Annotated in this window: 56 protein-coding genes, 1 tRNA gene, 2 pseudogenes and 1 other annotated feature (1 of these 60 only partly in view); of the genes and pseudogenes, 25 read left to right on the top strand and 34 right to left on the bottom strand. The window is 58.9% G+C overall.

Annotation, left to right across the window (positions count from 1 at the left end; all coding sequences use genetic code 11):
• Positions 1 to 132: 132 nt before the first annotated feature.
• Positions 133 to 208 (top strand) — tRNA-Ile (locus YH62_RS17070).
• Between the two features lie 57 nt (positions 209 to 265).
• Here YH62_RS17070 and YH62_RS17065 read toward each other — a convergent pair.
• Complete coding sequence (locus YH62_RS17065; RefSeq protein ID WP_245282118.1) at positions 266 to 1,273, bottom strand: site-specific integrase; 1,008 nt, start codon at positions 1,271 to 1,273, stop codon at positions 266 to 268.
• Positions 1,274 to 1,363: 90 nt separating this feature from the next.
• Positions 1,364 to 1,615 (bottom strand): hypothetical protein, encoded by a 252-nt coding sequence (locus tag YH62_RS17060; protein WP_046795583.1) that lies wholly within the window; start codon positions 1,613 to 1,615, stop codon positions 1,364 to 1,366.
• 737 nt (positions 1,616 to 2,352) lie between these two features.
• Between YH62_RS17060 and YH62_RS17055 the strand changes: the two are divergent.
• Positions 2,353 to 2,786 (top strand): annotated as a pseudogene (locus YH62_RS17055) (transposase); the annotation flags it as partial.
• Positions 2,787 to 2,827: 41 nt separating this feature from the next.
• On the opposite strand, the gene YH62_RS17050 reads toward YH62_RS17055, so the two are convergent.
• Positions 2,828 to 4,315, bottom strand: a complete 1,488-nt coding sequence (locus tag YH62_RS17050; RefSeq protein WP_046795421.1) for a SulP family inorganic anion transporter — start codon at positions 4,313 to 4,315, stop codon at positions 2,828 to 2,830.
• 74 nt (positions 4,316 to 4,389) lie between these two features.
• Positions 4,390 to 4,445: a sequence feature (sul1 is cis-regulatory element that is thought to sense ions involved in sulfur or methionine metabolism; They are found in Alphaproteobacteria), on the bottom strand.
• A 528-nt stretch (positions 4,446 to 4,973) separates the two neighbouring features.
• Between YH62_RS17050 and YH62_RS17045 the strand changes: the two genes are divergently transcribed.
• Complete coding sequence (locus YH62_RS17045; RefSeq protein WP_046795582.1) at positions 4,974 to 6,731, top strand: penicillin-binding protein 2; 1,758 nt, start codon at positions 4,974 to 4,976, stop codon at positions 6,729 to 6,731.
• Positions 6,732 to 6,895: 164 nt separating this feature from the next.
• Complete coding sequence (locus tag YH62_RS30170; RefSeq protein WP_137326590.1) at positions 6,896 to 7,216, top strand: hypothetical protein; 321 nt, start codon at positions 6,896 to 6,898, stop codon at positions 7,214 to 7,216.
• A 39-nt stretch (positions 7,217 to 7,255) separates the two neighbouring features.
• On the opposite strand, the gene YH62_RS17040 is transcribed toward YH62_RS30170, so the two are convergent.
• The 3 genes from YH62_RS17040 to YH62_RS30520 all read right to left on the bottom strand — a co-directional run bounded on the left by YH62_RS17040 (position 7,256) and on the right by YH62_RS30520 (position 9,014).
• A complete protein-coding gene (locus YH62_RS17040; RefSeq protein ID WP_046795420.1) occupies positions 7,256 to 8,047 on the bottom strand; it encodes a class I SAM-dependent methyltransferase in 792 nt (263 codons plus the stop codon).
• The gene (locus YH62_RS30525) at positions 8,044 to 8,496 is read right to left on the bottom strand and encodes a hypothetical protein (RefSeq protein ID WP_052760441.1); all 453 of its coding nucleotides are present in this window, start codon (positions 8,494 to 8,496) and stop codon (positions 8,044 to 8,046) included. The genes YH62_RS17040 and YH62_RS30525 overlap by 4 nt, the downstream gene beginning before the upstream one ends.
• Positions 8,497 to 8,660: 164 nt before the next feature.
• A complete protein-coding gene (locus YH62_RS30520) occupies positions 8,661 to 9,014 on the bottom strand; it encodes a hypothetical protein (protein WP_170986287.1) in 354 nt (117 codons plus the stop codon).
• Between the two features lie 480 nt (positions 9,015 to 9,494).
• Between YH62_RS30520 and YH62_RS17025 the strand changes: the two genes are divergently transcribed.
• Both YH62_RS17025 and YH62_RS17020 read left to right on the top strand, forming a co-directional pair.
• Entirely contained in the window at positions 9,495 to 12,134 is a 2,640-nt protein-coding gene (locus tag YH62_RS17025) for a heavy metal translocating P-type ATPase (protein ID WP_082118394.1), read from the top strand.
• A 155-nt stretch (positions 12,135 to 12,289) separates the two neighbouring features.
• Positions 12,290 to 12,790, top strand: a complete 501-nt coding sequence (locus YH62_RS17020; protein ID WP_245282117.1) for a copper chaperone PCu(A)C — start codon at positions 12,290 to 12,292, stop codon at positions 12,788 to 12,790.
• Between the two features lie 23 nt (positions 12,791 to 12,813).
• Here the strand turns inward: YH62_RS17020 and YH62_RS17015 are convergent, their stop codons facing one another.
• Positions 12,814 to 14,130 (bottom strand): DUF882 domain-containing protein, encoded by a 1,317-nt coding sequence (locus tag YH62_RS17015; RefSeq protein WP_046795418.1) that lies wholly within the window; start codon positions 14,128 to 14,130, stop codon positions 12,814 to 12,816.
• Between the two features lie 225 nt (positions 14,131 to 14,355).
• On the opposite strand from YH62_RS17015, the gene YH62_RS17010 reads away from it, so the two are divergent.
• Positions 14,356 to 15,681 carry an Nramp family divalent metal transporter gene (locus YH62_RS17010; RefSeq protein ID WP_046795417.1) on the top strand — a complete coding sequence of 442 codons (1,326 nt, stop codon included), beginning with the start codon at positions 14,356 to 14,358 and terminating at the stop codon, positions 15,679 to 15,681.
• 144 nt (positions 15,682 to 15,825) lie between these two features.
• A complete protein-coding gene (nadE, locus tag YH62_RS17005) occupies positions 15,826 to 16,647 on the top strand; it encodes an ammonia-dependent NAD(+) synthetase (RefSeq protein ID WP_046795416.1) in 822 nt (273 codons plus the stop codon).
• Between the two features lie 5 nt (positions 16,648 to 16,652).
• On the opposite strand, the gene YH62_RS17000 is transcribed toward nadE, so the two are convergent.
• A complete protein-coding gene (locus YH62_RS17000; protein ID WP_046795415.1) occupies positions 16,653 to 17,069 on the bottom strand; it encodes a helix-turn-helix domain-containing protein in 417 nt (138 codons plus the stop codon).
• Positions 17,070 to 17,188: 119 nt separating this feature from the next.
• On the opposite strand from YH62_RS17000, the gene YH62_RS16995 reads away from it, so the two are divergent.
• Positions 17,189 to 17,722 (top strand): hypothetical protein, encoded by a 534-nt coding sequence (locus YH62_RS16995; RefSeq protein ID WP_046795414.1) that lies wholly within the window; start codon positions 17,189 to 17,191, stop codon positions 17,720 to 17,722.
• On the opposite strand, the gene YH62_RS16990 is transcribed toward YH62_RS16995, so the two are convergent.
• A complete protein-coding gene (locus tag YH62_RS16990; protein WP_156176966.1) occupies positions 17,717 to 17,965 on the bottom strand; it encodes a hypothetical protein in 249 nt (82 codons plus the stop codon). The two genes, YH62_RS16995 and YH62_RS16990, sit on opposite strands and share 6 nt — an antisense overlap.
• A gap of 267 nt (positions 17,966 to 18,232) precedes the next feature.
• Between YH62_RS16990 and YH62_RS16985 the strand changes: the two genes are divergently transcribed.
• Positions 18,233 to 19,327, top strand: coding sequence for a murein L,D-transpeptidase family protein (locus YH62_RS16985; protein ID WP_046795578.1), 1,095 nt, complete (start codon positions 18,233 to 18,235; stop codon positions 19,325 to 19,327).
• Between the two features lie 182 nt (positions 19,328 to 19,509).
• Entirely contained in the window at positions 19,510 to 20,418 is a 909-nt protein-coding gene (locus YH62_RS16980; protein ID WP_245282116.1) for an NAD(P)/FAD-dependent oxidoreductase, read from the top strand.
• 159 nt (positions 20,419 to 20,577) lie between these two features.
• Here YH62_RS16980 and YH62_RS16975 read toward each other — a convergent pair whose 3' ends face one another.
• From YH62_RS16975 to YH62_RS16965, 3 genes are read right to left on the bottom strand one after another with little or no spacing between them, the layout of a single operon-like run.
• Entirely contained in the window at positions 20,578 to 21,504 is a 927-nt protein-coding gene (locus YH62_RS16975; RefSeq protein ID WP_046795412.1) for a cation diffusion facilitator family transporter, read from the bottom strand.
• A 41-nt stretch (positions 21,505 to 21,545) separates the two neighbouring features.
• Positions 21,546 to 22,202, bottom strand: a complete 657-nt coding sequence (locus tag YH62_RS16970; RefSeq protein ID WP_046795411.1) for a thioredoxin domain-containing protein — start codon at positions 22,200 to 22,202, stop codon at positions 21,546 to 21,548.
• Positions 22,199 to 22,639, bottom strand: coding sequence for a disulfide bond formation protein B (locus YH62_RS16965; RefSeq protein ID WP_046795410.1), 441 nt, complete (start codon positions 22,637 to 22,639; stop codon positions 22,199 to 22,201). The genes YH62_RS16970 and YH62_RS16965 overlap by 4 nt, the downstream gene beginning before the upstream one ends.
• A 234-nt stretch (positions 22,640 to 22,873) precedes the next feature.
• Between YH62_RS16965 and YH62_RS16960 the strand changes: the two genes are divergently transcribed.
• Complete coding sequence (locus YH62_RS16960) at positions 22,874 to 23,494, top strand: SCO family protein (protein ID WP_046795409.1); 621 nt, start codon at positions 22,874 to 22,876, stop codon at positions 23,492 to 23,494.
• Between the two features lie 202 nt (positions 23,495 to 23,696).
• On the opposite strand, the gene YH62_RS16955 is transcribed toward YH62_RS16960, so the two are convergent.
• From YH62_RS16955 to YH62_RS16900, 12 genes and pseudogenes are all read right to left on the bottom strand, one after another.
• Positions 23,697 to 23,975: a hypothetical protein gene (locus tag YH62_RS16955; RefSeq protein WP_046795408.1), complete on the bottom strand. Its 279-nt coding sequence runs from the start codon at positions 23,973 to 23,975 to the stop codon at positions 23,697 to 23,699.
• A 190-nt stretch (positions 23,976 to 24,165) separates the two neighbouring features.
• Positions 24,166 to 24,384: pseudogene (locus YH62_RS30790) on the bottom strand (hypothetical protein); the annotation flags it as partial.
• A 27-nt stretch (positions 24,385 to 24,411) separates the two neighbouring features.
• A complete protein-coding gene (locus tag YH62_RS16945; RefSeq protein ID WP_046795407.1) occupies positions 24,412 to 24,852 on the bottom strand; it encodes a DUF411 domain-containing protein in 441 nt (146 codons plus the stop codon).
• 29 nt (positions 24,853 to 24,881) lie between these two features.
• Positions 24,882 to 26,324, bottom strand: a complete 1,443-nt coding sequence (locus YH62_RS16940; RefSeq protein ID WP_046795406.1) for a multicopper oxidase family protein — start codon at positions 26,322 to 26,324, stop codon at positions 24,882 to 24,884.
• 583 nt (positions 26,325 to 26,907) lie between these two features.
• Positions 26,908 to 27,192 carry a copper-binding protein gene (locus tag YH62_RS16935; RefSeq protein WP_046795405.1) on the bottom strand — a complete coding sequence of 95 codons (285 nt, stop codon included), beginning with the start codon at positions 27,190 to 27,192 and terminating at the stop codon, positions 26,908 to 26,910.
• Between the two features lie 18 nt (positions 27,193 to 27,210).
• Positions 27,211 to 27,690 carry a plastocyanin/azurin family copper-binding protein gene (locus YH62_RS16930; RefSeq protein ID WP_046795404.1) on the bottom strand — a complete coding sequence of 160 codons (480 nt, stop codon included), beginning with the start codon at positions 27,688 to 27,690 and terminating at the stop codon, positions 27,211 to 27,213.
• A 26-nt stretch (positions 27,691 to 27,716) separates the two neighbouring features.
• A complete protein-coding gene (locus YH62_RS16925; protein WP_046795403.1) occupies positions 27,717 to 29,075 on the bottom strand; it encodes a copper oxidase in 1,359 nt (452 codons plus the stop codon).
• Positions 29,076 to 29,089: 14 nt separating this feature from the next.
• Positions 29,090 to 30,550, bottom strand: a complete 1,461-nt coding sequence (locus YH62_RS16920; RefSeq protein WP_046795402.1) for a TolC family protein — start codon at positions 30,548 to 30,550, stop codon at positions 29,090 to 29,092.
• Positions 30,550 to 30,774: a hypothetical protein gene (locus YH62_RS30785; RefSeq protein WP_046795576.1), complete on the bottom strand. Its 225-nt coding sequence runs from the start codon at positions 30,772 to 30,774 to the stop codon at positions 30,550 to 30,552. The genes YH62_RS16920 and YH62_RS30785 overlap by 1 nt, the downstream gene beginning before the upstream one ends.
• 87 nt (positions 30,775 to 30,861) lie before the next feature.
• Positions 30,862 to 31,257 carry a hypothetical protein gene (locus YH62_RS30165; protein ID WP_137326591.1) on the bottom strand — a complete coding sequence of 132 codons (396 nt, stop codon included), beginning with the start codon at positions 31,255 to 31,257 and terminating at the stop codon, positions 30,862 to 30,864.
• 153 nt (positions 31,258 to 31,410) lie between these two features.
• The gene (locus tag YH62_RS16905) at positions 31,411 to 31,665 is read right to left on the bottom strand and encodes a hypothetical protein (RefSeq protein ID WP_046795400.1); all 255 of its coding nucleotides are present in this window, start codon (positions 31,663 to 31,665) and stop codon (positions 31,411 to 31,413) included.
• Positions 31,666 to 31,775: 110 nt separating this feature from the next.
• Positions 31,776 to 32,048, bottom strand: a complete 273-nt coding sequence (locus tag YH62_RS16900; RefSeq protein WP_046795399.1) for a hypothetical protein — start codon at positions 32,046 to 32,048, stop codon at positions 31,776 to 31,778.
• 195 nt (positions 32,049 to 32,243) lie between these two features.
• Between YH62_RS16900 and YH62_RS16895 the strand changes: the two genes are divergently transcribed.
• The 5 genes from YH62_RS16895 (at position 32,244) to YH62_RS16875 (ending at position 36,288) form a co-directional block, all read left to right on the top strand.
• Positions 32,244 to 32,921 carry a winged helix-turn-helix domain-containing protein gene (locus YH62_RS16895; protein WP_046795398.1) on the top strand — a complete coding sequence of 226 codons (678 nt, stop codon included), beginning with the start codon at positions 32,244 to 32,246 and terminating at the stop codon, positions 32,919 to 32,921.
• Positions 32,908 to 34,269: an ATP-binding protein gene (locus tag YH62_RS16890; protein ID WP_046795397.1), complete on the top strand. Its 1,362-nt coding sequence runs from the start codon at positions 32,908 to 32,910 to the stop codon at positions 34,267 to 34,269. The genes YH62_RS16895 and YH62_RS16890 overlap by 14 nt, the downstream gene beginning before the upstream one ends.
• Before the next feature lie 882 nt (positions 34,270 to 35,151).
• Entirely contained in the window at positions 35,152 to 35,481 is a 330-nt protein-coding gene (locus tag YH62_RS30160) for a hypothetical protein (RefSeq protein WP_137326592.1), read from the top strand.
• 35 nt (positions 35,482 to 35,516) lie between these two features.
• Positions 35,517 to 35,945: a DUF305 domain-containing protein gene (locus tag YH62_RS16880; protein ID WP_046795395.1), complete on the top strand. Its 429-nt coding sequence runs from the start codon at positions 35,517 to 35,519 to the stop codon at positions 35,943 to 35,945.
• A 10-nt stretch (positions 35,946 to 35,955) separates the two neighbouring features.
• Complete coding sequence (locus YH62_RS16875) at positions 35,956 to 36,288, top strand: four-helix bundle copper-binding protein (RefSeq protein ID WP_046795394.1); 333 nt, start codon at positions 35,956 to 35,958, stop codon at positions 36,286 to 36,288.
• 76 nt (positions 36,289 to 36,364) lie between these two features.
• Here the strand turns inward: YH62_RS16875 and YH62_RS16870 are convergent, their stop codons facing one another.
• From YH62_RS16870 to YH62_RS30155, 6 genes are all read right to left on the bottom strand, one after another.
• The gene (locus tag YH62_RS16870; protein WP_046795393.1) at positions 36,365 to 36,847 is read right to left on the bottom strand and encodes a DUF305 domain-containing protein; all 483 of its coding nucleotides are present in this window, start codon (positions 36,845 to 36,847) and stop codon (positions 36,365 to 36,367) included.
• 164 nt (positions 36,848 to 37,011) lie between these two features.
• Positions 37,012 to 37,764, bottom strand: coding sequence for a sulfite exporter TauE/SafE family protein (locus YH62_RS16865; RefSeq protein ID WP_046795392.1), 753 nt, complete (start codon positions 37,762 to 37,764; stop codon positions 37,012 to 37,014).
• 182 nt (positions 37,765 to 37,946) lie between these two features.
• Positions 37,947 to 38,141, bottom strand: a complete 195-nt coding sequence (locus YH62_RS16860; RefSeq protein WP_046795391.1) for a DUF2933 domain-containing protein — start codon at positions 38,139 to 38,141, stop codon at positions 37,947 to 37,949.
• Positions 38,138 to 40,363 carry a copper-translocating P-type ATPase gene (locus tag YH62_RS16855; RefSeq protein ID WP_082118391.1) on the bottom strand — a complete coding sequence of 742 codons (2,226 nt, stop codon included), beginning with the start codon at positions 40,361 to 40,363 and terminating at the stop codon, positions 38,138 to 38,140. The genes YH62_RS16860 and YH62_RS16855 overlap by 4 nt, the downstream gene beginning before the upstream one ends.
• 14 nt (positions 40,364 to 40,377) lie before the next feature.
• Entirely contained in the window at positions 40,378 to 41,835 is a 1,458-nt protein-coding gene (locus YH62_RS16850; protein ID WP_046795389.1) for a multicopper oxidase family protein, read from the bottom strand.
• A gap of 73 nt (positions 41,836 to 41,908) precedes the next feature.
• Entirely contained in the window at positions 41,909 to 42,262 is a 354-nt protein-coding gene (locus YH62_RS30155) for a hypothetical protein (protein ID WP_137326594.1), read from the bottom strand.
• Between the two features lie 212 nt (positions 42,263 to 42,474).
• On the opposite strand from YH62_RS30155, the gene YH62_RS16840 reads away from it, so the two are divergent.
• A complete protein-coding gene (locus YH62_RS16840; RefSeq protein ID WP_052760449.1) occupies positions 42,475 to 42,942 on the top strand; it encodes a cytochrome c in 468 nt (155 codons plus the stop codon).
• A gap of 121 nt (positions 42,943 to 43,063) precedes the next feature.
• Here the strand turns inward: YH62_RS16840 and cueR are convergent, their stop codons facing one another.
• From cueR to YH62_RS16825, 3 genes are all read right to left on the bottom strand, one after another.
• Positions 43,064 to 43,504, bottom strand: coding sequence for a Cu(I)-responsive transcriptional regulator (gene cueR, locus YH62_RS16835; protein ID WP_046795575.1), 441 nt, complete (start codon positions 43,502 to 43,504; stop codon positions 43,064 to 43,066).
• A gap of 55 nt (positions 43,505 to 43,559) precedes the next feature.
• Positions 43,560 to 46,040 (bottom strand): heavy metal translocating P-type ATPase, encoded by a 2,481-nt coding sequence (locus YH62_RS16830; RefSeq protein ID WP_046795386.1) that lies wholly within the window; start codon positions 46,038 to 46,040, stop codon positions 43,560 to 43,562.
• Positions 46,041 to 46,464: 424 nt separating this feature from the next.
• On the bottom strand, positions 46,465 to 47,022 hold the full coding sequence (locus YH62_RS16825; RefSeq protein WP_245282114.1) for a Crp/Fnr family transcriptional regulator: 558 nt from the start codon (positions 47,020 to 47,022) through the stop codon (positions 46,465 to 46,467).
• A gap of 67 nt (positions 47,023 to 47,089) precedes the next feature.
• Here YH62_RS16825 and YH62_RS16820 point away from each other — a divergent pair, with 67 nt between their 5' ends.
• Positions 47,090 to 47,614 carry a periplasmic heavy metal sensor gene (locus YH62_RS16820; protein WP_046795385.1) on the top strand — a complete coding sequence of 175 codons (525 nt, stop codon included), beginning with the start codon at positions 47,090 to 47,092 and terminating at the stop codon, positions 47,612 to 47,614.
• Positions 47,615 to 47,621: 7 nt separating this feature from the next.
• Here YH62_RS16820 and YH62_RS16815 read toward each other — a convergent pair whose 3' ends face one another.
• The gene (locus tag YH62_RS16815) at positions 47,622 to 47,822 is read right to left on the bottom strand and encodes a heavy-metal-associated domain-containing protein (RefSeq protein ID WP_046795384.1); all 201 of its coding nucleotides are present in this window, start codon (positions 47,820 to 47,822) and stop codon (positions 47,622 to 47,624) included.
• Between the two features lie 154 nt (positions 47,823 to 47,976).
• Here YH62_RS16815 and YH62_RS16810 point away from each other — a divergent pair, with 154 nt between their 5' ends.
• The 6 genes from YH62_RS16810 to YH62_RS16785 form a co-directional block, all read left to right on the top strand.
• Positions 47,977 to 48,351: a hypothetical protein gene (locus YH62_RS16810; protein WP_052760439.1), complete on the top strand. Its 375-nt coding sequence runs from the start codon at positions 47,977 to 47,979 to the stop codon at positions 48,349 to 48,351.
• A gap of 97 nt (positions 48,352 to 48,448) precedes the next feature.
• Entirely contained in the window at positions 48,449 to 48,850 is a 402-nt protein-coding gene (locus tag YH62_RS16805; protein WP_137326599.1) for a FixH family protein, read from the top strand.
• The gene (locus tag YH62_RS16800) at positions 48,847 to 50,256 is read left to right on the top strand and encodes an efflux RND transporter periplasmic adaptor subunit (RefSeq protein WP_046795382.1); all 1,410 of its coding nucleotides are present in this window, start codon (positions 48,847 to 48,849) and stop codon (positions 50,254 to 50,256) included. The genes YH62_RS16805 and YH62_RS16800 overlap by 4 nt, the downstream gene beginning before the upstream one ends.
• Complete coding sequence (locus YH62_RS16795) at positions 50,253 to 53,414, top strand: CusA/CzcA family heavy metal efflux RND transporter (protein WP_046795381.1); 3,162 nt, start codon at positions 50,253 to 50,255, stop codon at positions 53,412 to 53,414. The genes YH62_RS16800 and YH62_RS16795 overlap by 4 nt, the downstream gene beginning before the upstream one ends.
• A complete protein-coding gene (locus YH62_RS16790; protein WP_046795380.1) occupies positions 53,411 to 53,866 on the top strand; it encodes a DUF411 domain-containing protein in 456 nt (151 codons plus the stop codon). Before YH62_RS16795 ends, YH62_RS16790 begins: the two co-directional genes overlap by 4 nt.
• 661 nt (positions 53,867 to 54,527) lie before the next feature.
• Positions 54,528 to 55,304: the 5' portion of a ParB/Srx family N-terminal domain-containing protein gene (locus tag YH62_RS16785; RefSeq protein WP_046795379.1), read on the top strand. The gene runs 1,563 nt beyond the window's last position; the window shows 777 of its 2,340 coding nt (coding positions 1-777); it begins with the start codon at positions 54,528 to 54,530; the stop codon falls past the right edge of the window.

The following is a 55,304-nucleotide window of genomic DNA, read 5'->3' as shown; positions in this document are numbered from 1 at the left end:
CATTCTGCCTAGGTGCCGGTGGATTGTGAAGCTATTGCGGCAATGGCTTGTGGCTTTTTCCGATTTGGGCTAGAGCGGGCGTCCGGGCCCGTATCGACCATTTGCGGGCCGGACGTTTCTACCGAAGCGTGAGGGCCTGTAGCTCAATGGTTAGAGCCGGCGGCTCATAACCGCTTGGTTGGGGGTTCGAGTCCCTCCGGGCCCACCAAATTTCTTTGAATCCAATGCCTTACAAATCGGTTATCCAACGTGGTTAGACAATAGGTTAGCCACGTGGCCTTTTCGGCTGAATCTTCCTGGTGAGGCGGGTCATCGCGTCGCGTGCGAGTCGCTGTTGCTCGGCCTCCCGGCTATAGAGTTCGGCATGTTCGATATCGTCGTGCCCAAGAGTCTCCATAAGCTGGCGGGTGGTCGCCCCAGTCTCGGCCAGCATTTTCCCCAGGGTTTTTCTTAATCCGTGCAGCGTGCAGCCTTTCGGCAAGCCGGCGCTATTGGTCCAATCAGCCATTCTGCCCGTCAGTGATTTCTCCGAGAACGGCTTCCCATACTGAGTGAGCAAGACCGTTTCTCTCCCGCGAGGGAGCGGCGTCAGAGCCTCTCGCAACATTGGCGTGATCGGGAGGACGAGTGATCTCTCGCCCTTCTTCGTCACCAACGTGACGGTCCCTTTTTTGAAATCGAACCACTCCCATTTCAAGCGAGCGACATCCGAACGGCGGGTTCCAAGCCACAGCGCGAGCGTGTAGGTCGTTCGTGGCGTGGTTCCGATCGCCCAGCGTTGTTCGAACATATCTCTCTCTGTGTCGGTCCACGCGCGCCAGCCCTTGTATTCAGGCCTATAACTCAGTTTCCATGTCGGGTCGGTTTCGATCCACTCCTCATCGAGAGCGACGTTGATCATTTTGCGAATGGCGACGAGGAGGTGTTTGGCCTTGTGCGGCGTAGTGTGGAATCTGGCAAGAATATCCTTTGCGTGGCGGCGCTTGAAATCCTTCATGGGGATGTCGCCCCAAAGGATAGGCTGATCGTCCACCACCTTGAGCTCGAGAAATTCTTCTGCCAGGCGGATATTTTTCAGTTGGGTTTGTGGATCGTGTGCCAGCCAATCAGGTGTGGTTTTTACTTTCGTCCAGGCCGCTCGAAACGTGCCGGGGAGGGCTGCCCCCGGCATTTTTATGACCGCAGCTTTCCTTGGTTTTCTTCCTTCAACCGCGGCCTTATACGCTTCCTCGAACTCAGGGTCGCCCGGCTTGCCCTTCAGTGAGATCGTCAATTTTCCACGACGGTACCGCCAACGGGTTCTCCCGTGGCGGTCCTGAAACTGAGAGAGATAAGGTCGCTTCTCGCCTTCCATGTGCCATTGTTAGCCATGAAGCCTGCAGCCAGACAAGAGCTCGTCGATCACGTTTCCTCCGCCGGAGGGCAGATCAGAGAATGCCGCGTCGAGTGCGATCCGGTCCCAAACCACCCGACCGTCAATCTTCCGCGGCTTCGGCATCCGGCGGTCGGCAACCATTTCGTCAAACTTTGTGGTGCCGACGCCGACGTATCGTGCGGCTTCCTCGCGCGACATGCCGCGAGGAGGATAGGAGTGTGCATCGGATAGTTTTGGCATCATTCCCCTTTCCTGTTGTCACCGGACGGTTGCCTATGGTCGCCTCGTGAACTTGTTCCAATGGCGATTCAACGGCTGTTGCCGGATGACTGAGCGGCCTGGAGCGCCAGGAAGAGCGCCAGCTCGATGGTGTGCGGCTAGGATCCGACGGATGGTAGGCTTGCTCGGCGGCCTATTGCACGAGACACATTGCATTTCTTCGCTGTCGTCTCTTTCGTCCTCGCCTCCAACGCGCCTGACGATGTAGATTCTTTCGCTTTGGATAAAGACTGACTCGAAAAACGGTCGATGTGAATGCGAAATCGCGGACATATTAGGGTCCTCTGGTGTAGAGCGGCGCTCCTTGTCGCACGGCTTCGCAGATGGTCGAAAGCCATGCTGTGGTACCACATGGTTCACGGCGAGAGTGACCTCGCTGGTTAGTGGCGTCACCTCGCATAGCCCCCGGCATTCTTATGCCAGCGCGGCCGGCGGTCTGGGCTTCACGGAAATCACCGTCTCTGCGCTGCTCGGTCATGCGGCCGATAACGTGACGCAGCGATATGTTCATCACCCTGATAGCGTTCTCATCGCGGCCGCAGGTAAGGTTTCCGGCGAGGTTTACCGTAACCGTTGTTCTCCCCCCACATTGTCCTTCGCCGCCTAGTCTGTGATCGAGATTTCCATGGATGAAGAACGGGAGTTTCTCCATGGAGACCTCATTGGAGTTTCTCACAACCAGGAAGCCTGATCCGCTGGCTCGTCTCGCTGGACGGCAAGAGCGGTCAGCGCCGCGTGTGGCAGAACTGCAGACCTGGCTCGTCCATCACCGCGCCCGCGTCGCAACGAAGTCGCCGCTCGGCGAGGCATTGGCCTACATCGCCAAGTACTGGGATGGTCTGGAGCTCTTCCTGACCGACGGACGCATCGAGATCGACAACAACAGTGTCGAGCGGACCATCAGGCCGATTGCCCTCAATCGGAAGAACGCACTCTTTGCTGGTCATGATGCCGGAGCCGAGAACTGGGCCACCATCGCCTCGCTCATCGAGACATGCAAGCTCAATGCTGTTGATCAGCCTATCTGACAGCAACGCTCACCGCTATCGTCAACGGCCACAAGCACGGCCAGATTCATGAGCTTTTGCCTTGGAATAATTCGCCCTGGGAGCGGACCAACAGGCAACAGTAGTGGAGCAGATGGCTGCGCACGAATGTACGCAGCCCCGTTGTTCAATGCAGTGAGGCGCTTGCCGCAAGCCGCTCATCCTTGTCGTGCAGCGCGAAGCGGTCAACCATATCAGCACTCGCTTCGTTGAAGCCGAGAACTTCGACCTCGTCGCCCGACCGACGGAACTTCAATACGATCTTATCCAACGCGCCAATTGCGGTGATGTCCCAGAGATGGGCTTTTGTCAGATCGATGATGATCCGCTTATCCTTATCCGTGAAGTCGAACGCATGGATAAAGGCTTCCGCCGACGCAAAGAAGACCTGCCCCACCACTGCATAGGTGACGCTGTTTTGTTCGGCATCCTCCACGCGCGTGACCCTGAACAGACGGGCTACCTTACCAGCAAAAAAGATGCCGGAGAGCAAGACGCCAACGATTACGCCTTTGGCCAAATCATGCGTTGCAACCACGGTGATGACCGTTGCCAACATGACGACGGAGGACGGAAGCGGATGGCGTCTCAGGTCGAGGATCGACCGCCAGGAGAAAGTGCCAATGGAAACCATAATCATAACCGCAACAAGCGCGGCCATCGGGATGATCCGGACGAGGTCGTTAAGGACGACAATCAGGAACAGTAGGAAAGCACCCGCGACCAACGTTGAAAGCCGTCCTCGACCACCAGATGTCACGTTGATCACCGACTGTCCGATCATGGCGCATCCGCCCATGCCGCCGATCAGTGCCGAGGCGATATTCCCCGCGCCCTGTCCAACGCATTCCTGACTCTTGTTGCTGGGCGTGTCCGTCATGTCGTCGACGATCTGCGCAGTAAGCAGCGATTCCAGCAGGCCGACGGCAGCGAGCGTCACAGAGTATGGGAAGATGATCTGCAGCGTCTCCCATGTCAACGGAACCTGCGGAAGCATCAGGAATGGGATCGAAGACGGAAGCTCGCCGAGGTCGCCCACGGTGCGTAGGTCCATGCCGAACCACCACGCCATGGCTGTCAGAACCGCGATGGCCACGAGCGGCGATGGGATAGCTTTGGTCACGTATGGAAAGAGGTAGATGATAGCGAGGCCGCCAGCGATCATCACGTAGGTGAGCGTCGGAACCCCGATAAGTTCGGGCAACTGGGCCATGAAGATCAGGATCGCAAGTGCGTTGACGAAGCCCGTGATGACCGAGCGGGAGACGAATCGCATCACGCGGCCGAGCCTGAGCCATCCCGCGACGATCTGGATGATTCCCATCAGGATGGTGGCGGCGAACAGATACTGAAGACCGTGCTCCTTGACCAGCGAGATCATGACGACAGCGGTCGCAGCCGTGGCGGCAGAGATCATGCCCGGCCGACCGCCCACAAAGGCCGCCACGCAGGCGATTGCGAAGGAGGCATAGAGGCCGACCTTCGGATCGACGCCCGCAATAACCGAGAAGCCTATCGCTTCCGGGATAAGCGCGAGGGCGACGACGATACCCGAAAGCACGTCGCCACGGATGTTGGAGAACCACTCCTGACGGTAGTTTGAAAGAGTTCGCATGGGAGATTTTTCACAGTTGAGGCAACGGGCCGAGCGAAACTCGGTCCTCGAAAATGGAATAGGTTGCGTTGCTGTGTTGTCTGGCGGATCGGCGGCCAGAAGAGCCACCCGGAGTTTCACCGGGTCCTTGTGGATGACGCTAAGTAGCTCACACAGTTCAGTTTTGCAATTACGTCTCAGTCTGAAACCGCTCACCACAAAAAATAGGCTGCGGCGTCAAGGTGCGGGTGTGACACCGGTTACGGTTTACCGCATGATGACGACGGATGAGATTTCCGCTTCCGGAATTCAACAAGAAGAGCAGGCCGTGACGCGTTCATGAGGGGCGGAGGCTTTATCAGAGCGGGAGTCTTGGTGAGAATACGCTGGAAATTGCCCGGCATCGGTATTTGGAGTCACGAGCAACATGCCTGGGCTTCACGGTCTTCGATGCGAAGGCTGGAATCGGCCGTAGGTGTTCTGCTGTGAAGGCCTATGAGGGGGCATAGGTTAATCTAATCCGAGAAATTCCATACAATTTTAATTGTATATTAGTTCAACTTCAATCGCTTTCGGAGATTCGCCAACTCCCCCATTGGCTTGGACGCGAACCGAGTGCAGGGTCGGTTGTGCGGTTGAGCGGCCCGTGTTCGCCTGGATCTTCTTTGTGGGGTTTCGAATGATTTCTTTTGTCGTCCGGCTGAGACGTCGGGCCCATTTCATCGTGAAGGGTCGCATATCCCCAGGCAACCGTTCGTTCGTGGGTGCGAGTGCACGTCGCAGAAACCAGGCGAGACAACGTCTGGGAATACTGATGGCCGGCTTTTGTTTGGCATTCCTTGTGATTGGGGCCCGTCTTTTTCAGTATGGTCTCGTCGAGCCAGTGTTGACCGCGTCAATCGGGAACACGAACACCATCGCGTCACGTCCCGATATCATCGATCGCAACGGAGAACTACTCGCAACTGATCTCGACATGGTGTCGCTCTACGCTGACCCTCGGCGGATTGTCGATGCAGACGAGGTCGTCGAGAAACTCGCGGCCGTCATTCGAGACCTCGACTGGAGTGAGACCCATAAGAAGCTCCGGTCGCAGACGGCGTTTCAATGGTTGAAGCGCCAGCTGACGCCGAGACAACAGGCAGACATTCTCGCTCTCGGTATTCCTGGCATCGGTTTTCGGCCGGAAAAGCGGCGATTTTACCCCGGTGGGGCGACCGCATCGCACATTGTTGGGCATGTGAATGTCGACAATCAAGGACTGGCGGGCATGGAGCGATATCTGGACCAGCAAGGACTTGCTGATCTTCGGATGACCGGCTTGACCGGAGATGCGGCGCTGGAGCCCGTGAGACTTTCGATCGATCTTCGCGTCCAAAATATCGTGCGCGATGTCGTTGCAAAGGCAATGGTCGACTATCAGGCGGAGGCGGCCGGCGCAGTCGTTCTCGACGTCGAAACGGGGGAAGTCTTGGCCATGGCCTCGGTACCAGACTACGATCCCAATGAACCATCCAAAGTGCTTCCCGACGGCAGCGTGGACAAGGAATACGAGAAGGGTTGGTTCAACCGAATGAGCAACGCCACATTCGAGATGGGCTCCACCTTTAAAAGCTTCACTTTGGCCATGGGGCTGGATGCGGAGAAGATTACTCTCAACTCGGTCGTCGATGCTTCTCGCCCTATTCGCATGGGCGGATTCACCATCAGGGATTTCAAAGGAAAGAATCGGCCTCTCTCGATTCCGGAGGTCTTCCAGTATTCATCGAATATCGGCACCGCCGCGGTCGCAGATAAAGTCGGAATAGAAGGCCATCAGGAGTTTCTCACGAAGCTTGGCCTCTTGTCCAAGATGGAAACCGAGATGCCCGGCGTGGCGACGCCCAGCCAGCCGCGTACGTGGAAGAAGATCAATTCGGTCACGATCTCGTACGGTCACGGAGTTGCTACTACGCCGTTACAGACTGCGGTTGCCGCCGCCGCACTCATGAACGGTGGGAAGCTCATTTCGCCGACCTTTTTGACACGTTCCCGCGAAGAGGCCGCCTCGATTTCCCGGAGAGTCATCAAGGAAAAGACAAGCGAGGACATGCGTTATCTCTACACCTGGAACGGGCAGAAAGGGTCCGGGCGGGGCGCACAGGTCGAAGGTTTCGATGTCGGCGGCAAGACCGGTACAGCTGACAAAGTGATCAACGGCCGGTACGCCACGAATATCAACTTCAACGCGTTCGTCGCGGCTTTCCCGATGGACAAACCCAAATACGTCGTTCTCTCCATCGCCGATGCTCCGAAGACGGGAGAGCACGGAGGGCGGACAGCAGCATCGACGGCTGCGCCAATGATCAAGCAGATCATCGGTCGGGTCGCTCCTCTACTTGGGGTGAAGCCCAGCTTTGGATCTAGAGACGCGCCATTCATGTTGGTGAATTACTAAGCCGTCGAGACGTTACCGGATACTCATACACGACAACCGTCACCCCGAAGCACTTGGCAAGTGAACCGGAAGCATCGCCCCCGACCGCATTGGCCTCCAGTGCAGGTGCCCGGGACCGCCCACCCGTTCACGTCACCCATTTTCCTGACGATCAGACGATTAGTTTGACCATTGTGGCCCCGGTGGCTTCAGCTGATATCCGGTATGACTATGACGTCAGCATCGGCCTCATCGAACATGCAACCAGCGGCGAGGCAATCTTCATCGACAACGGTGCCCATGTCGTACGTGTCAGATGTCAAGCACCCCGAATGGTGTTGGCCGGCAGCTCGGTATTTATGTTGCGCGACCCGCCTCAAGTTGGTGACTGGAAAGAAGACCTCTGGAAGACCCTTGCCTTCGACCGATTTCCTGACGGTCGCGCCTCTACACGAAGCGCAACTGCTTTGGTGACGGTCGTTTGCCGCTACGCCGCCCGCTCGTGACCTGAAATGCACGGCCGGCAGCGTACAAGACTTGGGTTCTTACTTTGGCTTCTCCACGATGAAATAGGCATACCTTTCATCCTTGACGAGCCGATCAGTTGGCCGAAGCACAACTGACTTCGGTATGAAGCCGAGCTCTTCCGTCAACTGCCAGAATCTGTCGATGGGATAGGTGGTCATGTTTGCCAGATTTCGCCTATAGCTCCATCGATGTCCGCGTGTGTTGGAGGCCAACGTCTCGTACTTTATCTGGATGAGGCCGATCCCGCCGGGCCGCAGTAGCCGGAGGGCGATCTTAAGCAAACGCTCCCCGTATTCTGGTGATGGGATCAGTTCAAATACGTACGTACAGAGAAACACGTCACAGGTTGCCTCCAATCCATCGCCTGCTTTTTCCGGGTCCGAGACGTCTATTTGTACCGGGATAAACCCATGGTAGCCGATTTCGTCGAGAGCTTTTCGGCATTCCACGAGTGAATCCTGCGAAACCTCGACCCCAACATATTCGCTAGCGATCCTGGCGAAGTGAACTGCGTTTGCGCCCCCGCCACAGCCCCACTCCAGAACCCGATCCAGCGGCTTGCTCCTGCCTGCCGCTTTCAGGTGTTCCTGAAGAAGCGACAGATGCGACTTTCCCAGTTCGAACCAGATTTCATCCTCCAGCCCCTGGTCTCCTCGCCAATGGGAGTTGGATCGAAAATTATTCTGATTGGCATTTTCCCAGTAGCGCTGCGCGTCCTTTGCAATCACTTGTTCCGACTGCTTCAGCCCGGATTTTTGGATGGCGCCGATGATGAGGTTCGTAACGATACGTCTGACCGCGGCACTCATTTGGCAAGCCTCCACGTCTTGGCGGTGGAGAAAGAGACAAGCCACCTCTGGGCAGCGATTGCGGCTATGCCCCTCGCACGCGCGGCGCCACACCATAGCCAGATTTTGGCAGGCCAGCCCAAAGCGTTTTCTTGATAGTTATCAAGTATCCCGGTGCCCGGGAACATCAGGACGTCCACGTCCTTGAGCTGCCAGTACGCGTCGTACATCCTGGCTATTTTGCGCGGTAAGTGTCCTGGAAGGCGGTTCGCAATCGCCAACAGCCCCTTGGGCGATGGCGACCTTATGCTCGTCGCCTCAATTCCGTAGCGATCCCTGATCGTCCCGGGGCAGACGCACAATATGGTGGCGCTTGGCTGGCGCCTCTTCAAAAAAAGGATCATTGCTTCCAATGAACCGTCGTTTCCGGAATTGCAGGAGCCAAACTGGCCCAACAGTGCGATTTTCATCTTTCGTCTCCGCGATAGCAGCGAGCGCTTTCGATCGAGCGGTATGGTCACCGTCCTCGCATGCGTCTTGCACATGAAGGGCGACGACATATCTCACGATCTTGTCGAGTTGTGTTGGACAGCCCGCTATGAATTGCACTCTGAGTGGAACGAGCGTCTGCTGCTCAGGCGCGCGGAGGTTCTTCGATCAGAAGAGCGCGATGTGGACGCTGCGACGGCGGTGGCAAGGGATGTGGCGCGTCGTGGTTATCGGGCAGTGCGGCCGCTGAGAATGGCCCAGGATAAAGAACTTCGTGTGTATGGTCAGGGCAATGACCATCGGACGTCTGCTCACCAACGATGTTCTGGTGGCCTGTGCTATGAATGATGCAGGGTTTAAGATCAGTGCCGGGCTGAACCGTCTCGGTCGCGTGGTCATGGTTAGCGACGCGGCTATGGTTGCTAGGCCCCGCGAATGCGAGCAAGCCGATCGCCATACAGGCCACCAGGATGGTGAGGTCGGAAAGTATTCGCTTCATCTAGTTTCCCGGTTGATGTCGTGCGTGGCTCACGCCCTTAGAAACTAGACCATGTCATCGCGCCGTGGCACCTGGTCGATAGCCGTATGAGCGGGATTAATTCAAACTTTTGGCCAATCACGGTCGCAGTCATCGCTTGCCCAACATAAGCTGCGACGCGTTGAATTTGCGCCCGATACGGTCTGCAACGGTCAATCCGCCTGGCTCGCGTTGAACGTGCCTTTTACCTGCTCGGCGACTAACCGCATTAGACACACGCTCGTCGGCTTTGGCGATACGGGTCATCATTGGCCTGTAGCATCGGGGTCATTCAGAAGTCGTGATAGTCCGGCGTGTGAGCTAACGCTATGAAAAATTTTGATTTTTATCATTTCAATGTCAGGCACGCCAGAATCTCAAACTGGTCGGATAAGTTTTTTCTTGCACCTCTAGTAGCTAGAGGTCGTACACATGCTTGCACGCAGGCATGAGGATCCTAAGATGGTAGAACTGCAGAAGACGCGTTTCCGGGTTGATGGCATGGATTGCGCGTCATGCGCGAAGAAGATTGACACGGCCCTGAGACGCATGCCCGGCGTGACTGATATTTCGGTATCTGTCGTCGCGGGCACGATGACGGTTACGCATGAACCAAGCAGCGATCTCGACGCGATCGGCAAGAAGATGCTTGGATTGGGTTTCGACGCCAAGGCCATACCAACGAAAAAGCCGGAGCCGGAACAGGTACCTGTCCATGTTTATGATTCCGAATTCACCCACGACCGTGATGGCGAGGGCGAGCCCGGAAAAAATCAAAAGCATTCCCACGTGCACGGGCCGAGCTGCTCCCACGATCACGGAAGCCACCAGCATGAGCATGGGCCTGGACGTGAAATCCATAACGAGCATGATGACGTTCAGGATTCGAGCGACGCGCTGCTAGCCAGCCGCCAGGCGCGCTTCCGCGTCGGTGGCATGGATTGCGCATCGTGCGCGAGCAAGATCGATACAGCCGTTCGGCGTCTCCCGGGCGTCGAGGATGTCAGCGTGTCGGTTACCTCGGGCACGATGACTGTAAAGCATGCACCCGCTGCCGATCTTAAGGCCGTCGAGAAGCAGGTGTCCGGCCTCGGCTATTCCGTCGCGCCGATCATTCCAACGACGAAGCCGTCATCAATCATACATGCCGGCGGACACGACCTCTCTGGCCATGATCACGGATCGAACTCTCCGGGCTCTGAGATCGAAGCGCTACATGGGCACAGCCATGGTCCAAGTGAAGGGCCGTGGTGGCGCAGTCGAAAAGGAAGGCTGACCATCTTCGCCGGAGCCTCGCTCGTGGTCGCCTATGCAATCGGTCACCTATTCCCGGCCATCGAAACCTATGCGTTCATCGTCGCCATGCTGGTCGGCCTGGTGCCGATCGCCAGAAGGGCCATGATGGCCGCTCTTGCGGGAACGCCGTTCTCGATCGAGATGCTGATGACCATCGCAGCCGTCGGCGCGCTCGTCATCAATGCGACGGAAGAGGCGGCTGCTGTCGTGTTTCTTTTCCTGGTCGGCGAATTGCTCGAGGGCGTCGCCGCAGGAAAGGCGAGGGACAGCATCCGGTCCCTGACCGCCCTTGTGCCGAAGACGGCGCTGCTCGAAGAAGGCGGCAAGACCCGCGAGGTGCCGGCGGAGGCGCTCGCGGTTGGGTCGATCATCCTGGTGCGGCCAGGCGACCGGATATCAGCGGACGGCGTCATCGTCGCTGGCGAGAGTTCCGTGGACGAAGCGCCCGTGACGGGCGAGAGCGTGCCTGTCAGGAAGGTCGTAGACGACACCGTGTTCGCTGGCACCGTCAATGGAGACGCCGCGCTGCGCATCCGCGTGACTGCCGCCGCCGAGGACAACACCATTGCCCGCGTGGTCCGCCTCGTCGAAGAGGCCCAGGAGTCCAAGGCTCCAACCGAGCGCTTTATCGACCGCTTTTCGCGATACTACACCCCAGGCGTGGTGCTCGTGGCGGCACTGGTAGCCATCCTTCCGCCGCTCGTTGCCGGCGGCGCGTGGGGCGAGTGGATCTACAAGGGCCTTGCAATCCTGCTGATAGGGTGCCCCTGCGCACTCGTAATCTCCACGCCGGCCGCGATTGCCGCATCTCTTTCCGCCGGGGCCCGTCGTGGCCTCCTGATGAAGGGTGGGGCCGTTCTCGAAGGATTGGGCAAGCTTACGGCCATCGCTTTCGACAAGACGGGAACGCTCACCGAAGGAAAGCCGAAGGTGACTGACCTCGTACCTTTCGGCCGCAATGGGGAGGATGTCCTCAGATATGCTGCCGCGCTGGAGGCCGGATCCAATCATCCGCTTGCCGTTGCGATCCTGACCAAGGCGGCCGAGGACGGGATCGAGGCTCCTGCCGCGATCGACGCGAAGGCGCTGGGTGGCAAGGGCGTGACGGCGGTCGTGGACGGGGTGGAAGTGTTCCTCGGCTCTCCCAAGGCCGCCGCGGAGCGGGTCTCCCTGCCGATGGCTCATTCCAAAAAGATCACTTCCTTGAACGATGAGGGCAAGACAGTCTCGGTTCTCATCATCGGCGACGTGCTGGCCGGAGCGATCGCAATGCGCGACGAACCGCGCGCCGACGCCATCGCAGGCCTGAAGGCATTGACCGACGTTGGCATCAAGACCGTCATGCTGACGGGCGACAACAAGCGCACCGCGACCGCGATCGGCGCGAACCTGGGCATCGAAGTTCGTGCCGAGCTGATGCCGGAGGACAAGCAGCGTATCGTTAGAGAACTCAAGCGCGAGGGTTTCACAGTCGGCAAGATCGGCGACGGCATCAACGACGCCCCCGCACTCGCGGCGGCTGATGTCGGCATTGCCATGGGCGGAGGAACAGACGTCGCGCTCGAGACAGCCGACGCAGCCGTGCTGCATGGACGGGTAGGGGACGTTGCCCTGATGGTCGATCTCTCGAAGCGGACGATGACGAATATCTTCCAGAACATCACCATCGCGCTTGGTCTCAAGGCGGTCTTCCTGGTCACTACCATCATCGGGATCACCGGACTGTGGCCAGCGATTCTTGCTGACACCGGAGCCACGGTCCTTGTCACGATGAACGCGCTGCGACTGCTGCGGCCGATCCGTTGAGGTAGGACATGCTTAGAAGGATCATCTTCGGAATCATCCTGCTTCTCGTTGCCATGTCGATCGTGTTTAGTCTGATCGGTGTGTTGGCGGTATGGAATCCGATGGAGCTATTCCAGTATGGACGCGGATAGCGCCAACCTTATGGAGTTGAAGAAGTGAACTTTCGCAGTATCAAAATCTCGATCGCGGCAATGCTCGCGGGAGCGGCGTCACTGCCCACCTCTGCAGCCGCTCACGATTTCAAGGTGGGAACTCTCGAATTGCAGCATCCGTGGTCAGCCAAGGCGCCCCCTGTCGCGCCGGTACTCGGGGGCTACGTCACCATAGTGAATTCAGGATCAGAGGCGGACCGCCTCATCGGCGGCAGCACGCCTGTCGCCGAGCGGTTCGAGATCCACCAGTCCTCCATCATCGACGGCGTAGCAAGAATGCGGCCAGCGAAGGAAGGAATCGATATTCCTGCGGGAGCGACAGTCAGCCTCCAGCCCGGCGGAGCGCATATCATGCTCATCAATCCCAGGCAGCGCCCCGACGAGGGAGAGAAGTTCAAGGCGACCCTTGAGTTCGAGAAGGCGGGAGCAGTCGAGGTGGAGTTCGTCGTCCAGAAGCCGAAGCCTGCGTCCCAGCCGGAAGATCACAGCGGGCATCAGCCGTAACGATGTTGGGAGGCGCTGCGGTGCTAGCCGTCCGCCCAGAACCTGCCGCGGTCGAACTCCTCCGCGATCGGCAGGGGTAAGGGCTTTGACAACGTCTCGGTTGCCACGCGTGCTTCTGTGGCCGCACCTGTCAGCGAGCGACGGACGAACACGGGCGCCATTATCCCGTTCGATCCGCCAGGCGCGGAGAGCGCCCATGAGACGATTGCCTCCTGCGCGTCGGCCCCGTCCTCCGCATCTTTGTTAGTGGGCGTGATAGGGAGCAGAGCCATCGAACCAGGAGGCTGCCGCAAGGTCGTAAGCGGTGCTGCGGCTCGAAGGTCATTGCCGGGAATGGATGGTAGAGGCCCCAGCGAGGCTGTCTCGACCGCGGCATCGGCCACCGTCGCCGCCGGCCGGATTGTGGGAACCGGCACCGCCAGGGCGGCCAGATCCACGAATTCAGGTCTTTCCTCAGCACGTCCGGAAACCTGTGGTTTCGCCTGAAGCTCAAGCGCATCCTCGGCTCGACTTTTTCGTGACGGGAGCATCGCCGTCAGCAGGCTGGCGCGGGCAGGCGCAGCATCGTCGTTGTCTCGGGCAGTGCTGGCGATCTCGATCGACTTCGGACCGACGCGCCTCCGATAGTCAGCGACCGCCTGCTCATATCCAGGCAGAGGCTTGCCGTTGGCCGGAAGGTGCATCGTCCTTCCGTTCGGAAAGATGCGAGCGAGTTCCTGACGCGACATCCGCGGCCACGCCCGCACATTACCGACATCGAGGTGCACGAACGGCGAACCTGATGTGGGATAGTAGCCGACGCCGCCGACCTGCATCTGCATGGCGAGCGCCCGAAGCGTGGCGAGCTTCACGCCAGGAATGTAAAAATCCATCGCCTTGCCCAGCACGTGCTGGCTGTTCTTAGCCACGCCGGTATTGCGGGACCGGCCGCGCAGCATGTTGTTCGTGGCGGGTGAGCGGTAGGCGGAGACGATGTGGATATAGTCCTTCGCGCCGCTTCGGTCATAGACCTCCCAGACAAGGTCGAGCAGCCGTGGATCCATCCGGGCGGGTTCGTTCTTGCGCCAATCCCTGAGGAAGCGGTTGATCTGGGCGAGGCCCTTGGGGTCGAACTTGCCATCCCGCTTGTAGGTGATCGTTGCCCGTTCGCCCGTATGCGTGAAGAAGAGTTTCAAGGAGCGATCATCGGCAGCGGCCATGCACGCAGAGCCCAGATAGGCAGGAAGCGCAAGGAGGGCTGCCGCCATCGACTGTGCAGCCCATTTGCCCACTCGATACACGATCGAAGCCGTGGGTCGCGACACGGGAAACGTAGACGTTTCTATAAAAAACTCCGACACGATTCCCGTCCTTCGAACTCAACACGGAAGCTTGTGATCACAGCCTCCACCGCGCCCTCGACGCCTGACGATTATGGTCAACGAATTGCTAATAAGCGGTTGACGGGCGGGAGTTCTCGAAAAGTGATCCGCGTCCCTTCAAGAATCCACTTGTGCCTCTCAAGCCTTCATGCGAATGATTTGCAATTGCAACTTTGGCCGATGCTGCAGAGGTTGAGGCGAGGTATGGATCATCAGACTTCAGGTTGGCGACGCCCGGCAGGGGAGGTTTCCCTTTCCGAAGTTCATCGCTCGATACAAGTGTCCAGCATGCCGGGCTCGTTCCGGAGGGCTGTCGCCTTCTTCGGTCCCGGTTATCTCGTCGCAGTCGGTTACATGGATCCTGGCAACTGGGCCACGTCCCTCGCTGGCGGCTCCAAGTTTGGCTACGCGCTCCTGACGGTAGCGCTGCTGTCCAACATCATGGCGATCGTACTTCAATCGCTCTGTGCACGGTTGGCCATCGCTTCCGGCCGCGATTTAGCGCAGGCCTGTCGTGATGCCTATCCGAAGCCCGTCGCGATGGTTCTATGGCTGCTGGCCGAGGTCGCGATCATCGCAACCGACATCGCCGAGGTAATCGGGACCGCCATCGGCCTCAATCTCATCTTCGGGATACCTCTGGAGATCGGCGTCATCGTCACGGCGCTCGACGTTTTCCTGATCCTCTACCTACAAAAGCTTGGATTCCGCTGGGTCGAGGCCCTCATCATCACGCTGCTGGGCGTCATCGCCGTCTGCTTCGCGGTGCAGATCGCTCTTGCGGATCCCGATTGGAACCAGGTCATTCTAGGCTTCGCGCCGACGACCGAAATTGTCACGAATCCGGACATGCTGTACCTGGCACTCGGGATACTGGGCGCCACGGTGATGCCACATAACCTCTATCTCCACTCCGGTATCGTTCAGACGCGAGCCTATGGCCACTCGCTTCCTGAAAAGCGCGAGGCACTGAAATTCGCGACCATCGACTCCACCGTCGCGCTGATGTTCGCACTTCTCGTGAACTCATCGATCCTCATCCTTGCCGCCGCCACCTTCCATGCGAGTGGGCGTACAGAAATCGCGGAACTGGGTGAGGCCCATAACCTGCTCGCGCCGCTGCTTGGTCTAGCGGTCGCGCCGACGCTTTTCGGTATCGCGCTGCTGTGCTGCGGCATCAACTCGACTGTCACGGCGACCCTTGCCGGACAGATTGTCATGGAAGGTTTCCTGCATATCCGTCTGGCTCCATGGCTGCGTCGCTTGATCACCAGGGGGATCGCGATCATCCCCGCCGCGGGCGTCACGATCTGGTTCGGAGACAGCGGCACCGCACAACTCCTGATCCTCACCCAGGTGATCCTCAGCCTGCAACTTTCGTTCGCCGTATTCCCTCTTGTGATGTTCACATCCGACCGCCGGAAGATGGGAGAACTCCGTGCACCCATTTGGCTCACCACGGTAGCCTGGGTGATTGCCGTCGCCATCGCCGTTTTGAACGTCAAGCTTTTGATAGATTTCGTGGCGTGATGGGCGGAGTGCTCGTTCCCGCACCTATCCAGGTACGTCCTAGTCCTGGGCTCATCGGCGTGCTCCCCGGCAGATAACCTGGGAACTGGATGGCTCGTTGCGGCTTTCCGTGAAACTATGACCGCGGGCATCACGGAGGAATCTATGTTCGAGGAGCAGCGGGAGATCATTCGAGCGCTTGGGGTGGCTGGCGATTTCGATGCGGCGGCCGAGGCCGAGCGCCGGACAATGTTCCTGGTGGACTATCTGAGAGCCTCGGGGTCGAGGACGTTGATCCTGGGAATCAGTGGTGGGGTCGACTCCCTCACCGCAGGCCTGTTGGCGCAGCGGGCGGTGACGCGTCTTCGGGAAAGCGGCGGTCATGCCGAGTTCATGGCGGTGCGGCTGCCTTACGGGACACAAGCGGACGAAGCCGATGCTGGGAAAGCTGTGGCGACAATCAGCCCCGACAGGACAGTGACGATCGACATCAAGCCTGCTGCAGACGCGATGATGAGCGAAGTCAGATGTGAGGCGGATGATCTCATCTCCGGGGAGCGGCTGCACTTCCACCTCGGCAACATCAAGGCCCGGCAGCGTATGATCGCGCAGTACGCGCTGGCAGGCGGATCAAGGGGGCTTGTCATCGGCACCGACCATGCCGCCGAAGCACTCATGGGTTTCTATACGAAGTTCGGCGACGGCGCCGCCGACATCCTGCCTCTCGCGGGGTTGAACAAGCGCCGTGTGCGCGCCGTGGCGAAGTACCTTGGCGCACCTGACGATCTGGTGTTCAAGGTGCCGACTGCCGATCTCGAATCCGACGCACCGCTGAAACCTGACGAGGATGTTTACGGAGTCACCTACGACGAGATCGACGATTTTCTTGAGGGCAAAGCGGTCGGGGAAGATTCTCTGCTTAGAATTCTAGCCGCCTACCGCGCAACCGCGCATAAGAGGGCGCTTCCCGTCTCGCCTACGCTCTGACGGGATCAGTCGTGATCGGCGGAGCAGAGATCATGGTTCGCAAGTGCCCGGATCACATAGCAATCCCGGACCTGGTTTGAGTGACAGTGGGTCGAGATGCGCTCCAACTCCGCCTCGAGTTTCCTTAGGCGTTCGATCTTCTGCCGCACGGTGACGAGCTGCTCGGCGGCGATGCGGTCGGCCTCGGCGCATGGCTTTTCCGGATGCTGGCTGAGGTCGATAAGTTCTCGGATGGCCTCGATGGTCAGTCCAAGCTCGCGTGCATGCTTGATGAAGGATAGGCGTTCCTGTTCAGGCTGCGAATAGCGGCGCTGGTTTCCTTCTGAACGCTCCGGAGGGGCCAGGAGGCCCATCTGTTCGTAGTACCGGATCGTCGGCACTTTCACACCCGTCGTCTTCGACAGATCTCCGATCGTCAGCATGAAACCTCCATCCGGCACAAGGAACGAGCGCCGCGACAAAATCGCATCTCACGTAAAACTGAATCCATACAGGGTAGAACGCGGGTATCCAACAGATGCTCCAAATGTGAGGATTCCTAATGGCAAATCAAGTGAAACAACGGCTTCTACTATCCGCCGCGGCAGCGGCCGTTAGTTTCACTCTGGCCGTCACACCGACCGCAGGACGGCAGACCAAGCACCTTCCGGACTACGCCAACCTCATGGTTGAGCACGCCGAACTTGTTCTTGGTCCCGAGGGAATTCCCGATAGCCTGTATCTAACTATCTACAACGGAACCGGCAGGGACGTTGCGGTTGCCGATATTGCCGTTGCCGGATATGCGGATGCGACGCTCGTGAGGAGGACGAATGGCTTTAGAGGATCCGAGGAGGTCACTCTTTCTGACGCCTTCCTCGTGATCCCGAGGAAGGCGGAGTTGGACATGGGAAAGGATACCCTTTTCATATCCCTTAAGCGAAACGCACGTCTTCCCAGGAACGTGATGATGACGATTACGTTCGACGACGGAACGTCCACCACTGTGTTGCCGAGGATTCTTGGGTCCGGGAGCGATGAGACAAGCCACCACCATGGTGCCCTGGAACTCGAGCGAGCGCGGAAAAAATCATGAGAGAGGCGAGGATCGGGAAGGTATCCGTGCCGCGCGCCACTCCCTGAGCCAAAGAAAGGATTCGATCCCGATCGCAGCGCCCAAGGCGATCGGCGCGACGGCCCCCACCAACGCTTCGAGAATGTCATGGCCGCCGACCCAGCACACCAGGACGAATGCGAGCTTGACGAGCACGAAGCCCGCTCCGGAGAGCACCGCAATCCAGCCCACTGCCCTTGCCATATTGATGACTCGTGTCTTCATCACTCCGAACTAGGGCGTATCCCGCAGAATGGAAAATCAAGTTGTCGTGCAGCCTTCGCCACGTTGCATTTTTCCCGGAGAACCTCTTGCACCTCAAGCTGCTAGAGGTTCTATGGTGCGTCCCGAAATCTTGGCACGAAAGGCGAGCAACCTCGCAAATCCTCGCCTGATCGTGTAGTTAGACTTAACGGATTTTGACGTGCCCAAGTAAATTGGACGGGCGCGCAATCCATTTCGATCGGGCAACTGTATCGCCAAATGACTTCGATGTTCTACTATAGCCGAACCGCAATCAAAGGAGGCGTCGGGGCAATTGTCCGCCGCGCCGCTGCCGTCGCGCTCCTCGGCGTCGCGCTGTCGGGCTGTGTCGCCGCGGACATGGCTCTCGACGACCCCTCCAAATCGGCTCCCCAGATATCCGGCAAGATGTTGGCGGAGATGTCGAAGAAGCGGATGAAGCCGGAGAGCCCGGTGCTCGTCAGAATCTTCAAGCAGGAGAGCGAACTCGAGGTCTGGAAAATCGACAGTACGGGGCGCTATGCACTTCTAAAGACGTATCCCATGTGCAGATGGTCGGGGAAGCTCGGCCCCAAGATGAAGGACGGAGACCGGCAGGCTCCCGAGGGCTTCTACCATGTCTCCGCGGGAATGCTGAACCCGAAGTCCCAATACTACGTCTCCTTTAACCTTGGTTATCCGAATAAACTTGAATCTGCGCTGGGATATACGGGCGAAGCGCTTATGGTTCATGGAGCCTGTTCCTCCTCCGGCTGTTACGCGCTCACCGACCAGGGCGTCGGCGAGATTTACTCAGTCGTCGCGAAGGCGCTCTTTTCGGGTCAGGACCGCTTCCAGGTTCAAGCCTATCCGTTCAGGATGACTCCGGAAAACATGGCGCTTCACAAGGGCGACGAAAACATGCCGTTCTGGCGGACGCTCAAGGAAGGCTATGATTCCTTCGAGATCACCCGGCAGCAGCCGAAGGTCTCGGCCTGCGGACGCCGCTACGTATTCAACACAGAGTTCGTAGGCGGCGAGCCACGGGATGTCCTGGCGGAGTGCCCACCCATCGCGACGCCTCCCGATCCGCAGCTCCTGACACAGATCGAATCCGAGAAGCGGAAGGTCAACGACGCTATCGCGGAGAACAAGCCCTCTACGGTCGTGGCTTATGTTGATGGCGGAATGCATCCGAGCTTTCGAGCTCTTTTGAAGAAGAATGGTCCCGAAAAGCTGGCTGAGCGCATCTCCAGTATCAAGTATCCTATCAGCCAGCCGGACGCGGCTCTCGCGGATCCCTTCCAGAGAATATCGAAGCGGAGCGCTTCGGGGATCGTTTCCGACAGCTCGACCGGAGACTGATTGATGCCCCAGCACGACGACTACCGTACGCGCCGGATCCGGCGCAACAACTGGATCCTGCTCGCTGTGCTGGTAGCATTCGTTCTCGCCATATTCGCAAACAGCTTCCTCCACATAGGCCAGGAAGCTCGGCCAGATTCCGTGCCTGCCGGGGCTCAGTCGCGTCCGTAGGATCACGAGCCATGTCGATAGTGTCGGTTCGAGAAGGACTCCGGACCAACGTCCTCATCATCGGCGCTGGGCAGGCGGGGCTTGCAGCGGCGCATGCCCTCGAGGCGGCGGGCGTCGAATTCATCATTGTCGACGCGTTGCCTGCGGTTGGTGATAGCTGGCGCAACCGCTACGAATCCCTGACGCTCTTCACGCCGCGAAACATAAGTGCGCTGCCAGGGATGCCACTGGTCGGCGACCCTGATGGCTACGCGACGAAAGCGGAATTCGCGGATTATCTCGGGCGTTACGCAGTCAGGAACCGCTACGAGGTGATCACCTCGACCAGGATCGCCAGGCTCCGGAAAGTCGGAAGCATATTCGAGGCTTTCTCGGAAGGTGGCCTCGGCATTACCAGCAAGGCCGTCATTATCGCCACCGGCGCGTTCCAGACGCCGCGCATACCCGACCTTTCTCGATCGTTTCCGCCTCAGGTCCAGCAGATGCATGTTGCGGATTTCCGGGACGAGAGATCCATTAACGAGGGGCCGGTTCTTGTCGTGGGGGATGGCGCAAGCGGAAGAGATGTCGCCCTTTCTCTCGCTGCATCCCACTCCGTCCTTCTCGCACGAGGAAGAAGGCGGACGCTGCTTGCTGAAAGAGTTTTCGGTCGCAGTGTCTGGTGGTGGTTGCAACGGCTGGGATTTCTCCGAGCTACCGCGGACAGTTTCGTCGGCAGGAGGATGCGAAAGGTCGATCCGTTTCCGAAACGCGGGAACGACGACACAGCGCTCGTCCGGGCTGGTGTGGTTCTGAAGCCGAGACTCGTTGCCGTCGGAGGTGGTTCCTCTACGTTCGCTGACGGCTCAAGCGAGATTCCACGCGCGGTCATATGGGCGACCGGTTACGCCGACGATTTCCGTTGGATCGACATTAAATAGGCGACAGACCCGGTAGGGCGCGTCCTGTACGACAAGGGCGTCTCACCCGTTTCGGGACTCTATTTCGTCGGCAGGCCCTGGCAGCGGAACCGCGCGTCGGCGCTGATCGCCGGCGCCGGCGATGACGCGCGCTTTATCGTGGATACTCTCCGGAAGGAACTAGGATTCTGACGGCATCTTGTGTCCAACAACCTTGGTGTCGACCTCACAGGGTTCCCCTATGGTCTCAATCTCGAGTGTGCAGTGTCCAATGCCGTGCTTGCGCTGCAGGAGGCTGCGCGCCTGGCGTTTAATATCAACGGCGTCGGAGAGGTTCGAACTGCTTACGACAAGATGCGCTTCAAGGGCTTTGTGCTCCTCGTCGAGTGCCCAGACATGCACATGGTGAACCTCGGCAACGCCTTCAACGTTCCGCAGATCGAGCACCACTCTTTCGATATCCACATCTTCAGGCGTGCCCATCATCAGAACGCGGATTGATCCGCCGATCTCCGTGAACGCTTGCCAGAGGATGTAGCCCGCGATCAGCAGGGTGATCGCCGGGTCGATCCAAATCCACCCGTAGATAAGGACCAGACCGCCAGCGATGATGACGCCGACCGATCCGAGCGCGTCGGCCACATTGTGAAGGAAGGCAGCCCGGATGTTCATGCTGCTCTTCGACAGCGCATAGGTGAGGGCTGCGGTGACGAGGTCGATCGCGAGTGCGATCCCTGCCACCACCACGACCGTCCAAGCCTCGATCGGTTCCGGCGTGATGAAGCGCATGACTGCCTCGTAGAGCAGGTATAGGCCGATCACGATCAGCGTCGTATAGTTGATGAGCGCGGCGACAATTTCGGCCCGGACGTAGCCGAAGGTCATGCCACCGTCCGCGGGGCGTCTCGCTATCCGTCGCGCCCCATATGCGATCATCAGCGAGGCCGCGTCGCTGAAGTTATGCAAAGCGTCGGCGATAAGCGAAAGGCTTCCCGACACGATCCCGCCGACAATCTGCGCCACCGTCAGCAGGACGTTAACAAAGACGGCCCACCAAATGCGCTTGTCTCCGGCATCGCCTCCGTGGTGATGTTGGTGTCCACTCATTCGGATATGCTCCGTTCGCCGAGTTCCCCGATTTTAGCCGGTCAGGAACCTGCTTTCAAAGCGTCGAGCTCGGCCTTCACCAAGTTGTACAAGCCTTGGGGACTGAACTCACTGAGGGGTTTTCCGTTCACAAAAAACGTCGGCGTCTGCTCAATCCTATTTGTCCTGACATCGGCGATATCCTGGGCGAGGATATTGTCGACTGCGGGCGAAACAGCGTCCTGCTTGGCCTTGATGAGGTCGAGACCTGCCGCCGCAGCCACCTCCCATGCCTTGTCCAGGTCGGGCGCGCCATGAACAGCCCATTCCGGCTGCCGCGCGAGCAGCGCCTCTAAGACAGGTTGAAATCGGTTTTGCTTGCGCGCGGCCTCAAGTATCCTGACGGCTTCATCCGATCCCTGGTGCAGCGGGGTGTAGCGCAATACGAGGCGGACATCATTGCCGGTCTGAGCCATCATCTGCTTTACGATAGGGTAGAAAGCGCGGCATGCCTCGCAGGAGGGATCGAAGAACTCGACGATCGTGACTGGCGCAGCTATCGGTCCCATCACCGGAGAATGCATCCTGACAAGGGTGTCACCGGCTGCCGATGGCGCGGGAGTAGGTGGCGTCGTCTTGCCGCCATAGATTGCGGCGCCTCCGGCAAACAAGGCAACGGCGGCCGCAGCGGTGGCAACGACAAGGGTGCGTCTGTTCATTGTGAAATTCTCCGACGGACGACGAGGAGGAGCGTGATGATGAGCGTGAAGGCGGCGAGCGAGAGCAGTGGAAGAGGCACTACGCCAAAAAGCAACATGCCTTCACCCGAACAGGACGGTCCCTGGCCGCAAGGCTTGATGGCGGACGGCACGATCCCAAAGTACAAAAGGTTGTGGAAACCCGCCATCAGCCAGCCAACAGCTGCAACGGGCAGGGCGTAGAACCACGCCGCTGCATCCGAACGGAAGGCCGCGACGGCGAGGATCAGGGCCAGCGGAAACATGAAAGCGCGTTGGTGCCAGCACAGGTCACAAGGAGCTTGGCCCATGACCTCCCCGATGAATAAGGCGCCGAGTGATGAAACAAGCGCGATGAACCATGCTCCGAAGGTCGGCAGCCATATGCGCTCGGGTGTTGATGCCGTTATGCCGGCCATGACGTCTCCTCTTTGGATTCTGTACCATAGTGAGACCTCTAGTAGCTTGAGGGTCAAGGTGGGTTGTGAATGAGTTCATTCGAACGAGTAAATTCCGACACTTCGGTGATGCGGCACAAGAGCGCGGAACTCCCAGTTGCCGACATCTCTGCTTGACCCTCTACCCGCTAGAGGGGTTATCGCACGAATTCTGTGAGTGCGTATCGAGCGGCTCGGATGAAGATAGGAACTCGGATGAAGGGTATCAGGATTTTCAGAATAGTAACTTGGTGTCTCGTCGCCATCGTGGCGACATGGCTCATCGTCTTTGGCTATGTGCTTCCACTGCGGGAGAGTGAAACAGAGGTGGCGGCCGGTATAGCCACGCCTGCCATAGGCAAGCCCTTCGAGTTGGTGTCGCACAAGGGCGAGGTTGTGAACAACGCTTCTCTCAGAGGCAAGCCCTATCTCGCATTCTTCGGCTTCACCCATTGCCCGGACATCTGCCCGACGACCCTCTTCGAGCTCACGGATCTGATGAACGAACTAGGTCCGCTGGCCGACAGGTTCAACATCGCGTTCATCAGCGTGGACCCCGAGCGCGACACGCAGGAGATGCTCGACAGCTACATGACTTCCTTCGATACCAGAATCATGGCTCTTCGGGGGAATTCGGAGCAAACGGAAACTGCAGTAAAGGCTTTCGCGGCCTATGCCCGAAAGGTGCCGACCGAAGGCGGAAACTACACGATGGACCACACCGCTGGTGTCTACCTGATGGATGCGGAGGGGCGCTTCAAGGGGACACTCGACATGCATGAGCCCCGGGAGGTTCGACTCCAGAAGATCAGAAGGTTTGTGAACGCTTCAAGCTGACCGAGCCCGCAGGCGCCTGGCGCCCCTCGACAGCGCCAATGAGGAGTTCACCTGTCGCCGAGAGTCACGGAACCGGCTCCTCGATACCCAACTCAGGGTAATCGGGATATTGCGAAAGAGCTGGCAAATCAACGGCAAGTGATACTTGTTGATGGAGCGGGAGCCTATCCGCGGACGCGGTGCGTCGCGGATAGGCTTTCCATCAGCCTTTTTTCTCGGGCGTTGTCGATCCGTCCTTGGGGGCGCCAGTGCCATGATCCTTGTCCATGGAGGTCTGCATCATCTTGTTGCAGTTCTCCATCATCTGGCTCATTTGCGTCATCATGTTCATCATCCCCATCATGTCGCCGCTGCCCATCATCTCGTTGCCTTTTGGCTGGTTGGACGACGATGAGTTTTCTTGGGCAAAGAGAGGTACGGTAAAACCGAGGACGCCAGCAATAGCCGAGGCCGAGATCAAGATTTGTAAGGACTTACGCATAGGAATTCTCCTTTCAGTGTTTGCAGCAGCTTTTTCCAGCGGTGCGGTTTGGCCCGATAGCTGCTTCGGACGCGACCTGAGGCTCGGGCAAGCCAGCTAAATCGGTCGCGAGTTGAAGTGGGGCAGAAGCGGTGCTCGATGACGCTGAGGACGCGTCCGCATTGGCCGATCCGCCCGACATTTTGTGCATGCAAAGACCAAGCGCGCACATGGCCAGACATGGCAAAGCGGCCAGAAGGAGCGGCGCGATGCCTGCCGCGACTAGCCAATTCCACTTGAAGGCCAGTCCGAGGATAAGGACAAGTGCACCGAGGACAATCAGAAACCGGCGATTGCCGAGCAATGAACGCAGGCCACTAGGCCCGACAGGTGCTCCGGGGATTTGTGCAGTCTTGATTGGTAGGGTCATCGAGGTTCTCCTGTCAGAAGTCACAAGTTATTCGACGGCGTAAACCGTCGGGGCTTTGCCATCCGTGGTGAATGCATAGATGGTGAACGGTTCCGTCTTCACACCACCCATGCCGGGCGAGCCCATCGGCATGCCGGGTAGCGCAATGCCCGTGATGGCAGGGCGTTCGGTCAGCATTTTCTTCACGACATCAACCGGCACGAAACCGTCGACGACATAACCGTCGACCATGATTGTGTGGCAGCCCTGCAGTTGTTCAGGAACGCCGGCTGCCGTGCTGACTTGCGTCAGGTCGTTCGTCGGCTTGAGCTCGATCTTGAATCCGTTCTGTTCAAGATAGGCCGCGTAGGTTTCACAGCAACTGCAAGTCGGGTTTTTATACATCACTGCCTGGATCGGCGCGGCAAGAGCCGGCAGGGGCAATGCAATCAAAGTGGCGAGAGTTGCGATGCGAAGGGTGAGTTTCATGTCAGTCTCCATTGGTGAAGGGTTTGGGATCAAGCAATGCGAAGGACGGTCATCAGACCGGCCATCTGGTGGTCCATCACGTGGCAATGCAGCATCCAGTCACCGGGATTGTCGGCGACAAAAGCGCATTCCACGATGTCTTTCGGCGCGAACAGGATCGTGTCGTTCCATTGACGGTGCGGGACTGGTGATCCGTTGCGTGTCAGGATTTTGAGGCTGTGACCGTGAAAATGCATCGGATGCCACCATGCCGTTTCATTGCGGATGGTGAGGACGACGCTGCGGCCACGCTGGATCGTGAACAGAGGCGGCATGCCTGCCTGACCGTCGCCGGTCATCGACATGCCGTCGATGGCCCACGCGGCCTGGCCATCCATGCCGGGCGTTGCCATGCCGGATATGCCACCCACGCCGCTCAGTTTGCCGCCGCCCATCATGCCGCCTTGCAGCGTGATCTCGTGGCGTTCGGCGGTTGCAAGATCCGGCTCGGGAAGAGGGTTTGGCGGCAGACGAAACGCAATATCAAGGGGGGTGGCTCGGACCGGCGCTCCTTCGGCATAGTTAAGCCTTGTCAGGGTGTAGCCGAGACCGTCATAAAAATCGTCGGTTACCGCGTAACTGCGTCCGGGTTCGCCCTGCATGACGAGCATCACATCGACGCGCATGGCCGGACCGAGGAGGACACGCCCGTCGTCCGGTTCATGCGGATCGCAGGGCTGGCCGTCGACCGCTACGACAACTGGGCGGTGTCCTTCGAAACGTAGCGCCATTAACCGGGCGAGCGATCCGTTGACGAGGCGCAGCCGTACCCGCTCACCGGCTCTGACCCGCTCACCGGTCGGCACAGTTCCGTTCAACGTCACCATATTGCCGACCCGACCGGACATCGCCGCTTCCATGTGGTTCCCAAAGCCGGCCGCAATCTGACCGTCCGTGGTCAACCGCCAATCGGAGAGCATCCACAAAATATCGCGGTCGACAGGAACAGGATCCCGCTCGTCAACGATCAGAACACCGGCAAGTCCCCGGCCGAGCTGTTCCAGGCTGTTGGCATGCGGGTGATACCAGAACGTGCCGGCGTCGGGCGGCGTGAACTCATAGGCGAAACGTTCAGCAGGTTTGATCGGAACCTGGCTCAGACCCGGCACGCCATCCATGGCTATCGGCAGCCTGATGCCGTGCCAGTGCACGGTTGTTTCCTGCGTGAGCTGGTTTTCGACGACGATGCGTACCGGGTCGCCCTGGCGCAAGCGCAAGACCGGACCAGGCACCTTTGCGTCATAAGCCCAGACTTCGGTGTCCGGATGGGTTTCGCCGGTTAACGGCGCCCGCGCCGGAACCGCGGCAATCCGAAGCTCCTGGATGTCGGCCGAGCGTACCGGCCAGGAGCGTAAGAGGCCTGCAGCGGCAAGTCCGCCGCCCGCGAGGAGAAAGCTCCTGCGCGAGATATGTAAATTGGAATTGACAAACACTTTCGATCCTTCCGCGATCTTCGATAGCTAACGAGACGCGTCGGCCGTTTGATTGCCTAAGGACACTTTAAAGGGCCACTGCGCGCTGAAGTGCGCGAACGCGTTCAGACGCTCGCACCAACCGTCAAAACGGTTGCTACAGCGTCAGCCGAGATCGATGGATCGAGGTGGATAAGGATCAGGAGGGGCTGTGCTCCCGAACAGCAAAGCGATTCTTGGGGGGAGAAGCTTCATGCTGGTCCAGGGTATCGTTGCCTGTCCGATATGCGGGAACACGACAGATACGGGTGAGACGCAACCGACGGTGCACACCATCGGCTTGCCCTTGTCGGAATGGCCACCATCACAATCGTGGCAATCGCTGTAAACATTGGCGCTCATATGAGATGAGCTTGCCATTCTCGCTGCCATGTTAGTTGCACCGGCGACAGACGCGCTGAGACCCAGCGTCACGAAGACTGCCAGCATCAGCGCAAATATCTGTCGTATCGACCGGTTGTTCATAGCGGAAATGATGGCGCTAAATATGGTCAAAATCAAGGAGGCCGGTCGGCCGCGCTTCCGGGGAAGCGCGGCCTTATGATTACTTCACCTGCGTGACGGTCAATTTGCCGTTGACGCGCTCGGCGACGAACTGCACCTTGGCGCCTTCCTTCAGCTTTGCCAGAAGGGCGTCGTCGTTGACCTGGAACACCATGGTCATCGCAGGCATTTCGAGGCCTTTCAGCTCTTCATGGATGAGCGTGACCTTCTTGGCCTTGGCATCTACCTTCTTTACGGTCCCGTTGGTGAATTCCTGCGCGAAAGCGCCTGTCACTGAAACGATGGACATAACGGCGACGGCCGCGAGTTTGATAATGTTCTTCATGCTCTTGTCTCCTTCTGATTACTTGTTCGAGACCGTGACGTCGCCGCGCATTCCAGACTCGTAGTGTCCGGGCTTTAGGCACGCGAATTCGAAGGTTCCGTCGTTTGAGAACTTCCAGATGATTTCGCCCGACTTGCCTGGCGCGAGCGTTAGCGAGTTCGGGTTGTCGTGCTCCATTTCCGGAAACTTTGCCATGACTGCCTTATGCTCAAGGTTCGCCTTCTGCTCATCAAGAACGAACTCGTGATCGAGTTCTCCATCGTTCTTGATCGTGAAACGGATGGTCTGCCCCTTTCGGACTTTGAAGTTGTTCGGCGTGTACAGCATCTTGCCGTCCGGCGTCTCCTTCATGCTGACGCGGACGGTTTGGGTGACCTTTGCTTTGTCGCCGGGTTCGCCGACAGCCATCTTTTCGTCATGGCCGCCGCTGTGGCTACCGGATGCCAGAACTGGTGTCGCTGCTGCGGCAAGCAGAAGTGCGAGAGTAGCAATCTTCATCTTAGTTTCCTTTCAGGAGGCTCAAGTCAGCCGTGGTTGGAGTGTTTTGGGGAGACCTGCGTTTTCGCATCTTTGGCTTTTGAAGCTTCGGGGAGGCTTCCCGTCCACTCCCAGGCCTGGGTGCCGGGCGGGCTTTCGTACCAGCCTGGATCGCTGTAATCGCCCGCCGAGATGCCCTCGCGGACCTTCACCACCGAGAACATGCCGCCCATTTCGATGGGGCCGTGGGGACCCCAACCGGTCATCATGGGAACGGTGTTCTCCGGTATTTCCATCGACATTTCGCCCATATCCGCCATGCCCGCGGTGCCCATCGGCATGTATTCGGGGCGGATCTGGCGGATTTTTTTCGCGACTTCCTTCTTGTCGACGCCGATGAACGTCGGGATGTCGTGCCCCATGGCGTTCATCGTATGGTGCGACTTATGGCAGTGGATCGCCCAGTCGCCGACATACTTGGCATCGAACTCGTAAGCGCGCATGGCGCCGACCGGGATGTCGATGCTGACCTCGGGCCAGCGCGCCTCGGGGCGTACCCAGCCACCGTCGGTGCAGGTAACCTCGAAGTCGTAGCCGTGCATGTGGATTGGATGGTTCGTCATCGTCAGGTTGCCGACCCGGACCCGGACCTTGTCGTTCTTCGACACGACGAGCGGGTCGATGCCCGGGAAAACGCGGCTGTTCCAGGTCCAAAGATTGAAGTCGGTCATCTCCATGACCCGCGGGACGTATGTGCCGGGATCGATGTCATACCCACTGAGGAGGAAGACAAAGTCACGGTCGACCGGCATGAATGTCGGGTCTTTGGGATGGACGACGAAGAAGCCCATCATGCCCATCGCCATCTGCACCATCTCGTCGGAGTGCGGATGGTACATGAAGGTGCCGGACTTCACGAGATCGAACTCGTAGACGAAGGTCTTGCCGACCGGGATGTGCGGCTGGGAAAGTCCGCCGACCCCGTCCATGCCCGACGGCAGGATCATGCCGTGCCAGTGGACGGTCGTGTGCTCCGGCAGCTTGTTGGTGACGAAGATGCGGACGCGGTCGCCTTCCACCGCCTCGATCGTCGGCCCTGGCGACTGGCCATTGTAGCCCCAGAGGTATGCAGTCATGCCTTCGGCCATCTCCCGCTCGACCGGCTCCGCAACGAGATGGAACTCCTTGACGCCGTTGTTCATCCGGAATGGCAGGGTCCAGCCATTAAGTGTGACGACCGGATTGTAGTCGGGACCAGTCGTCGGACGCACGGGCGTCTGTGTGGCCGCCGAATCCATGACCGCCGCCTCCGGAAGGCCCATGTTCGATGTCTGCCCCCAGGCCTGCGAGGAGACGAGGGCGGCACCGGCGGCGCCAGCGCCAAGCAGTTGTCTTCTACTGAACATTCTCGTTTCCTTTTTCAGTGCCCGCCGCTTTCGGCGGCTTCAGCGGTTGCGAGTTCGGTCTCCGCGGCGGCCGAACCCGTGCTGCCGCCGTAAATGACGGGAGCGAGGTTTGCCTCCGCGAGCCAGAAATCACGCTTGGCATTCACGGCCAGGATCGTGGAGTCTATCTTCTCGCGGGTATCCGCGATCAGCTCGAAGGTGCTGGTGATCATGCCGTTGTAGGTGAGGAGCGACTGGTCCTCGATGGCCTTGCGAAGCGGCAGGACATTGTTCCGGTAGTGCCGTGCAATGTCGTAGTTGGATTTATATGCCACGTAAGCGGACCGAGCTTCGGAACGGACGTTGACCGCCATCTCCGCCAGCTGGTTTGCCGCACGCATATAAGCCAACTCGCCCTTCCGCAGGCGCGCTTGGCCGGAGTCGAAGATTGGGATGGTGAACTCCAACCCGGCCGACCTGGAGATATCCGACAGGATTCTACCATCCTCGCGTTCGCGTTCCTTTTCCCAAGTGCCGACCAGTTCGATATCGGTAACGATGCGGGTCACGTCCTCGAGCTTGTACGACTGAGCAGTCGCCTGAAGCTCCAATCGCGCGACCTGGAGGTCCATGCGTTTGTGGATGGCTTCAGCCTCGATGTCGTCGCGCTTGATCAGCGATTTTGGAGGCGAGGGGAGCCGGTTCGGGATCTGGAACTCGATGTCGGAGCCGGAGAGGCCCATCAGCCTGATCAACTCTTCCTTCGCCAGCTTTGCTTCCAGGCGCGCCTTCGCTGTCTCGCCGGTCAGCTCAGCATAGAAGACGTGCTCGCGCGCCTGGTCGGCCTTCGTCATCGACCCGGCCTCGCCGATTTTCTTGGCCAGTTCCGACGAAGCGTCGGCCGCCGCTTTCGCCTGATTCAGATAGGCTACGTTTTCCCAGGCGGCCACCGCATTGATCCAAGCCCGTCGGGTTTCTGCTGCCAGCGAGATAGTTGCCAATGCGGCGTTTAGCTGGGCTTGCCGGAACCGCGTCTCCGCCAACTTGATGTTTCTGTCATAGGTCGCAAGGGCAAGAATATTGGTGGCAATCGCGCCTTCGAGCACCCGGTAGGCTTCGAGGCCCGGCGTGCCGATGCCAGTCAGGCCTACCGAGAAAGTTGGAAAGACAGAGAGCTGCGTTTGCCATGCATCGGCAGCGCTGTCGCCGAGATCGGCGTATGCGGCCTGCAGGCCCCTGTTGTTCAGGAGCGCCACCTGGACGGCTGTCTCGACATCAATCGTCTTCTTCGCCATCAGCGTTTTGACGCGGCTGCGGATTTCTTCCGCCTGTTTGTGGTTTTGTATCCAGACGGTTTGCTTGCCTGTGGCCTCGTTGCTCTTCAGCGACGCGTTCATGAAGCCCGACTCCTTGGAGGAATAGTCGGTAGTGACGCATCCGGCGGCAATCAGTGGCAGCAGCAAGGAGGAAATGAGTTTCGTCTTTGCGAACGCCATCATGCGCCTCCCTTCTTCGGAGCTTGCGCGTCGTTCAGGCCACGCCACGGTTTGGGATCGACGGGCATGCGATGGCTGTATCCCCCAATGGGGCTTTGATAAAGGACGGGCCTGACGTCGGACATCGTGTCAGGGGAGTCGGTTGAGGCAACGACTTCAGGCAATGTGGATGCGCATCCGCTCGCTAAGAGCGGCAAGGCAGCCACCAGGAACAAACGTTTCATGGTGAAATCCGAGAATAAGATCGCAATTGCGCCAAGGCGCTCTCTCGCGCATAGGCACAGCAAGGCCCGCACTGCGGGTGATGGTTCTCAGATGTTCGGTGGACGATGAAGGCTCGGCGCTTGGCCGATCGTGTCCCTGTCGTCGATGAACTCGCGGATCGCGACGACGCTTGGATGGCTCAAGGATGAGCCGGAACAGGTGATGGCGGCGACGCCACAATAATCCTGACAGCAGGAGGTCTTCGACTTTTCGGGGCCTGCGTGATCATGCTGATCGCCCTGGTGATCCACGGCGCTCACAGCGTCATGATCATTTCCATGGTGACCAGCGTGATCTTCATCGAGTTGCGAGATTTGAGCCGGGGCATCGCGATGCATGGCGGCATTCACAGCGGAAAAGCTGTATCCAGCCAGTGACAAAACCATCACCAGTCTGAAGATCAGTGCCGTCACTTTAGATGTGATTCGAAACATCCCGCTCATGCCTACAAGAATCGTCAGAGCCCGAAAGCTTGTCAATCGACGACAGCTCAAACCATGAATTCGCGCCCTTTGTGTGGCACTGCAACAACGGAAGCCAGCCTGCCCGCTGTGCAAGAACGGCGCAGCGGTGTCGATTGAAAACCGCGCATCCGGTTAGTTGGGCCGTGTCGCGCCGCCGTAATAATCGCCTCGACTGGTTGTCTTCGGCGTCATGTCCCAACCGTTGTGTAGGGCGGGATTGTTGATTGACCCGGTATACCCGTAGCTGAGCTCGCGCGAACCATTCACTTCTGTTGAAGGCGTCCGTTCCGTACCTTCATAATATTCGCCTTCCTGGGCAAGTACGACGCCAGTGAGCGAAACGAGAGCCACGACCGTGGCCGCGATGGTGGAGATAATTCTGTTCATGTCTTTTCCTTTGATGCTGCCAGTGGGGAGGGGCAGTCGCCCCTTCTGGCTCGCGAAGCGGTTTGATTTTGATCGGGAGTCGAGTTGGTCAGGTTCGATGAGAGGCGAATTCAGCGACGGTCTCTGTTCCGGCGCCATTCCTGCTTAGGGTCCAAGATCGTCACGGTACCGAACTGCTTGTTCGTCCGCTGAACCTTGCCATTGCCAAGCACCTCGAAGGTCACGTTCGGATCGGAGCTGGCCGTTGCTATTTCCCCGGGATTGCCGTGACCCTGGACAATCTTATCCACCTGGGACGCAGCCGGACTCAATGATCCATTTGCAAAGGCGCTCGACGTAACGACTGTGAATACGATAGCTGTGATAACCAGCTTGGATTTCATGATCTTTTCCTCGTTCAACGCTGCCGGGTTGCAGCGTGGAGAAGGTAGATCGGTCGATTGTCCGCCACCTTTCCTGGACTTTACATTTTTGTAAGTTTGAGGAATGGGCCAGCGCCGCAACAAAGCCCGAATCATTCGGCTTTGGGACCGATAAGAACCGTTGCAACCGGAATTTTCCTCGGTCACCGCACGCCCATGAAAATCCTTCTGATCGAAGACGACGAGAAGACTGGCAGCTATATCGCGAAGGGCCTGACGACAGCGGGCCATGTCGTCGACTGGCTTCGCGACGGCCGGGATGGTCTCGCCGCAGGGTTCGGTACGTCATACGACGTTATCGTGGTCGACCGGATGATTCCGACTCTGGACGGCCTTACCATCGTAAAGAGCTTGCGCGGGGCGTCGATCCGAACGCCGGTCTTGTTTCTCACCGCGATGAGCAGCGTTGATGACCGTGTGGCAGGTCTGGAGGCCGGCGGCGACGATTATCTGGTGAAACCCTTTGCGTTTTCGGAACTAATGGCAAGGATGAATGCGCTCGTCAGACGCCCGCCCATCGCCACTGAGAAGACGAAGCTTAGGGTCGGCGACCTGGAACTAGATTTGATCAGGAGAACCGCTGAACGTGCCGGGACCGTGCTCGATCTTCTGCCTCGGGAGCTTTCTCTACTGGAGCTTCTGATGCGAAATGAAGGCAGGGTGCTGACCAAGACCATGCTTTTGGAGCGAATCTGGAACTTCAATTTCGACCCTCAAAGTTCCGTCGTTGAGACGCATATCAGCCGGTTGCGCGCGAAAATCGACAAGCCTTTCGAATTCCCGCTGCTCCATACCGTCCGCAACACCGGCTATACGTTGCATGCGCGGCGCTAGCTTCTTCAAGAGCACCGCTGTCCGGCTGGCGATCATCTATATTTCGCTGTTTGTGGTCTCGTACCTCGGAGCGAATGTCATCGCCTATCAAATGGTGCTCAACTATCTCGATAATCGCCTGAACTCGAATGTGATGGAGCGGTACCGCGAGATCGAAACCGCCTATGGCACTCGAGGTCCTACAGGGGCTGTCAATATGATCAACAGCCATGGCCCGGCCATCAGGGAGCAGGAGACGATCTATACGCTGAGGAATCCTGATGGCGATCTCCTTGCAGGAAATGCCGCAATAGATGGCGTCCCCAATGGCTTCTCCACGCTCCAACCCAAAGATCAGCATGAGAACGCGACGCCCTATAAGCTCTTTCGCGGCCGGCTCGGAGAGAACGATCTGGTTGTTGGCATCAGCTACGGAGACACCGACCAACTGGCGCGTATTGTGTTGGTCAGCTTCGGTTGGACGACCGCAATTGTCTTCGCCGTCGGCATAGGGGGAGCAGCGGTTCTAACCTATCGGATGCGTCGACGCATTTTTACACTGTCGCAGACAGCTCATGCCATTGGGCATGGTGAACTGTCGAGACGGTTGCCGGTTTCATCGCGAATGGACGAGATCGACGTGTTGTCGAGCGAGGTCAACGTCGCCCTGACGCGACTGGAGGCCAGTGTCACAGCGCTGAAACAGGTAACGACCGATATCGCCCACGACCTGAAAACGCCCATCGGACGTACATTCCTGGTCCTCGATGATGCTCTGCAGGCAGAGACGGTAGATGACGTAAAAAACGCCGTCGAAGTGGCCTTGGGAGAGCTCAGGTCGATTGCAGACACATTTGATGCACTTCTGCGGATCGCGCAGATCGAATCCCGCAGTCGAACCGCGCATTTTGGTATGGTCGACCTGAATGCGCTGGTCCGTGACATATTCGAAATACACGAAGCCATTGCCTCCGACGAAGGGTATTCGCTCAGGTTTCGTGAGGCTGAAACCAACTGTCACCTCAGCGGCGATCCCGATCTTGTCAGCCAGATGTTGGTCAATCTGCTGGCGAACGCCATGCGCCACACCCCAGCGGGCTCAACGATTGTCTTGGAGGTGGCGCGGCGAGCTGACCTTATTTACCTGACGGTTTCTGACAATGGACCTGGGATTCCGGAGGAAGAACGGGTGCGGGTCTTTGATCGGTTTTACCGTTTGGAGAAGAGCAGAACCACGACCGGATCCGGCCTCGGGTTGAGCCTGGTCAAGGCAATTGCCGACCTTCATCGGGCGACCGTGGCGCTCTACGACAGCGCGCCCGGATTGACCGTTGCGGTCGCCTTTCCAAGCGTTGAGATTTGGCCCTAGACCCAGTGCGGAAGCAACTCGTGCAATCGCCTCTCCTCTTTTCGTCGCATTGCTGGTGATGAGACCGAAGCAATTGTCCGACGCCTAAAGCCTTGATGGGGCTGCTGTTGCTATGGTGAAACGAGCGCTGCGTCCGGGCGGGCGGATACCATGGATACGGTCCTGGGGATTGCCAAGGTATGGTGGCGGCTCCACGTATGTACGAGAACATTCTCGAAACCGCCACTATGTGCGTCGACATTCTCGATGATGGTGGGGCAGGCACGGCACATTAACATGATCGTTGCTGTGGATCATGTCCTCGCAGAGAAACGGTTTCCGCCGGAGGGCCAACTGTGGACTACGCCAGTTTTTGCGAAGAGATTTGCGGCGGTCGGATGAAGCGGAGGCCCTCGCGGCAAATCGGGAAGCCTGTCCTCATCGCGGTTTTCATTTCCGCTATCGCGCCCGCACTTAGTCTGCCAGGGACCGCAGGTGCCCATATGGCACCTTCGGGCTGGGTTTATCCGGTGCAGTGTTGCAGCAATCGGGATTGTGAACCTGTTCATGATGCTCGCATCATTGAGGGGCCACAGGGTTATGTCGTTCAGGATAGTGCGAGATCATCGGGTATCGCGACGAGCGCGTGAAGAAGTCACCAGATGATGAATTTCATCTTTGCAGGGCAAAAAGCCAGGTTTCGTCTCGGGCCATCTGTCTGTTTGTTCCTCCACGATCCTTCTAAGTGACTAAGAAACCGGGGCGTCGGCGGTTGGAGCGGTAGCATCTCAACACGAGAGCCGGCTTGGTTCACTCGGCAAGTGAAGCAAGCTCCATTTTGATGGCTCGGTCGGGAACCTTTATCGGGGGCTAGGGTTTTCGCAACGAAAGCGAGAACGCTGGATGATCCCAAGAACTTCATTGAAGGTTGTTCTAGCGGTCTGTGCCGTGGCGATGCTGATCGTCAATGCATGGGCAATGACACCTGCTCTTGCTGCATCCAACATCGACTGTCAGCATGTTCATGCTTCATCGTCGATCGGCACTGGCCATCAATCGGTGCCATCGCCTGCCTGTTGCGCGGACAGGCATTGCTGCCCGATGCAGCCTCATCTTCCGACGGCTGGCCAGCCTAAACCGCTGGAAGATGAATATCAGTCCGTCATTAAGGAAGTGCAGCCGCTGCTTCTCATCAGGGCAATCGATCCGCCTCCACGGGCTCTCCAGACGTGATTTCCTTCCAGGTTCACAAGATAGGAGTCCGAAAAATGAACACGCTCAGCAATTCATCCGTAATCGCGGTGTCGCTAGCAGCTGTCGTAGCCTTCATTCCGTCGGCCGCCGCGGCGCAAATGGCTTACCCGGAAAAATGCAAGTCGGAAATGTCCATGTCCGGTGACATGGCCATGCAAGGTCATAACATGCAGATGCCGGAAATGACCGATTATCAGAAAGAGTCGATGGAAGGCATGAAGGCCATGGGCATGAACATGATGCAGGGGATGATGAAAAAGGATCCTGATGTCTCGTTCGTCTGCGGCATGATCGCTCATCACATGGGAGCAATCAGCATGGCCGAAGTGGAGCTGAAACACGGCGATAACGCCGAGGCTAAAGCCGCTGCCCAGAAGATCATCGACGATCAGACCAAGGAAGTCGAAGAACTGACCAACTGGGTCGACAAGGAAGTGAAGTGAGGAGGCGGCCATGCATCATCTATCACCTGAAATGAAGACCTGCATCGACAACTGCCTCGCTTGCTACAGCGAGTGTCTTTCGACGGCCATGGGCCATTGCCTCGAAATGGGCGGCCAGCATACGGAGCCGAAGCACTTCAAGCTCATGATGGCCTGCGCGGAAATCTGCAGGACATCGGCCCACTTCATGCTGATCGGCTCGGATCATCACAAACACACATGCCGCGAATGCGCTGAAATCTGCCGGCAATGCGCCGACGACTGCGAACGCATTGGCGACATGCAGAGCTGTGTGGACGCCTGCCGCAAGTGCGCGGAGAGCTGTGAGAGAATGGCGGCCTGAAATGAAGCGGAGGGCGATAGTTCGCCCTCCGCTTTAAACACGCTGGAACCTTCTGCCCGGCGGTCTCCATCTGCCCTTAGTCGAGGCGTGCGCGGATCGCGTTCATTTGCTCGATCTCCGCGCGCTGGCCTCGAGAAATCTCATCACATAGCGTGATGAGCTCGCTATCCTGGAGGTTGGCCTCCCGGCACATGAGGATTGCACCAGAATGATGCGGAATCATCGAGGCGATGAATTGCCGATCGCCAACGAGCGCCTGAGTGCGGGTGCCGGAGAAGGCAACCAGGAAAAGGATCGCCAGGCCAATATGAATGGCTGCGTTCAACCTCTTGTTTGCGTACATGTTGCCCATGGTCGCGAGCATGATGATCGCCATCGGGGCCACCATGGTCAGTGCCATGTAGAGCATATTGATATTGTTTCGGAAATCGCCCCAACCGTCGATCATTGAGAACATGACGAAGTACATGACGATGAGGCTGAGGACCATGTTGACCGCGAACATGGCATAATGGTGCCTGCTCATCTGTTCATGGCCTGCGGTGTGATGATCGCGCATGAGACTATCCTTGGACTTCAGGCGCGGTGTTCGACTGTGATAGATCTTCACGCCGAAGGCGCCATGTTTGGGAGGGATGTGTCACGTCAACCTCAAGGGCCCCGTTTGGTTCCCCGCATTGTCAAAACCTCCCCCGATGAGACATTGCGTCCGGCTACGACATCCTAGGCAAGCAGGAGTTTTGCCCCCGAGACAAACAATACGCCCGCCAGAAGATAGCGCAGGGCGGCGTCAGGCAAATAGCGGCTGCCCAGCAAGGCGCCGACAACGCCGCCGATAGCGACTGAAACCATCCATAGGGGAAGGGGGGCGGGCATCGTATCTAGGGTGGCATGGGCGCCGATCAATGCCGCCGCGGAGTTGAGGAAATTATAGACGGCCGTCACTGCCGCCGTCCGGCGGAGGTTCACCCATCGCATCGAGATGATGATAGGCGCAAGGAAGATTCCTCCGCCGGTGCCTGTCGAACCGGAGATGAAACCTATGGCAGCGCCAACCGCGAGCGCGGGAAAAAAGGGCGGCTCGGTGTGATGGATATCCTGAACGGACGAGGACCGCTTCGCCGACCGGATCATCTGGATCGCTGATAGAACAAGGATAACGCCCACCAGCGGATAGTAGAGGGCGGTCGGAAACTGAACTGCGCCCCCAAGCAGCGAGAAGGGAACTCCGAGGATCGCGAAAGGGTAGAATGCCCGCCACGAGAGCAGACCCATGCGCCAGAACTGTAAGGTGCCGATGGCGGCCACCAGAAGGTTGAGCGCAAGAGCGGTCACCTTCATTGGTGCCGCAGCCATTCCAAACAAGCCCATGGCGGCCAGATATCCGGACGCGCCCGCCTGACCGACCGATGCGTATAGCAGGGCAATAACCAGGAATAGAACAGCGAGCCAGCCCGCCTCGTCGTTAACAAACATTGTCAGCCCCGACTCGCGATAGTTGTGCAGGCTACCAAAGCATCAAACCGGCTCCGACGGGAGGCGTTCGTATTCGGGTCGCAAGTTTACCGATGGCGCGAGTGTCTCGGAAAAATTCTCCGGCCAATTGAACCCTTTCTGCCGGCACAGACATCGTGGTCCGGTTGCCCGCACTCCCTAGATCAAGAGGTGCGATCCTTATCGTCGTGACCTCCATGTCCGCCATGACCATGGAAGAAATGCATGAGCGGGCAAGCCAGAAGGAGGAGATAAGGAGCGAGGCCCAGGGCATTGGGCCAGTGTTCCCAAAGGATGAAAAAGACGATGATGACAGCGAGCGAGGTTGCCATCAGGAACCATACGCGCGACGAGTTCATAGCTTAGTGCTCCGAAGCCTGAGGGAATTGCCGATGACGCTGACGGACGACAGCGCCATGGCGGCAGCGGCGATAATGGGTGACAGTAGAATGCCGAAGGCCGGATAGAGGACGCCCGCCGCAACCGGGACACCGGCTGCGTTGTAGATGAAGGCGAAGAAGAGATTCTGGCGTATGTTCCGCATGGCGGCTCGGCTCAGTTGCTGGGCACGCGCGATACCTTGAAGATCCCCCTTCAGGAGCGTGACGCCCGCGCTCTCGATCGCCACGTCGGTGCCCGTTCCCATGGCGATGCCGACGTCGGCGGCCGCGAGGGCAGGGGCATCGTTCACCCCATCCCCGGCCATGGCGACGATCCGGCCTTCGCCACGAAGGCGAGAGACGATCTTGCTCTTGTCCTCCGGCAGAACCTCCGCCTCGACTTCCGAAATGCCGAGCTTGTGGGCAACCGCCTGGGCGGTGGTCCTGTTGTCACCGGTCAGCATCACCACCCGAACGCCTCCCGAGACGAGCGACCGGACGGCTTCCGGCGTTGTCGCCTTGATGGGGTCCGCAATCGCGAACAGACCGGCCAAGGCGCCATCGGACGCCATGAAGATCACGGTCGCACCTTCGTTTCGCAATTCCTCCGCCTTCGAAGCCAGGCTGGACAGGTCGATCTTCGCCTCGCCCATGATGCGATGACTGCCAATGATGAGCTTCTTGCCCTCGACCGTACCCGTCACGCCCCTGCCGACCGGACTATCGAAATCCTGGGCCTCGCCGAGAACGACGTTGCGTTCGGTCGCGGCGTTGACGATAGCTAGTGCAAGGGGATGCTCACTGGACCGTTCAAGCGTCGCCGCAAGTCGGAGCAATTCGGTCTCGGATATGCCCTCGCGGGGTACGATGGCAGTGACTTTCGGTCGTCCTTCGGTCAGCGTGCCCGTCTTGTCGACAACGAGCGTATCGACCTTCTCGAACCGTTCCAGAGCCTCTGCGTTCTTGATCAGCACGCCAAGTCCGGCGCCGCGCCCGACGCCGACCATGATCGACATCGGCGTGGCGAGCCCGAGGGCGCAGGGGCAGGCGATGATCAGGACCGCAACCGCCGCAACAAGCCCATGGGCAAACCGGGGTTCGGGGCCGATCAGCATCCAGGTGGCGAAGGACGCGATGGCGATCGCGATCACCGCGGGAACGAACCAGCCGGACACTTCATCCGCCAAGCGCTGGATGGGAGCCCTTGACCTCTGTGCCTCGGCGACCATCCGGACGATCTGCGACAGCATTGTGTCGCTTCCGATCTTTCCAGCCTCCATGATGAAGCCGCCGGTCTGGTTCATCGTCCCGCCGATCAGATTTGCGCCAACCGTCTTCGTGACGGGCATGGATTCTCCGGTGATCATGGACTCGTCGACGGAACTGCGTCCTTCCACCAAAGTGCCGTCGACCGGCACCTTTTCGCCAGGCCGAACACGCAGCCGGTCTCCAACAGCGACGGCATCGAGACCGATATCCTCGTCAGTGCCGTCGGCTCTCCCGCGCCGCGCCGTCTTCGGCGCAAGATCGAGAAAGGCTCGGATTGCCCCGCCAGTCTGCTCGCGGGCGCGCAATTCAAGAACCTGGCCCAACAATACGAGCACGGTGATTACGGCGGCGGCTTCGAAATAGATTGCCACCGCGCCTTCAGAGGACCGGAACGTCTCAGGGAAAATACCCGGCGCGACCGTGGCGACGACGCTATAGATCCAGGCAACGCCGGTGCCCATGGCGATCAGCGTGAACATGTTGAGATGACGCGTCACGACGGACTTCCAGCCGCGTTCGAAAAACGGCCAGCCGGCCCACAGAACGACAGGTGTCGCCAGAAGCATCTGCATCCAGTTCGAAGTCTGTTCGCCTATCACCATGTGCAGGTTGGTAAGATGCCTGCCCATCTCGAGGACCAGGACCGGCAGGGTCAAGACCAGACCGATCCAGAATCGGCGCTGCATATCGACGAATTCCTGGCTCGGCCCAGTGTCGATCGCAGGCGTTTCCGGTTCGAGGGCCATACCGCAGATCGGGCAATTGCCCGGGCCGATCTGCCTGACCTGGGGATGCATGGGGCAGGTGTAGACGACGCCTTCTCCAGCGGATGGATCTTTTTTTGCTTTCAAAGGCTCGATGGGCGTTGTGCGTCGGGTATGATCCCGATGATGATCGTGATCATGAGCGTGTCCATGGTGGTCATGCGCCATTGTCAGACTCCTGATTAGATTGCTCCGTCATAGGCGACGAACGTCATCATGCCGGTGGCCATGTGGTAGAGGTGATGGCAATGAAGGGGCCAGCGGCCGGGGTTCTTCGCATCGAATTCGACCACTACCTCGGTCATCGGCGGCACGTGTACGGTGTCTCGGACAGCGCCGGCCAACGGCTTGCCGTTGGTTGCGACGACCTGAAAATGATGACCATGCAGATGCATCGGATGCGCCATCATCGACATGTTCTGCATTGCCACCCGTACTCTCTGCCCTTTTGAAACGATGAGCGGTTCACTCGCTTCGAGCTTCCAAACGTAGTTCATCATGCCTCCGGTTAACGCCAAGCCATAGTTATGGTCGGCGGTCCGTACGGGAAGGGGAGCCACCGCCCTGAGCTGCTGTTCCAGGCTCAGATCGAGAGCAGGCCCAGGCTCACGGGCGGTCGCACTAAATTTGCGGATCTCGGCGTCTTGCGTGGCCAGTACGATGCCGGTCCGCTCCTTTGAACCCTCTCGCAACGCGAATATGGGGAAGGCGCCGGCACCGCCCGGAAGCGTCAGCCGGATGTCCAGCCGCTGTCCCATCGAAATCGGGAACCGATTTCCGGAGACTGACGCAACCGCATTTCCGTCTACCGCGACAAGATTGCCCGTGACGCTGCCGACGTCGACGGTGAACGCGGTAGCGGTCGCCCCATTGATAATGCGCAGGTGTACCTGACCGCTCTTCTCGACCCTTACGACTTCAGGATCATCCAGAGTTCGGTCGTTGGCGAGATAAGCGTCGTACTCGATGTCGTTGAGATCCATGGTCGGCATGCCCGTCATCGGCATACCCGTCATGGGCATTTGATGTTGCCCTTGCATGTTCGACATCTGCCCCATCATGCTCCGATGATCCATCGGCATGCCGTTTCCATGCCCTGAACCGGCGCCCTTCAATTCCTCCAGCAGTTCCTCGGGGGACTTGAAGGAGAAGTCGTGAAGCAGGATCACGACCTCCTGTTCGTCACGGGCGCGGTCCTCCGATGTCCGGACGATCAACGGTGCAGCCAGCAGGCGCTGCTCCTGGAGGGTATGTGCGTGCATCCAGTGCGTGCCGCCAGGGCCGACGGGGAATTTGTAGTTCCGGCTTTCTCCCGCGGCAAGCAAAGCGGCTGGATTGTCCGGAACGCCGTCCATCTCCCATGGCGGCGTCAGGCCATGCCAATGGATCAGAGTGCCCTCGGTGGTGTCGTTGACCAGACGGACGTTGAAATCCGTGCCCGCATCCAGAACCAGACCCGGTTTTCCAGTGCGGTCGGCCAATCCGAAGACTGAAGCGGACTTGCCGTTGATATCCAAGGTTCGGGTTCCGATAACCAGATCGGTCGGAACGGGGGCTGCGTAAGCGTGAGCTGAGTTGAGGATTGGCGAGACGGCTGCCGCACCCGCGGCGAGCGTCTTCAGGAATTGACGGCGATACATGAGTTGCCTCTCGATCTATGTCGCCATTGCGACGGTGATGATGATGGGGGGCTCACCGCACCGGTAAGCGTCATCAGCCGATGGTTCGAGGGGGCTTGAAGTCGGGCGAGGGTTCTTTGCCGGTCAGATGATCATGCAGATTGGCAATTCGGCCCGGCCCGCTACCAACATCCGAGCTATCATTCACCGGAGACGGAAAGGCGAGGATGCAGACTGCGCAAATGCTGCTGCTGCAAGCTTGATCACCAAGTGCCGCTTTTTGCCTTGGATGATCGTCGCCTTTATGATCGTGATCGATCGATACAGTCTGTTCCGCCGAGCACAGCTGACGAGCGGCATGGGAAGCAGGCGCACCGAAAAGAATAGCGAAGGCGAGCAGCGCTGCGCACATTCTCCAAATCAGTACTTTCTGCTGGCCCAACGCCATGGTGTTCAGCTCATTTTCGCCTTATGGCCATCTTAGAAGTTCCCCGCGTACCTGCTTTGATCTTCGTCAAGCAGGCGTTCGACGAACCGTGAACACGGCCTATGATAAACCAACTTACGATTAGAATGCCCCTTCCAACGATAGGAAGGTCAAGTGCCCTTTTGACGTTGCTCTGCGTATTGGCGAATTCTCTCGCCGCAAACGGGCAGACCATGCCGGTTGTGGCTGAGCGGCAGACGGACATGAAAGAAATCGCAGGCGCTGCAAAGACAATCTCCGACATGTTCAAAACGCCCGAAACCTATTCGGCCGAGAGGTTCAAGGCGGCGGCCAGGACGATCAGCGACCGGGCCGATCGGCGTCTCGTCGATCAATTTGCAAAGGTGACCGTGGCCGAGGGATCGAAGGCTACGGATGTGATCGCAACCGATCATGATCGGTTTGCCGAGCTGGCTAGAGACCTAAAGACCTATGCGGATGCTTTGTCTTCGGCAGCCGAACGGCATCCGGAGGCCATGTCCGATGATATGCTCATGAAGCAGGGGGAGGCGATCGGGGGCGGTCCTCTCGGCACGCGCGTGAGAAGCCAGGCATCGATGTCCAAACTGTCGGCGGAGCATGCGTTTCATTTGATGCTTCAGACCTGTACGTCCTGTCATTCGCGATTTCGGTCTCGATGAGGTCACCGCAGGCGAAGGGCTTGTATTGCAATAGGTCGAACGACGCGAAGCGACTTGCCCGCTTCGGAAGCAAGCGGTCAGGCTCCACCTAAAGCCGTATCTATTCGCCAACTTGCACCAATCAAAGTGCGTGGACGCCAAACTTGGCATCGATCGCGGGCAGGTCGTTATCGGGTGCTTTCGCGATCTCATCGATAATCGGGCAATCCGGCCGCTCGTCACCATGGCAGTGATGAGCCAGGTGTTTCAGCGTCCTCGACATCGCCTGAATGGCTGCTGCCTTCCGTTCCAACTCTGCGACATGCTCCAACGCGATGGCTTTGACGTCGGCGCTGCTTCGGGATTTATCCCGCCACAGGGCGAGGAGCGTCCTCATCTGTTCGACGGAAAAGCCTAGGTCTCTCGCCCTTCGGATGAATTTCAAGGTATGAATGTCGTTGTCGCTATAGGTCCTATAGCTGGCCTCGGTGCGATGCGCCGGGGTGATAAGTTTGATCTGCTCGTAGTAGCGGATCATCTTCGCGGAAACGCCGCTGGCCTTGGCCGCTTGTCCGATGTTCATGATCATCTCCTTTCGACGATGGCTGCCCGGCGAGCCGGACAGCCAACGCAGGTTGTCAGGGATTTACAGCGCGGAGCCGCAATGCATTGCCAAGCACGAACATGCTCGACATCGCCATCGCGGCCGCCGCAAAGATCGGCGACAGCAATGTGCCGTTCACCGGATAAAGGACCCCGGCAGCGACCGGGATCAGGCTGACATTGTAGGCGAAGGCCCAGAACAGATTCTGCTTGATGTTCCGTATGGTCGCCTTGCTGAGCGCAATTGCCTTCGGCACGCCGTTGAGGTCGCCGGACATCAGCACGATATCGGCGCTCTCGATCGCGATATCCGTGCCGGTACCGACCGCAAGGCCGACATCCGCCTCGGTGAGAGCAGGAGCATCGTTGATACCGTCGCCGATGAAGGCCACCTTCCGCCCGCCGGTCCGCAGGCGCTTGACCGCATCCACTTTTCCTTCAGGCAGGACCTCGGCCACGACCTCGTCGATGCCGAGCTGGCGGGCGATGGAATCGGCCGTGCGCTTGTTGTCGCCGGTGACCATCGCAACCTTCAATCCAAGCGCATGCAGTGCCTTGATCGCGGCAGGCGTCGTCTCCTTGACGGGATCCGACACCGCAATGATTGCGGCAAGCTTGCCATCGACTGCGGCATAAAGTGGTGACTTGCCCTCGTCGCCGAGTGCCGCAGCTTTTGCGGCGACCTCTGACACGTCAATTCCTGCCTTCTTCAAGGCGCGGTCCGCTCCAACGAGAACCTTCCGGCCGTCGACAATGCCTTCGATCCCGAACCCGGGAGTGGCCTGAAAATCTGTCACCGGCTGGAGACCGATCGCCTCGTGTTTGGCTGCTGCGACGATCGCCTCGGCAATCGGATGCTCCGACAACGCTTCCACGCTGGCGACCAGCCGCAGCACCTCAGCCACAGTGTAGCCGTCGCGAACGACCAGGTCAGTCAATTCCGGGCGACCTTTTGTGAGGGTACCGGTCTTGTCCAATGCAACGACATCGGCCTCCCGCAGGCTCTGGAGGGCTTCCCCCTTCCTGAACAGGATGCCGAGTTCGGCCGCCCGGCCGGTGCCGACCATGATCGATGTCGGCGTGGCAAGGCCCATGGCGCACGGGCAGGCGATGATCAGGACAGCCACCGCGTTGACGAGCGCAAAGCTCAGCGCAGGGGAGGGACCAAGAACGTACCAGGCAGCGAAGGTCAGAGCCGCCGCCAGGATCACCGCGGGTACGAACCAGCCCGTGACCTTGTCGACCAGAGCCTGGATTGGGAGCTTTGATCCTTGAGCAGCCTCGACCATCTTGATGATCTGCGCCAGGAGGGTGTCGCCACCCACCTTGGTTGCCTTGAACGTGAAGGATCCCGTCTTGTTTATGGTTGCACCGACAACCTCCGCGCCGACGGTCTTCTCGACCGGCACAGGTTCGCCCGTGATCATGGATTCATCGACGAACGAGTTGCCCTCAACGACGGCACCATCGACCGGTATTTTCTCACCCGGTCGGATACGGAGCACATCACCTACGACAACATCGGCAATCTCCACTTCTACGAACTGGCCATCGCGCAGCGCGAAGGCCGTCTTGGCCTGAAGTCCGATCAGACGCTTGATCGCCTGGCTCGTTTGGCCCTTCGCCCGTGCTTCAAGGAAGCGACCCAGCAGGATAAGCGTCACGATGACCGCTGCGGCTTCGTAATAGACGTTTGCCGTACCTGATGGCAGCAGGTTCCGTGCAAAGGTCGCGACCACGGAATAAAGCCAGGCTGCCGAGGTGCCGAGGACGACCAGCGAGTTCATATCCGGCGTCCACCGCAGCAGATTGGGAACGCCCTTGCGGAAGAACCTCAGACCCGGTCCGAACAGCACGATAGTCGCCAAGATGAACTGGAGGTAGAGGTTGTTCTGCATCCCGATGGTATTCATGATCAGCTCATGAACGCCGGGAATGAAGTGCGAACCCATCTCCAGCAGAAACAAAGGCACCGTGAGCACCGCCGAAAAGATCAGCAAGCCCTTCAGCGTGGCGATCTCTGAAGTGCGGCGGTCCTGGGTCTCGTCAGAGATCATTGAGTTTTGGAGACGACGGACCTCATAGCCGGCTTTCTGGACGGCTGCTTCAAGCGCCATCATGTCGGCGGCACCGGCCGTAGCGCGCACAGTTGCCCGTTCGGTTGCCAGGTTGACCGTGGCTTCCACCACGCCCGGGACCGCCTTCAGAGCTTTCTCGACGCGCGCGACACAGGAGGCGCAGGTCATACCCTCGACGCCAAATTCCTGTGTGACGAGCTTTGGCTCGTAACCAGCCCGCTCGATAGCCTTCAGAACCGCCTGCGTGTCAGGCGTGCCACTGAACTGAACGGTCGCACGTTCTGTGGCCAGGTTGACGTTCGCCGACATGACGCCGGGAACGGCAGCAATCGCCTTCTCAACGCGTACAACGCATGAGGCGCATGTCATTCCCTCGATACCGAAATCGGTGGCGGCCGGTAGGGAAGAAACTGGGGTGATCTTCGATATCGCAGTCATCGGAGGTGTCCTTTTCCTTAACTGCATAGATAGGTAAACCTTCCCAACATGGTAAGGTCAAGAGGTGTTTGAAGGATTGCCGTTCGCAAAATCTTTGGCCGATCCGCAGGACAATCTTGCTGGCGACGCTTGCGGTCATTCCGCTGTACCCGAGTGCGGAACATGACCGATCAGGCGAGAACGAACCTCGTGTCGGCACCAATGAATGACGTGGTTGCTTCGCGCCACGGCTGACGTTCTCGTCGGTCTACTCGGACATCGCCAGGACGGTTACGGCAATCGACGCGAACACCACTCCAATCCAGATCAATTCCCGTGTCGCGGTTCTCACGACAGCCGGCCGAGCGCGCCTTTTCGGCCGCAGCCGATGCTGCCGGACGAGTTGCACGTTATGTCGGAATGTCTTCTTGCGCCCGGACGTTTTTCAGCCCTCCAATTTTCGATGTTGCCGGGCCCGCCGCTTTGCGAGTTCGCGGTAGAGTGCCTCGGGCGAAACGCCGATCTCTGCGGCAACCTGGCGCCATTCACCCTTTGCTGGCCTGCCGTCGTCGTTCCAAGCTATCCAGGCATCAAGCCGCGCTGAGACGGTCCTTAGGGTGGCGATTTCCGATCGTTTCCTGCTGTTTTGCAGCTCATTCGATAAATGCATGGACCACGCCATTGCAGAGCCGGGCTGGCTGTTCAGTAGATTCCTAACATCGCCGACCGGCACGCCTGCGACTTTGGACGCAGCGGAGGCAACCCCATCGCAATGATATCGATCCGTGAATAACGATGCTTCGGCAAAGATGGTGCCCGCGGTTGCGCGCTGTAGGACGGCCATGTCGCCATCGTTCTGAATGCGGACCAAGTTCAGACAACCCTCAAGAACCACGAAGATGAACTGCACTTGATCGCCACGATGGAACAGGTGCCCCCCTTTGGGGACAGACTTGTTTAGCGTTGATCCGGCGATCAACCGGTCTAGTAATGACGATGACATGATCGCTATCATGTCGCCCGAGTGGTGTTCGTGGCAAGGTCGTTCCGTCACACAATCCGAGGTTCCCATGAAAAACCACGCTCTGGTATTCGCACTTTTGCTCCTCCCGCTCTCCGCATGGGCGCAACAAGCCCATCGTGATCACATATCGCCCTATGCCGGGGAGGAAGAGCGCGACATCAAAAGTCTTTCTGCAGACGATGTTGCCGAACTGAAGCGAGGCGGCGGCTGGGGATTGGCGAAAGCCGCCGAACTGAACGGTGTGCCCGGCCCGAGCCATGTCCTTGCGATGAGAGAGGCGCTTGCGCTGACGCCGACGCAACTGAGGACGGTGGAAGAATTGTTCGCGAGGATGCAGAAGGCGGCCATTGACGAGGGAGAACGCCTGAATTCGTTAGAGGCGAAGTTGGAAACTCGCTTTCGATCCGGGTCGATCGACGAGGTCCAGCTACGGCAGCAGCTGAACGGGATCGAAGCGAGCAGGGCAAACCTCAGGTACATTCATCTGGCGGCGCATTTGCAACTCGCTGACGTCTTAAGTCGCGATCAGGTCGTTCGGTACAACGAGCTGCGCGGCTACGCAGCTCGTTGACGGTTGGTCACTTCGAGAGCGACGGCGTGTATCCGGCATCGGCGATGGACGCACTGATCACCTCCGAAGCTATCTTTGTCTCCACGGAGACCGTTTTACTGTCGAGATCGACCTTTGCCGAGGCGTTCGGATCCGCCATTCTGATAGCCTTCTCCACGGTGCTCGCGCAGTGGCCGCAGGTCATGTCCGGGACTTCGAATTTGTACATTGGGGTCTCCATTCAGCTTGACCACTCCAATGTGGAGTTTCCAACGGTGGGAGGGTCAAGAGCGATCTGAAATTTTCTGGCCGCGCCACCTGGTCGCGGCGACTTTAGCACACAACCACTTCACACCGTCGCCGCCATGTGCGAACATTCATGCATGGTCGCGGTCATTGCGCTTCGGCGCTTCTTATTGCTGTTTGCCTTGCTCGGGGTGCTCTTCGCCCCCGCGAGCCTTGGTACGGCTATGGCGACCGTGGCTTCATCGGCTGACGGCCAGATGGAGATGGCCGGAATGCCGGAAACAGACGCCGGCATGCCCTGCTGCCCCGAAGAAAAGCCCGTGAAGAAGCCGGACTGCGGAAAACCCTGCCTTCTGGCGCTGGTTTGTTCGACTAGCCTCGTCGCGAACCTCTCCCCCGCTTTGGAATGGACGATCGACGTCGCGCTGGGCGACCAGATTTATGCCCCCATGCGGGAAAGCCTCCACCTGTCCGCCATTTCGGAACCTCCTGCGCGACCTCCGAAGGCCTGATCTCACACAAATGACATTCGAAATGGCCGCCCGATCGTCGGAGCGGTCTGACGTCAACGTCCGGGCGACGCCGAGCGCGCGCTCAAGTGAGATTCCAATGAAGACGATTATTTACAGCGTTCGTGTGGCTGTCGCCGCACTCCTGATCAATGCTCCCGCAGTCGGCGCCTTTGCTGCAGCCAATGATTATGAATTCCAGCTTGTCGAGTCCGCGGTGGACCAGGGCCCGGAAGCGATTGTGGCCGTTCGGTTGAATGACAAGCGGACGGGCAGACCGGTTCCCGATGCCGTCATTTTCACCACGCGGATGGACATGGCTCCTGAAGGAATGGAAGCCATGACGACAAAGGTGGAACCCGTCCCGTCCGAGGAGCCAGGCGTCTATAGGTTCAAAACGAACCTTTCCATGGAGGGCGGCTGGCGCTTCAAACTGGCCGCGAAGGTCCAGGGCGAGGCCGAGACGGTCCAGGGTGAACTCGTTCTGCAGGCCAAGCCGTGAGTATCTCCCGTTTTCTCCTCGGCACCGCCACGCTCGCCGTCGTTGGAGCGGCGGGCTATGCGGCCGGAACAAATGGTGTCGGCCAAGGGCACGTCGCGGCCTTTCTGGAAGGCGTGGCTGTCGCCGCGCCATCAGAAAGCGCCGGGAGCGGCAGGATCATCTACTATCGGCATCCCGACGGGATGCCGGAGTATTCGTCAGGGCCTAGAAATACGGATGATGGGCGCCCCTTCAAGGCCGTGCTGGAAAGCGAAGACATCAGCTTCGACCGCGCCGATGTGCCGCCGCAGGTCAACAAGGCGGAACGCAGGGTCTTGTACTATCGCAACCCCATGGGACTTCCGGATACCTCACCGGTTCCGAAGAAGGATTCCATGGGAATGGACTACCTGCCCGTCTATGAGGGCGAAGAAGCGGATGCGGGGTCAATTCGACTATCGCTCGGCAAGCTCCAGCGAACCGGTGTCAAAACCGCCATCGCCGAACGTCAAATCATTCAGCGCAAGATACGTGTGCCGGGCACAGTCCAGTTCGACGAGCGGCGTATTCAGGTGGTTGCCATGCGTACCGACGCCTTCATCGACGATGTCGCGAACGTAACGACCGGTGACCAGGTGTCTCGAGGCGATCGGCTCTTCTCGTTCTATTCGGGTGATATTGCTCGCGCGGCGGCAGAGTTTGCCGCGCAGATCCGGGGCGGAGCCGAAGCCGACCTGAACGCCGGAGGCGGGCTGCAGCTTCGAAATCTCGGCGTGCCGGAGGACACGATCAGAGGGATTGCCAAGGATCGGGCGGTTCCGCGGTCCTTGCAATATTATGCCCCGAGCAATGGGGTCGTGCTGGAACGGCCGGCCACGACCGGCATGATGGCCGAAGCAGGCGATGTCCTCTTCCGCATCGCCGACAGCTCCACCGTCTGGGTCATAGCCGACGTGCCGGAGTACGATCTTGCATCCGTAAAAGCCGGCCAACCGGTCACCGTGAAACTGGCCAACCTGCCGGGCGAGGAGTTCCACAGCACCATTGGCCTCATCTATCCCGATGTGCAGGCACAGACCAGAACCGCAAAGGTTCGCATCGAGCTTCCCAATCCCGACGGCCGGTTGCTGGCGAACATGTTTGCCGAGGTCGAGATAGCGACCGGCAATGACCAGCCGGTTATCGCCCTTCCGTCCTCCGCCATCGTGGAGACTGGCAGCCGACAGGTCGTTTTCGTCGACAAAGGGGAGGGCCGGTTCGAACCCCGTAACGTGAAACCGGGTATACGCGGAAACGATCTGTCCGAGGTGAAAGAGGGCATTGAAGAGGGCGAGAAGGTCGTCATTTCCGCCAACTTCCTGCTCGACGCCGAAAGCAATCTTACCTCTGCACTCAATGCAATGACGCCCCAGGAGGTAGAGCCATGATCGCCCGCGTCATCGCATGGTCTGCTCACAACCTGCTGCTGATCTTTGTCGGAGCGGCGTTGGCGATAGCGGCTGGAGTTTATTCGCTCCGGACGCTGCCGCTGGATGCAATTCCTGATCTGTCGGATGTCCAGGTGATCGTCTATACGGACTATCCCGGGCAAGCGCCGCAGGTGGTTGAAGACCAGGTCACCTACCCGCTGACGACGTCCATGCTGACCGTCCCGCGGTCGAAGGTCGTGCGGGGCTTCTCCTTCTTCGGTGTCTCGTTCGTCTACGTCATCTTCGAAGATGGAACCGATCCCTATTGGGCACGCAGCCGAGTGCTTGAATATCTTAACGCCGCGGCCGGCCGTCTGCCGGACGGCGTCGCGCCCAGTCTGGGTCCCGACGCAACCGGCGTCGGCTGGGTGTACCAGTACGCGCTGATCGCCAAGGAACTGTCTCTGGCCGAACTGCGATCGCTTCAGGACTGGGTTGTCCGCTTCGGTCTTTCCAAGGCGGAAGGCGTTTCGGAAGTGGCCAGCGTCGGCGGCTTCGTAAAACAGTATTCGGTCGTCGTGGATCCGATCCGCCTGCGTGCCCAGAACATTACCCTCAAGCAAGTTGCCGAGGCTGTCCGGGCCAGCAATCGGGATGTCGGCGGCCGGACTGTCGAACTTTCGGAATTTGAGTTCATGGTTCGAGGCAGGGGGTACCTGCAGGGCATCACCGATATCGAGAACATCGTTCTCATGACGGAAAACGGAGCAGCGCTTCGGCTTCGTGACGTTGCGCGGATTGAGGCCGTTCCCGATGAACGACGTGGCATTACAGAGCTGAATGGCGAGGGGGAAGTCGCGAGCGGTATCGTGCTTCAGCGCTTTGGTTCCAATGCCCTTACCGTCATCGACGGAGTGAAAAAGAACCTGGAGGCAGTCGCGAAAAGCCTGCCGTCCGGGACCGAGATCGTCCCGGTCTACGACCGCTCTGAACTGATCAATGCTGCAATCGAGACCCTGAAGGGCACTTTGATCGAGGAGTCCATTGTCGTCGCCCTGGTGACCATCGTCTTTCTTCTCCATGTCCGGAGCGCCTTGGTCGCAATCATCATGCTTCCGATCGGCATTCTGATTGCCTTCATATCGATGCGGATGTTGGGGATCGGCGCGAACATCATGAGCCTTGGCGGGATCGCCATTGCCATTGGGGCGATGATCGACGCCGCAATCGTGATGATCGAAAACGCACACAAACACCTTGAACGTGCCCCCCCTGACAAGAACAGAACTCAGGTCCTGATCGATGCAGCGAGCGAAGTTGGGCCCGCGCTATTCTTCAGTCTCCTCATCATCACGGTCTCCTTCCTGCCGATCTTCACTCTGGAATCCCAGGAGGGGCGACTATTCGGTCCGCTGGCGTTCACCAAGACGTTTGCGATGGCGGCTGCGGCGCTTCTTTCCATCACTCTGGTGCCCGCCCTGATGATCGTGTTCGTTCGCGGCAAGATCGTGCCCGAGCATAGGAACCCGATCAATCGGTTGCTGATTTGGCTCTATCGACCGATTATTGCCACGGTCCTTCGGGCAAAAACGATCACGATCCTGATCGCGTTGGTCGCGCTGGCCGTGACAGTATGGCCGGCACGACAGATCGGCAGCGAGTTCATGCCCGCGTTGAACGAGGGCACGCTCATGTACATGCCAACGACCCTGCCGGGTCTATCCGTCACCAAAGCGGCGGAGCTGATGCAGACACAGGATCGCATCATCAAATCATTTCCTGAGGTGAAGACGGTTTTCGGCAAGGCTGGGAGGGCCCTGACGGCGACCGATCCCGCTCCGACCGAGATGTTCGAGACGATCATTACCCTCAAGCCGAAATCTGAATGGCGGCCCGGCGTGACCATCGACAGCCTGAAGCAGGAGATGGATGCCGCACTTCAGTTTCCAGGTGTTTCAAATGCCTGGACGATGCCGATCCGCGCTCGCATCGATATGCTCTCAACCGGCATCCGCACACCTGTCGGCGTGAAGGTCTTCGGCACCGATCTCAAGGAAATGGAGCGCATCGCGCGAGACATCGAAGCGGTTTTAAAGACCGTATCGGGAACATCAAGCGCCTATGCCGAGCGTGTGATCGGCGGATATTACCTCGATATCATCCCAGACCGCATCAAACTCGGACGATATGGTCTGACCGTGGACGACGTCCAAGAGGTCATCGGAATGGCTCTGGGGGCGGAAGTCGTTACATCGACGGTGGAAGGGCGCGAGCGGTATGGGGTGACCGTCCGTTATCCGCGAGCGTTCCGAAGCGATCCCCAGGCAATCGCCCGCGAGGTTCAGGTGGCAATCCCGGGTGGTGGATCCGTTCCATTGGGGGAGGTGGCGGAAGTAAACCTGAGCCGGGGAGCGACCAGCATCCGAACCGAAAATGGCCAGCTTGCGGTCTATATCTTCGTCGATATCGCCGGCCGGGATCTCGGAGGCTATGTTGCCGATGCGCGGGACGCCGTCGCCAAAAGCATTGAACTGCCACCGGGCTACTCTGTCGGTTGGAGCGGCCAGTTCGAATATCTGGAGCGTGCCAAAGCCAGGCTGCTCATCGTCGTTCCGCTCACCCTCGCGCTGATTTTCCTGCTGCTTTACCTGAACTTCCGTGCGCTGACCGAAACCTTCATCGTAATGCTCTCATTGCCGTTCGCGCTCGTCGGCGGCATCTGGCTGATGTGGTGGTTGGGCTTCAATGCGTCCGTGGCAGTTGCAGTCGGTTTCATCGCATTGGCGGGCGTGGCCGCTGAAACCGGCGTTATTATGCTGATCTATCTCGATCACGCGCTCAAGGATCGGCAAGAGGTATGCGGCAGAAGCGGTAAGACCCTTACCAGGACCGACCTGCATGAAGCGATCATGGTGGGCGCCGTCGAACGTGTCCGTCCCAAGATGATGACTGTCGTCGCCATCATGGCCGGTCTCGTGCCGATATTATGGAGCACAGGGACGGGCTCCGAGATCATGCAACGCATCGCCGTCCCGATGATCGGCGGAATGGTCTCTTCGACGATCCTCACGCTCGTCGTCATTCCCGCCGTCTATGCGCTCGTGAAAGGCTGGCGCTTACCGAAAGTCCAGCCGGAGGAAACCCAAAAAACATCTATGAAAGGAGTTCTGGCATGAACAGGAGACATTTTATCTGCTCGGCCATCGTCGCGGTCGCGGTGGGCAAGTCCGGTGCGGCATTTGCATCTCAGGCGAAAATGACGGTGTACAAAGACCCGACATGTGGCTGTTGCGGCGCTTGGGCTGACGCCATCGCAGAAGCGGATATTGCGGTGGATGTGCAAGAGGTCAGCGATCTCGATGGGATCAAGCGGAAATACGGCGTCCCGAAGGAATTGGAGGGCTGCCATACGGCTATCCTTGGTTCCTATGTCGTTGAAGGACATGTTCCCCTGGAAGCGGTCGAAAAGCTCATTTCTGATCAGCCAGAGATCGCGGGGCTCGCTGTCGCGGGGATGCCGCGCGGGTCGCTCGGAATGGGCACCGATCCCAACGCCTCCTACGATGTCGTGGCGTTCAAGAAGGACGGCAGCAGCGAGGTTTACATGCGAGTTCGGCCGAAGGGATAAAAATCGGCGTTCGCCGCACCTCCGGCAGCAGGATAAGTCGGCGGTGCCGATCTCTCGCGATCGCGGCGCCGTCCGGGTAAAATCAAGTCGCTGCGCGGCAAGCATGCCGGGCATCGAAGGGGGTTCTTCGGGTGATAGCGCGGGGTTGGCCGCACCACGGGCCTGGCTGAAGCGGCCTAATAGCCACAGAGACGTGTTAGCTTCTTTCCGATGTTGAATGGACCGGTTTGGAAAGCCGTGTGTCCGCCCAGGCGTCCATATCCTGCACATAATAGAGGGGAATGCGCCCGCTATACTGCATGGCCGGACCGCCGCCAGATGGCCGCGCCTTTCCGATCGGAATTTTCCGATTTCCATAAGGTGAGCTTCGCTCTCCTTGTTCTGGTCGGCTGCGGCTGACACCTTGCCGATCCCTGGGGGAGCCAAGGGGTCTTCCCCCTTGCTCCCCTGCAAACGCCGCCTGCACACGGCAGGGCCGCCCGCTCGCAGAGCGGTGCAATAATCCAGCGCGGTTCAATGCATCCAACCCCCCCCCGCTCGCCGTGCAGCCCGGCCATGCTCGCCGGCATTTGCCCCCTCCATCCCCGCGCACTCACGCGCCCCCGGGAGGCATGTCGGGGAGACATGCCTCCGGCATTTACGCAAGGAAAGGATTGGAACAATGGCAAGGATATCGAAGAAGGCCAAGGCCGTCGCGCTCGCGACGGTGGAAGACGTGGCAGCGGATGTGGAAACCCGCAGCGTCGGAGAAGCGGGAGTGAATGCGGTGGCGGATTTGCCAGCGCAGGAACCGGACGTCATTGCGTTCGACGCGGAAAACGTCGCGGATGTGGAAACTATTCCGACGGACACCGCCCCGGAAGCGGCAGCGGATGTCGCTGCGGCTGCGGATACCGCATCGGAGGCCGTCACCGGCGGGGAGGTCTTCATTCCCCTCAACAAGCTCAAGAAATCGCCGCGCAATGCGCGCAAAACCCCGCACAGCCAGGAAACTATCGAAGCCTATGCGGCCAGCATCGCCGCCAAGGGCATCCTGCAAAACCTCGTGGTGGAGCCGGAATATGATCCGGACGCGCAGCCCACCGGCTTCTATTTCGTGACCATCGGAGAAGGCCGCAGGCTGGCACAGCTCCTCCGCGTCAAACGCAAGGAAATCAGGAAGACGGAAGCCGTCCGTTGCATCATCGATACGGCAAACGACCCGTTCGAGATCAGCCTTGACGAGAACGTGAACCGGGCCGCGATGCACCCCGCCGACCAGTTCGAGGCGTTTCGCGAACTTGCGGAAAATCGCGGATGGGGAGCGGAAGAAATCGCTGCCCGCTTCGGCGTCAGCGCCCATGTCGTCAGGCAGCGGCTACGGCTCGGGGCAGTCAGCCCGAAGCTGATGCAGATTTATCGCGAAGGCGGCTTGAAGCTCGACCAGTTGCAGGCCTTC

Source organism: Rhizobium sp. LC145 (assembly GCF_001005825.1).
Taxonomy (GTDB): Bacteria; Pseudomonadota; Alphaproteobacteria; order Rhizobiales; family Rhizobiaceae; genus Neorhizobium.
Note: the sequence above shows the minus strand (reverse complement) of the source record. Positions and strands in the feature narration are given on the sequence as shown.

Excerpts from the sequence above, each read along its gene's own strand:
- YH62_RS17060 (WP_046795583.1), bottom strand. The coding sequence starts at position 1,615 with ATGCCAAAACTATCCGATGCACACTCCTATCCTCCTCGCGGCATGTCG.
- YH62_RS17050 (WP_046795421.1), bottom strand. The coding sequence starts at position 4,315 with ATGCGAACTCTTTCAAACTACCGTCAGGAGTGGTTCTCCAACATCCGT.
- YH62_RS17045 (WP_046795582.1), top strand. The coding sequence starts at position 4,974 with ATGATTTCTTTTGTCGTCCGGCTGAGACGTCGGGCCCATTTCATCGTG.
- YH62_RS17040 (WP_046795420.1), bottom strand. The coding sequence starts at position 8,047 with ATGAGTGCCGCGGTCAGACGTATCGTTACGAACCTCATCATCGGCGCC.
- YH62_RS30525 (WP_052760441.1), bottom strand. The coding sequence starts at position 8,496 with ATGAAAATCGCACTGTTGGGCCAGTTTGGCTCCTGCAATTCCGGAAAC.
- YH62_RS30520 (WP_170986287.1), bottom strand. The coding sequence starts at position 9,014 with ATGAAGCGAATACTTTCCGACCTCACCATCCTGGTGGCCTGTATGGCG.
- YH62_RS17025 (WP_082118394.1), top strand. The coding sequence starts at position 9,495 with ATGGTAGAACTGCAGAAGACGCGTTTCCGGGTTGATGGCATGGATTGC.
- YH62_RS17010 (WP_046795417.1), top strand. The coding sequence starts at position 14,356 with ATGGATCATCAGACTTCAGGTTGGCGACGCCCGGCAGGGGAGGTTTCC.
- nadE (WP_046795416.1), top strand. The coding sequence starts at position 15,826 with ATGTTCGAGGAGCAGCGGGAGATCATTCGAGCGCTTGGGGTGGCTGGC.
- YH62_RS17000 (WP_046795415.1), bottom strand. The coding sequence starts at position 17,069 with ATGCTGACGATCGGAGATCTGTCGAAGACGACGGGTGTGAAAGTGCCG.
- YH62_RS16995 (WP_046795414.1), top strand. The coding sequence starts at position 17,189 with ATGGCAAATCAAGTGAAACAACGGCTTCTACTATCCGCCGCGGCAGCG.
- YH62_RS16990 (WP_156176966.1), bottom strand. The coding sequence starts at position 17,965 with ATGAAGACACGAGTCATCAATATGGCAAGGGCAGTGGGCTGGATTGCG.
- YH62_RS16985 (WP_046795578.1), top strand. The coding sequence starts at position 18,233 with ATGTTCTACTATAGCCGAACCGCAATCAAAGGAGGCGTCGGGGCAATT.
- YH62_RS16980 (WP_245282116.1), top strand. The coding sequence starts at position 19,510 with ATGTCGATAGTGTCGGTTCGAGAAGGACTCCGGACCAACGTCCTCATC.
- YH62_RS16975 (WP_046795412.1), bottom strand. The coding sequence starts at position 21,504 with ATGAGTGGACACCAACATCACCACGGAGGCGATGCCGGAGACAAGCGC.
- YH62_RS16970 (WP_046795411.1), bottom strand. The coding sequence starts at position 22,202 with ATGAACAGACGCACCCTTGTCGTTGCCACCGCTGCGGCCGCCGTTGCC.
- YH62_RS16965 (WP_046795410.1), bottom strand. The coding sequence starts at position 22,639 with ATGGCCGGCATAACGGCATCAACACCCGAGCGCATATGGCTGCCGACC.
- YH62_RS16960 (WP_046795409.1), top strand. The coding sequence starts at position 22,874 with ATGAAGGGTATCAGGATTTTCAGAATAGTAACTTGGTGTCTCGTCGCC.
- YH62_RS16955 (WP_046795408.1), bottom strand. The coding sequence starts at position 23,975 with ATGCGTAAGTCCTTACAAATCTTGATCTCGGCCTCGGCTATTGCTGGC.
- YH62_RS16945 (WP_046795407.1), bottom strand. The coding sequence starts at position 24,852 with ATGAAACTCACCCTTCGCATCGCAACTCTCGCCACTTTGATTGCATTG.
- YH62_RS16935 (WP_046795405.1), bottom strand. The coding sequence starts at position 27,192 with ATGAAGAACATTATCAAACTCGCGGCCGTCGCCGTTATGTCCATCGTT.
- YH62_RS16930 (WP_046795404.1), bottom strand. The coding sequence starts at position 27,690 with ATGAAGATTGCTACTCTCGCACTTCTGCTTGCCGCAGCAGCGACACCA.
- YH62_RS16925 (WP_046795403.1), bottom strand. The coding sequence starts at position 29,075 with ATGTTCAGTAGAAGACAACTGCTTGGCGCTGGCGCCGCCGGTGCCGCC.
- YH62_RS16920 (WP_046795402.1), bottom strand. The coding sequence starts at position 30,550 with ATGGCGTTCGCAAAGACGAAACTCATTTCCTCCTTGCTGCTGCCACTG.
- YH62_RS30785 (WP_046795576.1), bottom strand. The coding sequence starts at position 30,774 with ATGAAACGTTTGTTCCTGGTGGCTGCCTTGCCGCTCTTAGCGAGCGGA.
- YH62_RS30165 (WP_137326591.1), bottom strand. The coding sequence starts at position 31,257 with ATGAGCGGGATGTTTCGAATCACATCTAAAGTGACGGCACTGATCTTC.
- YH62_RS16905 (WP_046795400.1), bottom strand. The coding sequence starts at position 31,665 with ATGAACAGAATTATCTCCACCATCGCGGCCACGGTCGTGGCTCTCGTT.
- YH62_RS16900 (WP_046795399.1), bottom strand. The coding sequence starts at position 32,048 with ATGAAATCCAAGCTGGTTATCACAGCTATCGTATTCACAGTCGTTACG.
- YH62_RS16895 (WP_046795398.1), top strand. The coding sequence starts at position 32,244 with ATGAAAATCCTTCTGATCGAAGACGACGAGAAGACTGGCAGCTATATC.
- YH62_RS16890 (WP_046795397.1), top strand. The coding sequence starts at position 32,908 with ATGCGCGGCGCTAGCTTCTTCAAGAGCACCGCTGTCCGGCTGGCGATC.
- YH62_RS30160 (WP_137326592.1), top strand. The coding sequence starts at position 35,152 with ATGATCCCAAGAACTTCATTGAAGGTTGTTCTAGCGGTCTGTGCCGTG.
- YH62_RS16880 (WP_046795395.1), top strand. The coding sequence starts at position 35,517 with ATGAACACGCTCAGCAATTCATCCGTAATCGCGGTGTCGCTAGCAGCT.
- YH62_RS16875 (WP_046795394.1), top strand. The coding sequence starts at position 35,956 with ATGCATCATCTATCACCTGAAATGAAGACCTGCATCGACAACTGCCTC.
- YH62_RS16870 (WP_046795393.1), bottom strand. The coding sequence starts at position 36,847 with ATGCGCGATCATCACACCGCAGGCCATGAACAGATGAGCAGGCACCAT.
- YH62_RS16865 (WP_046795392.1), bottom strand. The coding sequence starts at position 37,764 with ATGTTTGTTAACGACGAGGCGGGCTGGCTCGCTGTTCTATTCCTGGTT.
- YH62_RS16860 (WP_046795391.1), bottom strand. The coding sequence starts at position 38,141 with ATGAACTCGTCGCGCGTATGGTTCCTGATGGCAACCTCGCTCGCTGTC.
- YH62_RS16855 (WP_082118391.1), bottom strand. The coding sequence starts at position 40,363 with ATGGCGCATGACCACCATGGACACGCTCATGATCACGATCATCATCGG.
- YH62_RS16850 (WP_046795389.1), bottom strand. The coding sequence starts at position 41,835 with ATGTATCGCCGTCAATTCCTGAAGACGCTCGCCGCGGGTGCGGCAGCC.
- YH62_RS30155 (WP_137326594.1), bottom strand. The coding sequence starts at position 42,262 with ATGGCGTTGGGCCAGCAGAAAGTACTGATTTGGAGAATGTGCGCAGCG.
- YH62_RS16840 (WP_052760449.1), top strand. The coding sequence starts at position 42,475 with ATGCCGGTTGTGGCTGAGCGGCAGACGGACATGAAAGAAATCGCAGGC.
- cueR (WP_046795575.1), bottom strand. The coding sequence starts at position 43,504 with ATGAACATCGGACAAGCGGCCAAGGCCAGCGGCGTTTCCGCGAAGATG.
- YH62_RS16830 (WP_046795386.1), bottom strand. The coding sequence starts at position 46,040 with ATGACTGCGATATCGAAGATCACCCCAGTTTCTTCCCTACCGGCCGCC.
- YH62_RS16825 (WP_245282114.1), bottom strand. The coding sequence starts at position 47,022 with ATGTCATCGTCATTACTAGACCGGTTGATCGCCGGATCAACGCTAAAC.
- YH62_RS16820 (WP_046795385.1), top strand. The coding sequence starts at position 47,090 with ATGAAAAACCACGCTCTGGTATTCGCACTTTTGCTCCTCCCGCTCTCC.
- YH62_RS16815 (WP_046795384.1), bottom strand. The coding sequence starts at position 47,822 with ATGTACAAATTCGAAGTCCCGGACATGACCTGCGGCCACTGCGCGAGC.
- YH62_RS16810 (WP_052760439.1), top strand. The coding sequence starts at position 47,977 with ATGGTCGCGGTCATTGCGCTTCGGCGCTTCTTATTGCTGTTTGCCTTG.
- YH62_RS16805 (WP_137326599.1), top strand. The coding sequence starts at position 48,449 with ATGAAGACGATTATTTACAGCGTTCGTGTGGCTGTCGCCGCACTCCTG.
- YH62_RS16795 (WP_046795381.1), top strand. The coding sequence starts at position 50,253 with ATGATCGCCCGCGTCATCGCATGGTCTGCTCACAACCTGCTGCTGATC.
- YH62_RS16790 (WP_046795380.1), top strand. The coding sequence starts at position 53,411 with ATGAACAGGAGACATTTTATCTGCTCGGCCATCGTCGCGGTCGCGGTG.